At 69.3% G+C, this 53,644-nt stretch carries 63 protein-coding genes and 1 tRNA gene (1 of these 64 cut by a window edge); 26 read left to right on the forward strand and 38 right to left on the reverse strand.

From position 1 onward, the window contains the following. From LT965_RS02040 to LT965_RS02050, 3 genes are all read right to left on the reverse strand, one after another. Window positions 1–86, reverse strand: partial view of an MgtC/SapB family protein gene (locus LT965_RS02040; protein ID WP_232702347.1) — the start only. It extends 1,219 nt beyond the left edge of the window; only the first 86 of its 1,305 coding nucleotides appear in the window; its start codon is at window positions 84–86; its stop codon lies off the left edge, out of view. Window positions 87–211: 125 nt separating this feature from the next. Continuing rightward, window positions 212–460, reverse strand: a complete 249-nt coding sequence (locus tag LT965_RS02045) for a hypothetical protein (protein WP_232702348.1) — start codon at window positions 458–460, stop codon at window positions 212–214. Between the two features lie 2 nt (window positions 461–462). Beyond that, window positions 463–741, reverse strand: a complete 279-nt coding sequence (locus tag LT965_RS02050; protein ID WP_232702349.1) for a PadR family transcriptional regulator — start codon at window positions 739–741, stop codon at window positions 463–465. A gap of 142 nt (window positions 742–883) precedes the next feature. Here LT965_RS02050 and LT965_RS02055 point away from each other — a divergent pair, with 142 nt between their 5' ends. After that, complete coding sequence (locus LT965_RS02055) at window positions 884–1,177, forward strand: amphi-Trp domain-containing protein (protein WP_232702350.1); 294 nt, start codon at window positions 884–886, stop codon at window positions 1,175–1,177. 219 nt (window positions 1,178–1,396) lie between these two features. Here LT965_RS02055 and LT965_RS02060 read toward each other — a convergent pair whose 3' ends face one another. Beyond that, a complete protein-coding gene (locus LT965_RS02060; protein ID WP_232702351.1) occupies window positions 1,397–1,543 on the reverse strand; it encodes a DUF8555 family protein in 147 nt (48 codons plus the stop codon). Between the two features lie 80 nt (window positions 1,544–1,623). Here LT965_RS02060 and LT965_RS02065 point away from each other — a divergent pair, with 80 nt between their 5' ends. Continuing rightward, complete coding sequence (locus LT965_RS02065; protein WP_232702352.1) at window positions 1,624–2,757, forward strand: citrate synthase; 1,134 nt, start codon at window positions 1,624–1,626, stop codon at window positions 2,755–2,757. 52 nt (window positions 2,758–2,809) lie between these two features. Here the strand turns inward: LT965_RS02065 and LT965_RS02070 are convergent, their stop codons facing one another. The 8 genes from LT965_RS02070 to LT965_RS02105 all read right to left on the reverse strand — a co-directional run bounded on the left by LT965_RS02070 (window position 2,810) and on the right by LT965_RS02105 (window position 7,973). Then, on the reverse strand, window positions 2,810–3,037 hold the full coding sequence (locus LT965_RS02070; RefSeq protein ID WP_232702353.1) for a hypothetical protein: 228 nt from the start codon (window positions 3,035–3,037) through the stop codon (window positions 2,810–2,812). A gap of 118 nt (window positions 3,038–3,155) precedes the next feature. Further along, a complete protein-coding gene (locus LT965_RS02075; protein WP_232702354.1) occupies window positions 3,156–3,449 on the reverse strand; it encodes a HalOD1 output domain-containing protein in 294 nt (97 codons plus the stop codon). A gap of 33 nt (window positions 3,450–3,482) precedes the next feature. Continuing rightward, entirely contained in the window at window positions 3,483–3,815 is a 333-nt protein-coding gene (locus LT965_RS02080; protein ID WP_232702355.1) for a HalOD1 output domain-containing protein, read from the reverse strand. 246 nt (window positions 3,816–4,061) lie between these two features. After that, window positions 4,062–4,946, reverse strand: a complete 885-nt coding sequence (locus LT965_RS02085) for a helix-turn-helix transcriptional regulator (protein ID WP_232702356.1) — start codon at window positions 4,944–4,946, stop codon at window positions 4,062–4,064. Next, window positions 4,943–5,962 (reverse strand): hypothetical protein, encoded by a 1,020-nt coding sequence (locus LT965_RS02090; RefSeq protein WP_232702357.1) that lies wholly within the window; start codon window positions 5,960–5,962, stop codon window positions 4,943–4,945. The genes LT965_RS02085 and LT965_RS02090 overlap by 4 nt, the downstream gene beginning before the upstream one ends. Then, window positions 5,959–6,363 (reverse strand): DUF7344 domain-containing protein, encoded by a 405-nt coding sequence (locus LT965_RS02095; protein WP_232702358.1) that lies wholly within the window; start codon window positions 6,361–6,363, stop codon window positions 5,959–5,961. The genes LT965_RS02090 and LT965_RS02095 overlap by 4 nt, the downstream gene beginning before the upstream one ends. 205 nt (window positions 6,364–6,568) lie before the next feature. Then, window positions 6,569–7,480 (reverse strand): DUF1028 domain-containing protein, encoded by a 912-nt coding sequence (locus LT965_RS02100; protein ID WP_232702359.1) that lies wholly within the window; start codon window positions 7,478–7,480, stop codon window positions 6,569–6,571. Window positions 7,481–7,511: 31 nt separating this feature from the next. Then, a complete protein-coding gene (locus tag LT965_RS02105) occupies window positions 7,512–7,973 on the reverse strand; it encodes a DUF7528 family protein (protein WP_232702360.1) in 462 nt (153 codons plus the stop codon). Window positions 7,974–8,153: 180 nt separating this feature from the next. Between LT965_RS02105 and LT965_RS02110 the strand changes: the two genes are divergently transcribed. Further along, the gene (locus LT965_RS02110; RefSeq protein ID WP_232702361.1) at window positions 8,154–8,774 is read left to right on the forward strand and encodes a hypothetical protein; all 621 of its coding nucleotides are present in this window, start codon (window positions 8,154–8,156) and stop codon (window positions 8,772–8,774) included. 139 nt (window positions 8,775–8,913) lie between these two features. After that, window positions 8,914–9,186: a HalOD1 output domain-containing protein gene (locus LT965_RS02115; RefSeq protein ID WP_232702362.1), complete on the forward strand. Its 273-nt coding sequence runs from the start codon at window positions 8,914–8,916 to the stop codon at window positions 9,184–9,186. A 33-nt stretch (window positions 9,187–9,219) separates the two neighbouring features. On the opposite strand, the gene LT965_RS02120 is transcribed toward LT965_RS02115, so the two are convergent. After that, a complete protein-coding gene (locus tag LT965_RS02120; RefSeq protein ID WP_232702363.1) occupies window positions 9,220–9,768 on the reverse strand; it encodes a hypothetical protein in 549 nt (182 codons plus the stop codon). Window positions 9,769–10,067: 299 nt separating this feature from the next. Here LT965_RS02120 and LT965_RS02125 point away from each other — a divergent pair, with 299 nt between their 5' ends. Beyond that, window positions 10,068–12,752: an AAA domain-containing protein gene (locus LT965_RS02125; protein ID WP_232702364.1), complete on the forward strand. Its 2,685-nt coding sequence runs from the start codon at window positions 10,068–10,070 to the stop codon at window positions 12,750–12,752. A gap of 1 nt (window position 12,753) precedes the next feature. On the opposite strand, the gene LT965_RS02130 is transcribed toward LT965_RS02125, so the two are convergent. Further along, on the reverse strand, window positions 12,754–13,767 hold the full coding sequence (locus tag LT965_RS02130) for an alcohol dehydrogenase catalytic domain-containing protein (RefSeq protein ID WP_232702365.1): 1,014 nt from the start codon (window positions 13,765–13,767) through the stop codon (window positions 12,754–12,756). A 128-nt stretch (window positions 13,768–13,895) separates the two neighbouring features. Here LT965_RS02130 and LT965_RS02135 point away from each other — a divergent pair, with 128 nt between their 5' ends. Then, window positions 13,896–14,288, forward strand: coding sequence for an ArsR/SmtB family transcription factor (locus LT965_RS02135; protein WP_232702366.1), 393 nt, complete (start codon window positions 13,896–13,898; stop codon window positions 14,286–14,288). A gap of 15 nt (window positions 14,289–14,303) precedes the next feature. Here the strand turns inward: LT965_RS02135 and LT965_RS02140 are convergent, their stop codons facing one another. Then, window positions 14,304–15,014 (reverse strand): archaeal proteasome endopeptidase complex subunit alpha, encoded by a 711-nt coding sequence (locus LT965_RS02140; protein ID WP_232702367.1) that lies wholly within the window; start codon window positions 15,012–15,014, stop codon window positions 14,304–14,306. Beyond that, window positions 15,014–15,760 carry an Ntn hydrolase family protein gene (locus tag LT965_RS02145; protein WP_432419303.1) on the reverse strand — a complete coding sequence of 249 codons (747 nt, stop codon included), beginning with the start codon at window positions 15,758–15,760 and terminating at the stop codon, window positions 15,014–15,016. Before LT965_RS02145 ends, LT965_RS02140 begins: the two co-directional genes overlap by 1 nt. A gap of 84 nt (window positions 15,761–15,844) precedes the next feature. Between LT965_RS02145 and LT965_RS02150 the strand changes: the two genes are divergently transcribed. Next, entirely contained in the window at window positions 15,845–16,360 is a 516-nt protein-coding gene (locus tag LT965_RS02150; RefSeq protein WP_232702369.1) for a DUF8173 domain-containing protein, read from the forward strand. An 18-nt stretch (window positions 16,361–16,378) separates the two neighbouring features. On the opposite strand, the gene LT965_RS02155 is transcribed toward LT965_RS02150, so the two are convergent. Further along, complete coding sequence (locus LT965_RS02155) at window positions 16,379–19,060, reverse strand: ATP-dependent helicase (protein WP_232702370.1); 2,682 nt, start codon at window positions 19,058–19,060, stop codon at window positions 16,379–16,381. Between the two features lie 165 nt (window positions 19,061–19,225). On the opposite strand from LT965_RS02155, the gene LT965_RS16535 reads away from it, so the two are divergent. The 3 genes from LT965_RS16535 to LT965_RS02165 all read left to right on the forward strand — a co-directional run bounded on the left by LT965_RS16535 (window position 19,226) and on the right by LT965_RS02165 (window position 20,515). After that, on the forward strand, window positions 19,226–19,360 hold the full coding sequence (locus tag LT965_RS16535; RefSeq protein ID WP_269782707.1) for a hypothetical protein: 135 nt from the start codon (window positions 19,226–19,228) through the stop codon (window positions 19,358–19,360). 42 nt (window positions 19,361–19,402) lie between these two features. Continuing rightward, a complete protein-coding gene (locus LT965_RS02160; protein ID WP_232702371.1) occupies window positions 19,403–20,134 on the forward strand; it encodes an MBL fold metallo-hydrolase in 732 nt (243 codons plus the stop codon). A gap of 186 nt (window positions 20,135–20,320) precedes the next feature. After that, window positions 20,321–20,515 (forward strand): hypothetical protein, encoded by a 195-nt coding sequence (locus tag LT965_RS02165; protein ID WP_232702372.1) that lies wholly within the window; start codon window positions 20,321–20,323, stop codon window positions 20,513–20,515. Window positions 20,516–20,608: 93 nt separating this feature from the next. Here the strand turns inward: LT965_RS02165 and LT965_RS02170 are convergent, their stop codons facing one another. The 3 genes from LT965_RS02170 to LT965_RS02180 all read right to left on the reverse strand — a co-directional run bounded on the left by LT965_RS02170 (window position 20,609) and on the right by LT965_RS02180 (window position 25,093). After that, window positions 20,609–21,679 carry an mRNA surveillance protein pelota gene (locus LT965_RS02170; protein ID WP_232702373.1) on the reverse strand — a complete coding sequence of 357 codons (1,071 nt, stop codon included), beginning with the start codon at window positions 21,677–21,679 and terminating at the stop codon, window positions 20,609–20,611. Between the two features lie 411 nt (window positions 21,680–22,090). Further along, window positions 22,091–24,220, reverse strand: a complete 2,130-nt coding sequence (gene rqcH / locus LT965_RS02175) for a ribosome rescue protein RqcH (RefSeq protein ID WP_232702374.1) — start codon at window positions 24,218–24,220, stop codon at window positions 22,091–22,093. Between the two features lie 66 nt (window positions 24,221–24,286). Continuing rightward, window positions 24,287–25,093 (reverse strand): ZIP family metal transporter, encoded by an 807-nt coding sequence (locus tag LT965_RS02180; RefSeq protein ID WP_232702375.1) that lies wholly within the window; start codon window positions 25,091–25,093, stop codon window positions 24,287–24,289. Between the two features lie 115 nt (window positions 25,094–25,208). On the opposite strand from LT965_RS02180, the gene surE reads away from it, so the two are divergent. After that, entirely contained in the window at window positions 25,209–25,982 is a 774-nt protein-coding gene (surE, locus tag LT965_RS02185; protein WP_232702376.1) for a 5'/3'-nucleotidase SurE, read from the forward strand. Window positions 25,983–26,110: 128 nt separating this feature from the next. Continuing rightward, window positions 26,111–26,830, forward strand: a complete 720-nt coding sequence (locus tag LT965_RS02190) for a class I SAM-dependent methyltransferase (protein ID WP_232702377.1) — start codon at window positions 26,111–26,113, stop codon at window positions 26,828–26,830. A 45-nt stretch (window positions 26,831–26,875) separates the two neighbouring features. On the opposite strand, the gene LT965_RS02195 is transcribed toward LT965_RS02190, so the two are convergent. The 3 genes from LT965_RS02195 to LT965_RS02205 all read right to left on the reverse strand — a co-directional run bounded on the left by LT965_RS02195 (window position 26,876) and on the right by LT965_RS02205 (window position 31,612). Beyond that, window positions 26,876–28,573: a YcaO-like family protein gene (locus LT965_RS02195; protein ID WP_232702378.1), complete on the reverse strand. Its 1,698-nt coding sequence runs from the start codon at window positions 28,571–28,573 to the stop codon at window positions 26,876–26,878. A gap of 84 nt (window positions 28,574–28,657) precedes the next feature. Further along, window positions 28,658–29,476 carry a transcriptional regulator TbsP gene (gene tbsP / locus LT965_RS02200; RefSeq protein ID WP_232702379.1) on the reverse strand — a complete coding sequence of 273 codons (819 nt, stop codon included), beginning with the start codon at window positions 29,474–29,476 and terminating at the stop codon, window positions 28,658–28,660. 87 nt (window positions 29,477–29,563) lie between these two features. After that, window positions 29,564–31,612: a hypothetical protein gene (locus LT965_RS02205; protein WP_232702380.1), complete on the reverse strand. Its 2,049-nt coding sequence runs from the start codon at window positions 31,610–31,612 to the stop codon at window positions 29,564–29,566. Between the two features lie 115 nt (window positions 31,613–31,727). Between LT965_RS02205 and glyA the strand changes: the two genes are divergently transcribed. After that, window positions 31,728–32,975 carry a serine hydroxymethyltransferase gene (gene glyA / locus LT965_RS02210; RefSeq protein ID WP_232702381.1) on the forward strand — a complete coding sequence of 416 codons (1,248 nt, stop codon included), beginning with the start codon at window positions 31,728–31,730 and terminating at the stop codon, window positions 32,973–32,975. Window positions 32,976–33,071: 96 nt separating this feature from the next. Here the strand turns inward: glyA and LT965_RS02215 are convergent, their stop codons facing one another. Next, window positions 33,072–33,497 (reverse strand): hypothetical protein, encoded by a 426-nt coding sequence (locus LT965_RS02215; RefSeq protein WP_232702382.1) that lies wholly within the window; start codon window positions 33,495–33,497, stop codon window positions 33,072–33,074. 71 nt (window positions 33,498–33,568) lie between these two features. Continuing rightward, window positions 33,569–34,606, reverse strand: a complete 1,038-nt coding sequence (locus LT965_RS02220; RefSeq protein WP_232702383.1) for a molybdopterin-dependent oxidoreductase — start codon at window positions 34,604–34,606, stop codon at window positions 33,569–33,571. A gap of 134 nt (window positions 34,607–34,740) precedes the next feature. Here LT965_RS02220 and LT965_RS02225 point away from each other — a divergent pair, with 134 nt between their 5' ends. After that, window positions 34,741–35,634, forward strand: a complete 894-nt coding sequence (locus tag LT965_RS02225; RefSeq protein WP_232702384.1) for a tetrahydrofolate dehydrogenase/cyclohydrolase catalytic domain-containing protein — start codon at window positions 34,741–34,743, stop codon at window positions 35,632–35,634. Window positions 35,635–35,695: 61 nt separating this feature from the next. Continuing rightward, window positions 35,696–36,676 (forward strand): alpha/beta hydrolase, encoded by a 981-nt coding sequence (locus LT965_RS02230; RefSeq protein ID WP_232702385.1) that lies wholly within the window; start codon window positions 35,696–35,698, stop codon window positions 36,674–36,676. Between the two features lie 27 nt (window positions 36,677–36,703). Here LT965_RS02230 and LT965_RS02235 read toward each other — a convergent pair whose 3' ends face one another. The 3 genes from LT965_RS02235 to LT965_RS02245 are packed head-to-tail and all read right to left on the reverse strand — an operon-like array spanning window position 36,704 to window position 38,686. Further along, a complete protein-coding gene (locus tag LT965_RS02235; protein WP_232702386.1) occupies window positions 36,704–37,408 on the reverse strand; it encodes a DUF7117 family protein in 705 nt (234 codons plus the stop codon). A gap of 43 nt (window positions 37,409–37,451) precedes the next feature. Next, the gene (locus LT965_RS02240; protein ID WP_232702387.1) at window positions 37,452–38,399 is read right to left on the reverse strand and encodes a zinc-dependent metalloprotease; all 948 of its coding nucleotides are present in this window, start codon (window positions 38,397–38,399) and stop codon (window positions 37,452–37,454) included. 41 nt (window positions 38,400–38,440) lie between these two features. Further along, complete coding sequence (locus LT965_RS02245) at window positions 38,441–38,686, reverse strand: hypothetical protein (protein WP_232702388.1); 246 nt, start codon at window positions 38,684–38,686, stop codon at window positions 38,441–38,443. Between the two features lie 119 nt (window positions 38,687–38,805). Here LT965_RS02245 and LT965_RS02250 point away from each other — a divergent pair, with 119 nt between their 5' ends. The 5 genes from LT965_RS02250 (at window position 38,806) to LT965_RS02270 (ending at window position 42,739) form a co-directional block, all read left to right on the forward strand. After that, window positions 38,806–39,879 (forward strand): M20/M25/M40 family metallo-hydrolase, encoded by a 1,074-nt coding sequence (locus LT965_RS02250; RefSeq protein WP_232702389.1) that lies wholly within the window; start codon window positions 38,806–38,808, stop codon window positions 39,877–39,879. A 45-nt stretch (window positions 39,880–39,924) separates the two neighbouring features. Further along, window positions 39,925–40,107, forward strand: coding sequence for an LSM domain-containing protein (locus LT965_RS02255; RefSeq protein ID WP_232702390.1), 183 nt, complete (start codon window positions 39,925–39,927; stop codon window positions 40,105–40,107). Continuing rightward, window positions 40,104–40,280 carry a 50S ribosomal protein L37e gene (locus tag LT965_RS02260; protein WP_232702391.1) on the forward strand — a complete coding sequence of 59 codons (177 nt, stop codon included), beginning with the start codon at window positions 40,104–40,106 and terminating at the stop codon, window positions 40,278–40,280. The genes LT965_RS02255 and LT965_RS02260 overlap by 4 nt, the downstream gene beginning before the upstream one ends. 157 nt (window positions 40,281–40,437) lie before the next feature. Then, on the forward strand, window positions 40,438–41,910 hold the full coding sequence (gene purF, locus LT965_RS02265) for an amidophosphoribosyltransferase (RefSeq protein ID WP_232702392.1): 1,473 nt from the start codon (window positions 40,438–40,440) through the stop codon (window positions 41,908–41,910). Between the two features lie 49 nt (window positions 41,911–41,959). Continuing rightward, window positions 41,960–42,739 (forward strand): DUF7537 family lipoprotein, encoded by a 780-nt coding sequence (locus tag LT965_RS02270; RefSeq protein ID WP_232702393.1) that lies wholly within the window; start codon window positions 41,960–41,962, stop codon window positions 42,737–42,739. 3 nt (window positions 42,740–42,742) lie between these two features. Here LT965_RS02270 and LT965_RS02275 read toward each other — a convergent pair whose 3' ends face one another. Next, the gene (locus LT965_RS02275; RefSeq protein WP_232702394.1) at window positions 42,743–43,306 is read right to left on the reverse strand and encodes a DUF420 domain-containing protein; all 564 of its coding nucleotides are present in this window, start codon (window positions 43,304–43,306) and stop codon (window positions 42,743–42,745) included. Window positions 43,307–43,427: 121 nt separating this feature from the next. Between LT965_RS02275 and LT965_RS02280 the strand changes: the two genes are divergently transcribed. Continuing rightward, window positions 43,428–43,512 (forward strand) — tRNA-Leu (locus tag LT965_RS02280). A gap of 229 nt (window positions 43,513–43,741) precedes the next feature. Here the strand turns inward: LT965_RS02280 and LT965_RS02285 are convergent. From LT965_RS02285 to LT965_RS02305, 5 genes are all read right to left on the reverse strand, one after another. Beyond that, complete coding sequence (locus LT965_RS02285; RefSeq protein WP_232702395.1) at window positions 43,742–44,146, reverse strand: winged helix-turn-helix domain-containing protein; 405 nt, start codon at window positions 44,144–44,146, stop codon at window positions 43,742–43,744. 92 nt (window positions 44,147–44,238) lie between these two features. Further along, window positions 44,239–44,880, reverse strand: a complete 642-nt coding sequence (locus LT965_RS02290; protein ID WP_232702396.1) for a helix-turn-helix domain-containing protein — start codon at window positions 44,878–44,880, stop codon at window positions 44,239–44,241. A gap of 77 nt (window positions 44,881–44,957) precedes the next feature. After that, complete coding sequence (locus LT965_RS02295) at window positions 44,958–45,410, reverse strand: pyridoxamine 5'-phosphate oxidase family protein (RefSeq protein ID WP_232702397.1); 453 nt, start codon at window positions 45,408–45,410, stop codon at window positions 44,958–44,960. Window positions 45,411–45,535: 125 nt separating this feature from the next. Then, window positions 45,536–45,700, reverse strand: a complete 165-nt coding sequence (locus LT965_RS02300) for a DUF7560 family zinc ribbon protein (RefSeq protein WP_232702398.1) — start codon at window positions 45,698–45,700, stop codon at window positions 45,536–45,538. 100 nt (window positions 45,701–45,800) lie between these two features. Continuing rightward, window positions 45,801–47,051 carry a hypothetical protein gene (locus LT965_RS02305; RefSeq protein WP_232702399.1) on the reverse strand — a complete coding sequence of 417 codons (1,251 nt, stop codon included), beginning with the start codon at window positions 47,049–47,051 and terminating at the stop codon, window positions 45,801–45,803. Between the two features lie 85 nt (window positions 47,052–47,136). Here LT965_RS02305 and LT965_RS02310 point away from each other — a divergent pair, with 85 nt between their 5' ends. The 3 genes from LT965_RS02310 to LT965_RS02320 all read left to right on the forward strand — a co-directional run bounded on the left by LT965_RS02310 (window position 47,137) and on the right by LT965_RS02320 (window position 50,255). Continuing rightward, entirely contained in the window at window positions 47,137–47,637 is a 501-nt protein-coding gene (locus tag LT965_RS02310) for a helix-turn-helix domain-containing protein (protein WP_232702400.1), read from the forward strand. Between the two features lie 40 nt (window positions 47,638–47,677). Further along, window positions 47,678–48,874, forward strand: coding sequence for an alanyl-tRNA editing protein (locus LT965_RS02315; RefSeq protein ID WP_232702401.1), 1,197 nt, complete (start codon window positions 47,678–47,680; stop codon window positions 48,872–48,874). A 256-nt stretch (window positions 48,875–49,130) separates the two neighbouring features. Continuing rightward, complete coding sequence (locus LT965_RS02320; protein WP_232702402.1) at window positions 49,131–50,255, forward strand: acyl-CoA dehydrogenase family protein; 1,125 nt, start codon at window positions 49,131–49,133, stop codon at window positions 50,253–50,255. A 1-nt stretch (window position 50,256) separates the two neighbouring features. Here the strand turns inward: LT965_RS02320 and cysE are convergent, their stop codons facing one another. Next, complete coding sequence (gene cysE, locus LT965_RS02325; protein ID WP_232702403.1) at window positions 50,257–50,802, reverse strand: serine O-acetyltransferase; 546 nt, start codon at window positions 50,800–50,802, stop codon at window positions 50,257–50,259. A 92-nt stretch (window positions 50,803–50,894) separates the two neighbouring features. Between cysE and LT965_RS02330 the strand changes: the two genes are divergently transcribed. Continuing rightward, a complete protein-coding gene (locus tag LT965_RS02330; RefSeq protein ID WP_232702404.1) occupies window positions 50,895–51,416 on the forward strand; it encodes an HAD family hydrolase in 522 nt (173 codons plus the stop codon). Here the strand turns inward: LT965_RS02330 and LT965_RS02335 are convergent. Then, window positions 51,413–51,643, reverse strand: a complete 231-nt coding sequence (locus tag LT965_RS02335) for a DUF5822 domain-containing protein (protein WP_232702405.1) — start codon at window positions 51,641–51,643, stop codon at window positions 51,413–51,415. The two genes, LT965_RS02330 and LT965_RS02335, sit on opposite strands and share 4 nt — an antisense overlap. A gap of 90 nt (window positions 51,644–51,733) precedes the next feature. On the opposite strand from LT965_RS02335, the gene panB reads away from it, so the two are divergent. Then, window positions 51,734–52,546: a 3-methyl-2-oxobutanoate hydroxymethyltransferase gene (gene panB / locus LT965_RS02340; RefSeq protein ID WP_232702406.1), complete on the forward strand. Its 813-nt coding sequence runs from the start codon at window positions 51,734–51,736 to the stop codon at window positions 52,544–52,546. 13 nt (window positions 52,547–52,559) lie between these two features. Here the strand turns inward: panB and LT965_RS02345 are convergent, their stop codons facing one another. Then, window positions 52,560–52,721, reverse strand: coding sequence for a DUF8066 domain-containing protein (locus LT965_RS02345; RefSeq protein ID WP_232702407.1), 162 nt, complete (start codon window positions 52,719–52,721; stop codon window positions 52,560–52,562). Window positions 52,722–52,747: 26 nt separating this feature from the next. Continuing rightward, a complete protein-coding gene (locus LT965_RS02350; protein WP_232702408.1) occupies window positions 52,748–53,542 on the reverse strand; it encodes an alpha/beta fold hydrolase in 795 nt (264 codons plus the stop codon). Between the last annotated feature and the right edge of the window lie 102 nt (window positions 53,543–53,644).

Below are 53,644 nucleotides of genomic sequence, written 5' to 3' on the forward strand. Positions count from 1 at the left end.
AACAGTCCGAGCGCGACGGAGAGCGCGATACGGACGATGCGGCTGTCCAGGGGCGCGTTCGCGACCGCGTCTGCGGCGGGAGACACCCCCGAACGTTCCACGGGCCCGGACAAAAGCCTAGTGGCACTGACGTGGGAGTCGAGAGGGTCGTCGCCGTGTCGCGACGGGAGACGCGTCGGCTCCGCGAGGTGGCGACGAACTCGACCGCGAGCTACCGGCGTTCGAGGCGGGTCCCGTCGCGCGGGCAGTAGTCGAAGTCGGGGTTCCGGCTACTGAACCCGCACTGGGGGCAGGTCCAGGTCGGCGGTTCGGTGCTGTCGCCACGACTCCGGAAGAGGAACGGGACGAACGGGACCGCGAGGAAGAACAGTGCGACGTCGAAGACGTACCAGATGATGGCACTGACGAGGAGACTGAGGACGACGCCCGCGACCGCGGTGGCGAGACGGGCGGAGACCACGGCTACTCGAGGTCGACGTACTGTGTCTCCCACTCGCGGCGTGCGCTGAGTTCGCGGCGGCCGCGTCGGGTGAGCGTGTAGTAGTTCGTCCGCTGGTCGAGTTGGCCCTTGTCCACGAGCCCCTTGTCGACGAGGGTGTCGAGGTTCGGGTAGAGTCGCCCGTGGTGGATCTCCGACTCGTAGTACTCCTCTAGTTCCTCCTTGATCGCGAGTCCGTGGGGCTCTTCGAGCCCCGAGACGACGTACAGCAAGTCCCGTTGAAACCCTGTCAAGTCGTGCATATGTTTCGTACTCGGTAGAAATTCTCTCTGCGAAAACATAAGCGTGGTGGGTCGATACCGACCTCGCCCCGAGGGGGAACAAATTTCGTGTGGTGACATGTCCGTCGTCGCACTTATGCATCCGACGACCGTACCGGGACGCATGCCCGAGGAAGTACTCTTCGTGAGCGAGCACCGCCAGACTCGTGGGGACGTCGCAGCCTACCTCCGCACCGTCGCGGACAAACTCGACGGCGACGCCGCGCTGACGCTCGCCGACGGCGATCAGTCGGTCGAACTCGAACCGCCCGCGGAGGTCGAGTTCGAGGTGAAAGTCGAGCGCGAAACCGGCTCCGGCCCCGACGAGATCGGTCTGGAGCTAGAACTCGAGTGGGACGACGTGGACACGGACGAGGTCAGCGGCGACGAGGGGACGACCGGCCTCGACATCTCCTGAAGCGGGACGGAAGCGACGCTGGTCGCTCCCGGTGACAGTACTGGCGGCAGCCCTGGCTGCCGAACGTGATGCAACGGAAAAGGTTGCGGAGCCGGAACGTCCGGCCCCGCAGCCGCCCTGAATTGGTCCCCGCTGACGCTTCGGCCCTCCAAAGCGAAGCGTCACCTGATGCAAGACGCGGCACGATAATAAATCTATCCCCAGACCCCATTTGTGCCGCTACATGTGTTCCTCCTCCAGTACCCACCCGAGGGCGCGGCGGTAGTACGTGAACATCTCCCGGACGCCCTCGTGGTTCATCTCCTCGGACTCCAGTTCTTCGACCAGGAACTCGTACTGCTTGCGGACTTCCTCCTCGTCTCTCATACGCTGGCCTACCGCCTGCAGGCGTATCAATCTCCGTGCAGACGAGTAGATTCAATAGCGGTCCACGGGAACTCGGGGACATGGCAGACGACCTACATCGTGGTCTGGAAGGCATCACCGTCGCGGAGACCAGACTCTCCAGCATCGACGGCGAGAACGGCGTGCTCGTCGTCGGAGGGTTCCCCCTCGACGAACTCGCACCCAATGCCACCTTCGAGGAGACCCTGTTCGTCCTCTACGAGGACCGCCTCCCGACCGAGAGCGAACTCGCCGACTTCCAGTCGGAACTGGCCGACAGCCGGCGGGTCCACCCGGACGCCATCGACACCGTGGTCGACGCCGCCGAACGCGGTCTGCCCGCGATGGACGCCGTCCGGATGGGCATCGCCGCGGCCTCCCTCACCCGGGACGGCGAGGAGGACCCGCACACCGACGCGAAGCTCGCGGTCGCACAGTTGCCGACCGTCGCCGCCGCGTACTGGCGCGCCCGCGAGGGCGACGACCCCGTCGAACCCCGCGAGGACCTCGGCCACGCCGCCAACTACCTCTACATGCTCGACGGCGAGACCCCGAGCGAGGAGCGCGTGCGCGGCCTCGAGACGTACCTCAACTCCGTCGTCGACCACGGGTTGAACGCCTCGACGTTCACCGCGCGCACCATCGTTTCGACGGAGTCGGACGTGATCTCCGCGGTGACGGGTGCGGTCGGCGCACTGAAGGGGCCGCTCCACGGCGGCGCGCCCGGCCCAGTCCTCGACATGCTGCGGGACGCGCAGGCCGCCGACGACCCCGCCGACCTCGTCCAGGAGATCCTCGACTCGGGCGAGCGCGTGATGGGGTTCGGCCACCGCGTCTACGACGTCCGGGACCCGCGCGCTGCCGTCCTCCAGTCGGCCGCCGAGGAGTTCTACGCCGGTCGCGAGGAGCGCGCGTTCTTCGAGGCCGCCCGCGAGTTCGAGGACGTCGCCGTCGACGTGCTCGCCGAGCACCGCCCGGACCTCCGGTTGGAGACGAACGTCGAGTTCTACACCGCCGTCCTGCTGAACGGCGTCGGCGTGCCGAAGGAACTGTTCACGCCGACGTTCGCGGTCGCCCGCACCGGCGGCTGGACGGCCCACTGTCTCGAACAGCTAGAGAACAATCGCCTGATCCGGCCGCGGGCCGCCTACGTCGGCGAGAACGACCGCGAGTGGACGCCACTCGCGGACCGGTAGGTCACAGTCGTCACTCCGCTCTGCGGACTCGAACCCCGGAACGGAGCGTCGCTCAGCTCGGGGTGACCTGCTCGCAGCCGATTTTCGTGCGGGCGTTCACGACGCCCGGGCCGGCTCTCTCGAGTGACGTCCCGTCAGACGCCTCGAACGACTTCTCGAACCCCTGGCTCGGGCTGTCACAGGCCGGGTTCTCTCCGGTCGCCGCTGCCGGCGCCACACCCACGCTGCCGACTACCAGCGCGAGGACCAGTCCCACCACTACAGCGTTCGTCGAGTTCATCGTTACACGTTGGCTCGCCAGACGGTTAAGGATTCGCTGGAACGCCGGGAGAGTGGCGCGTTCGGCTCCACTGTGCCCGACGAGAGAGACGGACTGGACACCGACGTGGTGCCCGGAGTCACTCGTCCGCCGACCCCGCCCTCCCGGAGTCGAGCGGCCGGAGTTCGATGCTGCCACCGCTGCTGACGGTGGCACGGAACCCCTGGCAGTTCACGGTCACCTCGACGAGGCCCGGTGGTGACTGGAGGACCTCGTCCAGCGCCTCCGTGTCGAAGCAGTCTCCGAGGGGAGCCAGCGCGAGCGAGTCGATCCCCTTCGCCTGCGCGACCGCCTCCACGAGGGCGAGAGACGGCTGGTCGCTATCCATCTCGTCGACAGTCCAGTGCGTCTGGCGGTCCGCGTCGTCCGACACCGAGTCGTTATCGTCGCGATTCGGGACCACGGATTACGCGTTGACGCCCTGCGGGCTGTCGTTGCAGTCCCGGAGCGGGCTGAGCGTGAGCAACCCGTCGTCCCGGACGGTCACGTGGTGCCCGTGGAACTCGAAGGAGAGTGTCCCGTCCGCGTTCTGGCCACCGACGTGGTCGTCGAGGACGGCCGGGTCGACGGTGTAGTACAGCGGACGCATCTCCAGGGGGCCGTCGTCCGTGAGCGAACTGAGCGCGAGGACGAGAGTGGTGCTGACCGCCCAGGGGCTGTCGTGCTCGTGGCGCACCTCGTAGACACCCGTCTCTGGATCGAACTCCGGTCGGACGTCTGTCGTGTGGGTTGACAGCATGGCTGAATTGGAACTGAGTAGCCGCTTCGTGTACTTGTATTCGCCGTTTCAGGAGTGGAATAGAATCCACGCGGTGGACGGCTGCCAGTCCTGGGTCCCGTCGGACCCGTGGTTGCCAACCCACCGCGGGGGACACGCGCAATCCGTGGGACAAACCCGGGCCGTGAGAGCAGCGGCGGGTAGCAAGGCTGGCGGCCCGCTCCGCTCGACGGCGGGTCCAGCGCCGAAACCGGAGCGTCGGCAGGACTACAGTGACACTGGGTCCGCGTCCGAGATGTGCCGAGAGTAGACGTCCTCGGCCCACGCCACGGCGGCGGGGTCGTCGCACTCGACGAGGATCTCCGCGTTGCTGTTGGCGTTGTGTGCGGCCATCCCGACCTTCTCCTCGGAGATGAACAGCTCGAAGGGGAGCCCGTCGTGGGCGTAGACGTCGAAGTTCCCAGTGGTGATGGTCTCGTAGGCTTTCTCCGGGTACTCCGCGAGCATGATCTCGATGACCTCCCTGTCGAATATCGCCTCGATCTCCATCCCGTCCATCATCTCGCGGTAGCCGACGTCGACGTAGACCGGCGAGATGACCGTCGAGAACATCCGGAGCCGTTCCGCGTCCTCGATGAACTCGATGATCCGGTGGATCGTGGCGTGGGGCTGTCTGGCCTTCCGCCGGACGACCGTCGCGTCGGTGAAGTACTCGACGGGGACGGTGCCGGCGTGACCGTCGATGGAGTTCAGGAACTTGTCCAGTGAGAGCGCGGCGGCCGTGTGAGTGCCGAAGGCCTCCGTCTCCTCCGTGACCATGGTGCCGACGCTGGTCAGACGGTACTCGCCGCCGGACTCCTCGACGAGGTCGCGGTCCTCGAGGGAGTTGATCGCCCGGTGGAGCGTCGACCGGGACATGTCCACTGACTCCAGGAGGTCGCTCGTGGTCGCCGACCCCGAGCGGAGCGAGCGCAGGAGTGGTCGTCGTCGGACCACTTCCAGCAGGAACTCGTCGATATCGTCCGGGGAGACGCCGTCCTGCGGGCAGTGGTCCAGTTCCTCTGCCGTACCCCCCTCCTCGCGACTGTCGTCGACGAGGTCGGTCCCACCGTCGGCGACGAGGACGTCGTCTCGTGGTGTCTCGGCGGTCATTTCAGCCCCCTGCTCATGAGGTGGTACTCCATCACCGTCTCGATGCCGTCGAGGTACGAGCCGACGTCGACGGACGCCAGTTCCCCCTCGAACTCGCGTGCGGCGTCACGTTCCTCGGTCCACTGCCTGAGGAACACGTCCTCGACGTCGTGGTCGTGGATCGTCCCGATGATCGCGCCGACCTCGTGTTCCCCGCCGTCCGCCCTGGACGCCCGCAGTTGCTCGGGCGAGACCAGTTCGTGTTCGAGCGCGTGCGCGACGACCCCCGAGGTGAAGTCCCCCTCGGCGACCTCGCGCTCCCAGGTGGTGACCCAGTTGCCGATCCGGACCATCCGCTGGGCGCGGTCGACCACGCGGCGGAGCGTCGCCAGGTCGGCCCGGTCGAACTCCGGGGAGTAGGCGAGGTCGACGTCGACGAACCCGAACAGCATCATGTTGTGTGCGTCGTAGGTCTGGACCTCGGACTCGGTGACGGCGTCGAGGTTCTGGTTCGCCAGGTAGGAGTAGTCCATCGCGTTGACGACCTGCTTCAGGTCGAACTGGACGATGTCCGCGAACTCGGCCGACCGCGGTCCGTCCCGCAGTCGCGCCGAGAACTGGTCCCAGACCTCGCTCGCGAACGCCAGGGCGTCGCGGTCGACGCCCTCGCGGGCGTAGTTCGTGGACTGGTGTTCGAACGGGAGTTTCGCGGCCTCGTCGAACGTCGCCCACTCCATGTGTTTCTCGGCGACGTCGTCGAGGACGCTCACGAACAGCAGGCCGAGCAGTTTGGCGTCCCGCGAGTGCTCGGCGTACTCGGGCGGGACAGTGGAGAGCGTGAACTTCGGGAAGAGGTGGTGCGCCCACTTCCAGAGGAACCGGTCCCGGTCGCCGATGAGCGTCTCGTAGCTGTCGACCAGGGGGCGGACGTGCTCGGGGAGTGGGTGGTTCTGGACGCGCTCGAGGGGAGCGCTCGACTGTTCGCCCGTCGGGGGCGCCAGTGGACTGTCTGTGGACTCCGTTTCTCGAGTGTTCATGGCTGTTCGTGGCGCTTGTCGGCCGCCTCGCTGGCGGCCAGCAGCGACTCCAGTGTCGCCGACTCGTGGTACTCGACGGTGCCAGCGACGGGGTCGTAGGTCACGACCCCCGCGGCGTCCAGTTTCGGCAGGTGGACGTGGTGGAGGTCGGTCGTGACGCGGACCCGGTGTGTTCTCGGTCCCGTCGTCGGGTACTCGCTCTCGACGGCGATGGCGAGCAGTTCGTCGAACGGTACAGCCCCCCGGGGATGTGCCGCGAGATACGAAACGACGGTGCGGCGACGCGCACTCGCGAGGAGGCGGTGCAACTCGTCGATCGGGATATCCCCGTCCTGGGGCTGGCTCTGCCCGCTGACTGGGGACACGGGAGTATCCCTCCCGGTGGGACTGTCGTCACTCATGCGACTCTGGGCAGACTACGGAAGGGGATAACCCTTCTCTGTAGGTCTGGGCTACTTCCGCCGAGAACCGCGGAAAGACGACCTTACTCGGCCGTTCGGGGCAGTCGACAGTGACCCGTAACCCGCCTCTAGACGCCGGCGAGCGGTCCTCCACACCGCGGTCGGTACGGCGACGGTCCGGCGGGCGCGTTCGACGCCGGGCGGGTCAGTTCCGGTCCAGGCGGCTGAGTCCGTGCCAGATGGCGTTGACCATCCGTTCCTCGCCGTCGCCGTCGGCGTCGTCCCAGCCACGGGCGAGGGCGTCCGTCAGGGCGTCGAGGTCGTGGTTCTCGAAGTTGTTCATCCCCCGGAATGCCTCCAGGGAGTCCCGGGCGTCCCCGTCGAAGTCGGCGGACGGCTCGCCGTCGTAGAAGCCGAGGTCGGCCAGCGTGCGCTGGACTGCTTCGGCGGTTGCGCCGTCGAGGTCGACGAACTCCTCGGGGTCCTCGCGTTCGAGCAGCGTGATGTCGTAGATGCGGAACACGCGCTCCAGTTCCGCGATGGGCGTCTCGTGGTCGTCGACGCGCACGTCGATCCAGCGGTCGTTCTTCCCGTCGTAGCCGCCCTCGGGCTTGGCGACGTACAGCGCCGCCGACTGCTCGCCGCGCTGGTCGCCGCCCGCCTCGTTGCCGGCGTAGAGGGCGGCGATCAGCTTCTCGGGGAGGCCGCCGTCTGTCTCCTCGAAGGCGTCGGCCATCGCGTCGACCGTCTCGCGGTTCTCGAGGATGTTCCCCTGGACGGTGTACTGCTCGCCCTGCCGGTCGCTCGCGTGGTCGAAACACTCCTCGCCAGTGAACGCCGCGACGGAGCCGTCCTGCCCGACGACCCCCACCTGGCGCTGCTCGGCGTCGTCGTCCTCGCTCGTGAGGCGATCGACGACCTCCCCGGCGGTGTGGCCCTCGCGCAGGAGGTCGAGGCCGTCCGGGCCGTAGGCGACGTTGGCGAAACTCTGCGTGGCGACCGCGCCGGCGTCCGCGCTGACGAACGGGACGACGGCGCCGACGCCGACGAACTTCGACTGCACGGCGACGCCAACGGCGTCCGTCTCCGGGTCGCGGGCGACGATAGAGAACGTCATGCGCGTCGGGTCGCCCGCCGCCGCCAAAAGCCTACGGCTCGTCCACCCCCATTGCCGCCACCTTGCGTGCCGTCAGCGGCTGTCGGCTCGCGAGTTCGCAGGCGAACCCGGGATGTTCGACGAGGTGCCACAGCACCATGTGGCGGCGGCCCGCAGTGAGCCCGCTCGCCGAGAGGTCCTCGGCGGTGAACTCCTCCGGGAGCCGGTCGAACAGCCGTCGCAGGCACGCGAAGCCGTCGAACACTTTGCGGTTGCCCGCGGAGTCGGCGCCCCGGCGTGCCACGACGTAGCTGCCGTCCGCGCGGTGTTCGCCCGTGGTGTTGAGGAACACCTCGCGGGCAGTCAGTGCGTCCTCGAGGGAGTCCCGTAGCTCGTCGGCGTCCTCCCGCGAGAGAAGCAGTTCCTCGCCGTCGACAGTCAGTACGACCCGGTCGCCCCGTCGCGTCGCCGTGAGTTCAGGCGAGCACTCGGATTTCTCGACCAGCCACGTCACCGTGGCTTACTCTATCCTCGGCGGCCGGAGTCTGTAGCGGTTGACTCGGCATCGTACACTCTGGTTTCCGGGATTCGTACATAAGTCCGGCGGTGGTACAGACGTGACCGAGTACCATTGCCCTCCACTGGCACGTGCACCGGGGAAACACACTTGTCGCGCCACTGGGATGAACGCTCGATGCCCTACTGTACCGCCTGTGGACGGGACGTAGAACCGTCGCTCGACTCGTGTCCCGACTGCGCGACGGAGCTCCGCGTGGGGTCTGCAACGACCGAGGACGAGACACGAGCGGGCCGAGAGAACACCGGGAATCGCCGACCGGCCGAGCAGTCCACGTCGTGGTCGCGCGCGAGGCAGGTGGCTACTGTCGGTGCCGTCGTCGGCATCGCCGCGTCACAGCTCACCTGGTTCCGGGTGAGCGAGCCCGCTGTCCAGCTGTCCGTCGTGGGAACGGACGGCGGCGGGATGTGGACGCTCGCCGCCGCCGCTATCGTCCTCGCGCTCTCGGTCAAGCAGTGGGAGCACAGGGGCCACGTCGCGACAGTCGCCCTCGGTGCTGGCGTCGCCGTCTACGCGCTCGCCCTCGTCAACGACCCCTACTTCGGGAACTCCCTGGGCGCGTTCGCGGAGAGCGGCGCCGGACTCCTGGTCTACCAGGTCGTCAGCAACCCGCCGAGTGGGTACTCTATCGGGTTGCTCCTGGAATCCATAGCGCCTGCCGAGGGCGTCTACTGGACGGCCGCGGCCGGCGCCGCGATGGCCTGGGGTGGCGGCCGCGAACTGCCGGCCGACGGCTGACGAACGCGTTCTGGACGGAGTGGATGTCGTGCGGCCCGGAGTCGTACTGACTTCGGTGTCCCGACGAGTATCGAATCGCTAGACGGCCCGGAATCAACTGTGGCAAACTACTATCCGGTAGTTGCCCGAACGTCTGGGCATGAGTGAGGACTCCGGCAGGGAGGTCGTTCACCGAGAGCTGGACCCGGAGCGGGGCGAGCCGAACGTACAGATCGCCGAGATCGTCGCCGAACTCAAGGACACGGACGCGTCCGAACTGACGAACATGTACAGCTGTATCGACCACACCATCGACCACATCTTCTCGAACCCGCCGTCGCCGGAGGCGGACGTCGAGGTCAGGTTCAGCTACGAGGGCAGTCGCATCACGGTCGAACAGAACGGGACCGCAACCATCGAACAGCGCCAGTAGCCGGCTATCGCCTGGTGGCTGGCGCCGACGCCGTCACTGGAACCCGCGTCCGACGTCGTCCTCGTCGACGAGGTCGTCGAGTTCCTTGTCGAGGAGTTCGTCGGCGTCCGCGAACTCGTCGGCGAGGTCCTCCATCCGGTCGGGCCGGCCGTACGGGTCGTAGTCCATCGGGCCGAACGCCGGACTGTCCAGTGCCCCCATCACGTCCTCGAAGAACGCGTCGGGCGTGGTCGGCGCGTCGGCGTGCGCCTGCACGACCTGTTCGAGTTCGCTCACCTTCTCCTCCGCTTCGTCCTCGTCCTCGATGGCCTGCTGGACCGCGAACCGGCCGGCGTCGTCGTCGGGCAGGAAGTCCGCGAGACCGTCGTCGACCTTCCGGGCGACGCGCGCCCCCACCCCACGCACCTCGAAGGGGTTCTTCGCGTACGTCTTCAGGTGGTAGACCCCCTGCGAGGGGTGGCCTAGGTAGAAGTCCTCGCCGACCCCCGAGGCGCGGTCGCCAGCCACCGCTCGCCAGTCGTCGGGGTCGGCGCCCGAGTCCACCACGTCCGAGACGATGTCCTCCCAGTCCCGTACTCGCATCGTGTCTCCCTATTCACGGCGTGGCCTTAAGCAGTCGCTTCGTCAGTCTTCGTTGCCTGAACTGGATTTTCGACCCTTCTAGTGTCGTTTACTCCCGAAAGCCCTCAGCGCGCACGACTCGGGCGGCTCGCTGCGCGCGTCACTCGCTACCGCTCGTTTCCGTGCTTGTGTCGGCGTGCTTCCCGTAGCCACTCGCCCCCTCCTGGGAGTCAGAGCTGCTACGTCCAACGAGGCCAGCGGGTCCGGCTCCCGTGACTAGGAGCGACACCGTTATTCGACGTCCCTCCCACACCTCCTCCGTGAACGTCCGGGGCGAGGTCACCGACGTCGGCGAGACCAGGTCGGTGAGCACGCAGTACGGCGAGCGCGACATCCTGGAGGTGCGCGTCCGTCCACCCACGGAGGCCGACTCGGTGCAGGTCACCCTCTGGGGGAAGTGGACGGAGACCGCCGACTACCTCGAACCGGGGATGGAACTGCTCCTGACCGAGGCGGAGGAGCGCGAGTGGAACGGCGAGACGCAGTACGCGACGTCGAAGGAGTCCTACGTCGTGGTGGAGCCGGACTTCCTCGTGGACGTGACGAACATCCGGTCGTTCGTGCAGTGTCCGCGGCTCTACTACCTGAACAAGCTCTCGGGACTGCCGCTGAAGTACCCCGTGACGAAGGGGACCATCGTCCACGAGGTGTTCGGCGACCTGCTGCGCGGCCGGGACCTCGACGACGCCATCGACGAGCGCGTCGACGAGGCGGGCCTCGAGTTGGGGCTGCTCGGCCGGGACCGCGAGGAGGTGGAGGCGGACGTGCGCGCGAACGCGTCGGCCATCGAGGGGTGGCTGAAACAGGGCCACTTCGCGGAGGACGGCGGCACGGAAGCGGACGACGACTGGCAGGCGGGCGACGACTGGCGCTCGGAGTACACGCTCATCTCCGAGCGGTTCGGCATCAAGGGGCGCTGTGACGCCATCCGGCGCGGGATGCCAGTCGAACTGAAGACCGGGAAGAACACGAACCGCGACCCGCGGTTCCACGACAAGGTGCAGGCCGCGTGCTACGCGCTGATGCTCGACGAGCGTGGCGTCGACGCCGACACCGGCACGCTGCTGTACACGAAGAACGCGGCCGTCGAGCGCGGCGAGGAGAGCGGCGACCTCTCGCCCGCCAAGGAGTTCTCCATCGGGAAGGGGTTCCTCGACTTCGTCGTGCGCCAGCGTAACCACCTCGCGGCAATCGAACACGAGGGCGAACCGCCGACGGGGTTCGAGGCGGACGCGAAGTGCGAGTACTGCTTCGAGCAGGACACCTGCATGGTCGTCTCCGGCCGCCTCGACCAGGAGTCGAAGGCCGGCCAGCTCGGCGAACCGCTCCCCGGGGAGGAACGCGACTACTTCGACGAGATATACGCGGCAATCGAGCGCGAGCGCCGCGCGGTCCACGACGAGTACCGCAAGCTCTGGGAGCAGACCCCCGAGGAGCGCGCGGACGACGACCGCGCGGTCATCGACCTTGAGCCCACGGGACGGGAGGAACTCGCGGACGGCCGGTGGCGGCTCACCGCCGACCGTCCGAGCAGCGCCGCGTCGAAGATCCGCGAGGACGACCGCGTGCTCGCCTCGGACGGCAACCCCGTCACCGGCACGGCGGAGATGGCGCGCGTCGAGCTGCTCGACGAGAATCAGGTAGTCGTCACCACCGACGAACCGGTCGAACTCCGGCGCCTCGACGTCTACCCCTCGGAGTTGAGCGTCGACCGGATGCTGACGGCCCTCCACGACGCGCTGCTGAAGGGCGACCAGCGCCGGAAGGACGTGCTGTTCGACCGCGCGGGCCCGGAGTTCGCCGACGAGGACCACGCGAAAATCGACAACAACGAGGCGCAGAACGCCGCGGTGAACCGGGCGCTGAACGCCGAGGACTTCGCGCTCGTCCACGGGCCGCCCGGCACCGGGAAGACGTACACCATCGCGACGCTCGTCCGGGCGTTCGTGGAGCGCGGCGAACGCGTGCTGCTGTCGGCGTTCACGAACCGCGCGGTGGACAACGCGCTGGAGGCGCTCCGCGAGCAGGGGTTCGAAGATATCGTCCGCGTCGGGACGTCGACGGGCGTCCGCGAGGACATGGAGGACCTGCGGCTGAACCAGTCCGGTGACCCCGCCGAGCGCGCGCGAGCACTGGAGAGCGCGGACGTGGTGGCCGCGACCACCTCGACGTCCGGCTCCCGCGTGATGCGCGAGCAGTCCTTCGACGTCGTGCTCGTCGACGAGGCGAGCCAGCTCACCGAACCGGACACGCTCGCGGCCATCAACCGCGGCGAGCGGTTCGTGCTCGTCGGCGACCACGAGCAGTTGCCGCCGGTCGTCCGGTCGGGCGGTCGGCTCTCGGAGTCGCTGTTCCAGCGCCTCGTCGAGACCCACCCGGAGGCCGCCGTGATGCTCGACCAGCAGTACCGGATGAGCCAGCGCATCCAGGCGTTCTCCTCCGGGGAGTTCTACGACGGCCAGCTCCGCCCCGCAACGGCCGACGTCGCCGGCCAGACGCTCGCCGACGTCGGCGTGGAGACGGGTGGCGCGGTCCAGAACGGAGTGACCTTCCACGACGTCGAGGGGACCGACGACGCCCACGTCGACCCCGTGGAGGCCGAGCGCGTCGGTGACATCGTCCGGGAGTACGTCGACGCCGGCCTCGACCCGGCGGTCGTCGGCGTCATCGCGCCGTTCCGCGCGCAGGTCGCGGAGATCGGCCGCCGCGTCCCGGAGGGCGTCTCGGTGGACACCGTCGACCGCTTCCAGGGCTCCTCGAAGGAGGTCGTCGTCGTCTCGTTCGTCGCGACCGGCGCCCTCGACGGCCCCATCTTCGAGGACCACCGGCGCGTCAACGTCGCGCTCACCCGCGCGAAGAAGAGCCTCGTGCTCGTCGGCGACGAGACGGCGCTCCGGTCGGAACCGCTGTACGACCGGATGGTCGAGTGGGCGTCGCTGGACTGACTCAGTTCGTGACGACGAGTTTCCCGACGCTCTCCCTGTTCTGCATCGCGGCGAACGCGTCGCCGGTCTCGTCGAGCGGGTAGGTCTCTGCGACCTCGGGTTCGAGGCGTCCGTCCGCGACTAGGTCCACGAGCGTCTCCAGGTCGGCCTGCGTCCCCATCGTGCTGCCGATCACGCGCTTGTGGCCGAGGTAGAGGTCGGGAACGTCGATGGTGGACTCCGTTCCCGCGGTCCGACCGCAGACGACCATCCGACCGCCGCGGCGGAGGACGTCCAGGCCGACCTGCGTGTACTCGCCGCCGAGGTGGTTCAGTACCGCGTCCGGCGTCCCGATCACCGCGACGTCCTCGCGGATGGCGTCGGGGTCGGTCCCCTCGACGGCGTGGTCGAGGCCGAGTTCGGTCGTCCGGTCGAGTTTCTCCCGCGACGAGGACGTCCCGACGCTCTGTGCGCCGAACACGTCGGCGAGCTGGACGGCGGCGACTCCGACACCGCCGGTGACGCCCGGCACGAACACGAGGTCGTTGGGGCCGACCTGCGCGCGGCGGAGCATGTGGTGGGCGGTCATGTACGCCGTCGGCACCGCGGCGGCCGTGGTCGCGTCCACGGAGTCGGGGAGCGCGACGAGACGGTCGGCGTCCACCAGTGCGGCCTCCGCCAGGCCGCCGTGGTAGAGTGAGAAGTTCTCGCAGAGGTTCTCCGGCCCCTCGCGGCAGAACCGGCAGACACCACACGTCTCGTTCGGGCAGAGCACGACGCGGTCGCCGGGTTCGACGGCCGTCACGCCCTCGCCTACCTCGCGGACCGTCCCGGCGACGTCGAGGCCGCTGACGAACGGCAGGTCGTCGGCGTCGACCATCGCCGAGTCGCCCTCCAGAATCCAGAGGTCGTGGTGGTTGATGGCGCACGCTTCGACGTCGACGACCGCCTCACCGGCGTCGGCCGTTGGGGTCGGCTGCTCAACGACGGAGACGCCGTCCGGACCCGTCAGTTCGGTGAATGCTGCGACTCGCATCGACTCGACCTACGGCCGACTGGCGGATAGAGGTAGGGGCTACGGCAGGTCGCGGACTCGCGGGCGACCAGGAAGCGTCCTGCCGGGACCCCAGTCCTTTTTGCGACCCGTCCCGGACTGCTCCAGCAATGGAGGAGGCGAACGACTACGACGGCGTCCGGGAGGAGTCCGGGCTGTCTCCAGTCCCCGCGGAGGTCGACGCCCTCGCGTTCGACGAGCGACCCGACGAGGGGGCGGCGAGCGAGGCGTTCCAGGCGCTCGCCAGCGAGGTCCGCGTCGCGGTGCTCGTCCAGTTGGCCCGTGCGGAACACGACAGTTCGGGCCCCCAGTCGTTCGCAGAGATACAGGAACTCGTCGGCAGCGACAGTTCCGCGCGCTTCGCCTACCACCTGCGGCAGCTGGACGGCCAGTTCGTACAGAAGACCCCGGAGGGCTACGTGCTGACCCCCGCCGGGCGCCGGGCAGCGGCCGCCGTCCTGGCCGGTACGTTCACCGACGACGGCGACCGCCGCGCTAGCTGACGCCGCGTTCAGTTCTCACTCCGTCTCCGCGTCGAACGCCGCTTCGAGCCGGTCGTCGGCCACTACTTCGTACCCGTCCGCAGTGACGGTCGCCACCTCCACGTCGTCGACCGAGAGGTCCTCGACGGCAGTGTCGAGCCCCAGGAGTGCCAGGGAGAGCGCGTCGCGCTCCGTCAGGGGTGGGGCGTACTCGTCCTCGAAGCGCTCGATGGCGTCGCCCGCGCCGTGCCCGACCGCGTCGGCGCGCCACTCGCGGGTCGCCCCCGAGGGGTCGATCTCGAACAGCTGCGGGCCGTCGTCGTAGCCGCCGACGAGCAGCGCCGTCCCGTACGGGCGCGCGCCGCCGGTCTGCGTGTACTCCTGGAGGTGGTCGGCCACGCTCGTCGTCAGCGCGTCGACGCTCGCCGCCTCGCCGTACCGGACGTGTTCGTCCTGCGCGCTCCGGCGGGCGAGGTCTACGAGTCGGCGCGTGTCGGCCGCGTGACCGGCGCTCCCGATGGCGACGTGGTCGTCGACGGCGAACAGCTTCTCGACGCTACCCGGGTTCACGAGCGGCGACCGTCGAGGGACGTGGGAGGCCAGTACGACGCTGTCCTCGCCGCGGACCCCGACGACCGGGGAGCCCTGCTTCACCGCCTCGCGGGCGTACTCGACCTGGTAGAGTCGGCCGTCCGGCGAGAAGATGGTCGTCCCGCGGTCGTAGGCCTGCTGGTCGGCGTTCTGCATCAGGCCACCTCCGAGACGCCGTCGAACTCGTCGAACGCGACGCCCTCGCTCGTTATCGTGGCGACGGTGAGGCCATTCCCGCTGGCCGTGTCGCGCTCGCTGGCGCTGGCTATCGCCTGCGCGGCGACGCTCCGGCCCGCCTCGGCGGTCAGGTCGTCCTCGAAGTGCTGTTCGAGCACGCCGTACGCTAGCTGCATCCCGCTGCCGCCCGCGGCGTAGCTGTCCGAGAGGACGCCACCGCCGCCGTCGAGGCTGAAGACGTGGCCGCCGTCCTCGTCGACGCCGCCGAGCAGCGGCGTGACCTGGAGCGGGGCGCTCCGGAGGACGTTTCCCGCCAGCGTCGCGAGTGCGGTCATCGTCAGGTCCTCGCTCCGGCGGTTCTCGTAGAGGCGCGCCTCCGCCCGCAGCACCCGGACGAACTGCTGGATGTGGCCCACGGCGCCAGACAGTGCGGCGGCTGCGGTGGGGTGGAGCTGTTCGACCTTCTGCGTGCGCTTATTCGTGACGAGTCGGCCGCCGACGCTCGCCCGGCGGTCGGCCGCCATGACGACCCCGTCCGCCGTCGTGAGACCGACGACCGTCGTCCCCGTCTCCGCCACGCTGTCCTCGACGGGCGCCGGTGCGGCCTCGAGTGTCGACGGGTCTGCCTCGTGGATAGGCGGCCATCCCTGCCGTGGGTCCCGGGCCGTCGCCGTGTTCGACTGGTGAGTGTTCACCATGGGAGGAAAGCGGGACGCCACCCCCATAACTGTAATCTAAATTATATTTTAGTGCGGGGCGCTGTCACTCCCCCCACTCGTTTATGTCGTGGCCGCACAACTTCTTCGACGATGCAGGAACTCGTCTCCGAGGCAGTCACGAGGTCGCTGCTGGCACTGGCTGGTTCGGGCGTCGACGTCACCGTCGGCGAGGGACTCGCGGGCGGTGCCGTCGGGGCGTTCCTCACGACGCTCGTCGTCGGCGCCATCGCCGTCGCCGTATTCCCCGAGCGCACCGAGGCCCTGATGGAGGCCGTCCTCGACGACCCCGTCGGCTCGTTCGCCTACGGCCTCCTCGTCTCCATCGCGCTGTTCGTCGTCGCCGTGGTGCTCGTCCTCACGATCGTCGGCATCCTCGTCGCGATTCCGCTGCTGCTGGTCGCGTACGTGCTGTGGGCCGCCGGTGCGGCCGTCGCCTACCTCGCCATCGCCGACCGCCTGGTCGGCCACGAGGATGGCTGGCTCAAAGCGCTCCTCGTCGCGGCAACCATCAACGGCCTGCTCGCGGCGACGGGCGTCGGCGCCATCGTCGCCGTCTGTATCGGCATCGCGGGGTTCGGCGCCGTCCTCCGCCCGTACCTCGGCTGACACCGCTGGCCTCGTCTGCTACTCGTCCCCGACCTGCTCGCGCACGCGCTCGTGGAACTCCCGGAGCACGGCGTCCTCGTCGTCCGCGAGCACGACGTCGCTGGCCGACAGCGTGGCGAGGCCGAACGACAGCGGCGACGGGGACGTGAGCGACGTCTTCCGGATCTCCACCTCGCCGGCCTGCACGCGGGCCAGCACCTCCGTGACGCCCGCGAGGTCGAGTTTGTCCTCGACGAGTTCGCGGTAGGTCTCCTCGATGACAGCGAACTCCTCTAAGTCCTCGGCGAAGCCGAGCAGCATCTCGCTGGCGACCTGCTGCTTGCTCGCGGACTTCTCGTAGCCCTTGTAGCGTTTCAGGATGAGCAGCGCGCGCGTCGCGTTGATGCGGAAGTACCGCTTCAGGAGGTCCGTCTCGCGGAGCGCGCGCCGCAAGTTCTTGCGGGCGTCCGCCGGGTCGGTCTTCCGCAGGAGGCCCGTCACGTCGACCTTCCGGTTGAGCGGCATCGACAGCGTGAACCCGTTGTCCGCCACGGAGACGGCGACGTTCGCGTTCGCCTCGTTCGCACAGCGGTAGGCGAGCAGTCGCGAGAGACCGTCGTTGAACCGCCGGCCGTACGGCGTGCGGACGTGGTAGCGCCGCCGGTACTCGTCGCGGTCCTTCACCTCCTCGACGGCGATGCGCTCGGGCGTGCTCACGCTCTCCGTGCCCGCGTACGCCACCTGGTCGTCGTACATCCGGGCGAGCGCGCGGACGGCGTCCCCGTCGATGGGGAACTCGCGGAGCCACCGCCTGACCGCCGCGGGGCCGCCCGCGTCCATCTTCTTGAGGAGTTCGCCCTGGAAGCGCGCGATCTCGCGGCCCAGGTCGTAGGACAGCGGGAGGCGCTCGGAGAACCACGACGGCACCGTCGCGCGCTCGCTCGTCCGGTCGACGTACACCTTCGACCCGCGGCGGTAGCGGTAGGCGAACCGGTCGCCGCCGAGCACGAACACGTCGCCCGCCTCGAGCGTGTCGAGGTAGCCCTCGTCGAGCTGGCCGACCCAGTCGTCGTCGCCCCGGACGTAGACGTTCACAGTGAAGGAGTCCGGGATAGTCCCGATATTCTGGAGGAGGATGGGGCGCGCGAGTCGGCCGCGCTTCCCGACGAGGCGTTCGCCGACGTCGAAGTCGGGGTAGTGGTGTTCACCCTCCGGGGCGTCGTTCTCGTCGCGCCACACCTTCGCGTAGACGCGGCGGTCCTCGAGGCCGTCGTAGTCGGCGGTGAGGTAGCGCAGCAGCGTCTCGTACTCGTCGTCGCCGTACTCCCGGTAGGGGTACGCCGACCGCAGTGTCTCCAGCACCTCGCTGTCCCGCAGCGGCCCCTCGATGGCCATCCCGTAGACGTGCTGGGCGGCGACGTCTTGAGCGCGCTCGGGGATGTGGACGCGGTCGACGAACCCGCGCTCGGCCTGCCGGAGCATCACCGCACACTCGACGAGTTCGTCGCGGTCGAGCGCGATGACCCGACCCGTTACCGTCCGGCCGGGGCGGTGGCCCGCACGGCCGACGCGCTGGAGCAGGCTGGCGACGGACTTCGGGGAGCCGACCTGCACAACGAGGTCCACGTGGGGCATGTCGATGCCGAGTTCGAGGCTCGTCGACGTCGTGGTGACGTCCAGGCTCCCCTCCTTCAGCCGCCGCTCGACGTCCTTCCGACGGTCCTTCGAGAGACTGCCGTGGTGGCAGGCCGACCGCTCCTCCCCGACGATGCCGCGCTCGCGGAGGTTCTCCAGGACGCGCTCGGCGCCCGACCGCGTGTTCGTGAACACGAGCGTGCTCTCCGCGCCGCCGACGAGGTCACCGAGTTCGTCGTAGAACGCGTCGTTGATGGCCCCCGAGGAGGCGTTCACGAGGTCCGGGCGCGGACAGTGGAGTTCGAGGTCGTAGTCGCGGGCGAACCGGGCGTCGACGAGTTCGCAGTCCCGCGCCGCTCCCTGCTCGTCGAAGCCGACGAGGAACCGTGCGATGTCCGACAGCGGTTCGACCGTCGCCGAGCAGCCGATGCGCGTGAACCCGCCCGCCAGCCGCTGGAGGCGTTCGAGGCTCACCGAGAGGTGGGTGCCGCGCTTGGAGTCCGCGAGGCTGTGTATCTCGTCGACGACGACGTACTCGACGCGCTCCAGGCGCTCCCGGAACTTCGGCGAGTTCAGCAGGATGGCGAGCGTCTCCGGCGTCGTGTTGAGGATGTGGGGTGCCTCCTCGAGCATCTGCTGGCGCTCGTAACTCGTGGTGTCGCCGTGGCGGATGGCCTGTCGAACGTCGGTCTCCACCCCCCGGTCGGAGAGGTTGTCGGCGATGCCCTCCAGGGGTTCGGCGAGATTCCGCTCGATGTCGTTGGCGAGAGACTTCAGCGGCGAGACGTAGAGGCAGTAGACCCCGTTCTCGAGGCCCTCCGTGCGCTCGCGCTCGAACAGTTCGTTCAGGATCGCGGTGAACGACGCGAGCGTCTTGCCGCTCCCCGTCGGCGCCGCGACGAGCGCGTTCGCGCCCTGCTGGACGAGCGGAATCGCCTCGCGCTGTGGCGGCGTGAGACAGCCGCCGTCCTGGGTCGGCGGGCCGAACCGGTCGACCCACCACTCCCGGACCGCGGGGTCGAGGGCGTCGAGAATCTCGCGGTCGGTCGCGCCCGACCCCGCCAGCGCCTCCGACTCGGTCGCCATTCCTGTCGTCGTTGGGTCCCGGCCGACAAGTGTCTGACGCCGGTCGGAGTACGTGACAGTTACCCCGGGGCGGTCCGGGGTTCGACCGGCGCTCTCGCGACGGCGTAAGCCGACCGTACGTCCCCGTCCTCTCGGCCGTCCGAGAGTTCCCGTTCTGTCTCCACGATGCCAGCGTCAGAACCGCTCGCCGAGCACGTCCTCGGCTGGCTGCTCGAACGGCCGGCGCGCGTGCTCGCCCACCCGGTCGAGGCGAGCGACTTCGAGTTGCTCGCACACGCCGTCGACACCGACCGGGAGTAGCGTGCCGAAACCGTTACCCGGCGCGCAGTCCGGGGTTCGAGTATGCGACTGACGTTCCTCGGCACCGGGAGCGCGATGCCGACCGGCGAGCGGATGCAGACCGGGTTGCTGGTGGAGAAACCCGGAACTCGTCTGCTCGTCGACTGCGGCAGCGGCGTCCTCCACACGCTCTCCCGGACCGACGTCGGCTACGAGGGCGTGGACACCGTCCTGCTCACGCACCACCACCTCGACCATGTCAGCGACCTGCTCGTCCTGCTGAAGGCGCGCTGGCTCGCCGGCGAGGAGTCCCTGACCGTCGTGGGACCGCCGGGGACCGAGGACCTCGTGACCGACCTGCTGGACGTCCACGACTACCTCCAGGGACGCGTCGACCTGACGCTGCGCGACGTCGAACCGCCGCGCTTCGAGGTGGCGGGCTTCGACGTCGAGGCCATCGAGACGATCCACTCGATGGCCGGCTACGCGTACAAGTTCGACGGTGAACTCGTGTTCAGCGGCGACACGGAGGCCCTCGACGGGATGGCGGCGTTCGCCGAGGGCGCGTCGGTGCTCGTCCACGACTGCTCGTTCCCCGACGAGGTCGACGTCGCCAACCACCCGACTCCCACGCAGTTGGGTGCGTCGCTGGTCGACGCCGACGTCGACGACCTCTACCTCACGCACCTCTACCCGCACACGGACGGCAAGCACGACGAGATGCGAGAGTCGATAGCGCGCCACTACGACGGCGACGTGACGTTCGCACGGGACGGGCTCGAAATCGAGATCTGAAGTGATCGCTAGCACGGTTCCCATCCGCAGCCAGAGTCTCGACGTAGAACAGAACAGTCGGTACGTCGGACTGTGCGGGTACTGTCTTTAGATATCCGACAATCACGAGCTAGAATTTCGGGAGAAGGCGCGTCGTAGCATGGGTGTGGTACTTACCGGTTCGCCACCTACCCACGTCGAGTACCGATGGCGGCATTCAACACCAGATCCGCGAACAAGATCAGTATCGTCTCGACAGTGATCGACGCGGCGATGGCGTTCGCCCGGGGGCGCAGAAAACAGGGTGTGTTGCTCCTCGGTGCCGCTGCACTCTCCACTCGTATCCCCGGTATCGGCACGGCTGTGTCGATACTCTCCCGGATCGTACAGCGGCTTCGCTGAGTCGGAACTTCGGTTCCCGATGCCGGCTGGGTGCGTGAGGAGTCCCCGCTGACGTGGTGCCAGCGCTACCGGAAGCGCAGCCCTGCTGTCGACTCAGTCCAGCCGGTAGCGCAGCACGGCCGCGATGCCGCCGAGGTTCCGGAGCTGTTCGCCGGGCGCGAACTCGTGGCTGAACACGGTGACGTCCCCGCCCTGCTGTTCGACGTCCGTCACGAGGTCGTTGACGTCGACGTCCCAGTCGCCCTCGCCCGCGCGCTCCATCCGCAGTCGCTCGTCGAGGATGAGGAGGGACTCCACCGCGCCGAACTCCACCGCCTCGGCCACCGCGTCGACGCCGTAGGCGGCCTTCCCCTCGGTGGCAATCTGCGTGGTGAGTTCGTCGATGAGCTCGGACTCCTCGGCGATGCGGGTCTGCTCCTGGACCTCCTCGACGGCGCCGCGCTTGAGCACCTCGTGGACGCCGCGGCCGCCCACCGCGCTCGTGTCCACCATCGTGATCTTGTCCTGCAGGTCGGGGTACTCCTCGGTGACGTAGGCGAGGGCGTCCTGTTTCGTGAACCCGGGGCCAGCGAGGATGATGGCGTCGGCTCGCATGCGCGCGAGCGCGTCGGCGAGCGTCGCGAACAGCTCGTCGCGACCGCGGTCGTTCTGTTCGCCCTTCCCGGTCGTCGCCGTGAACGACCCCTGTTCGTCGACGCCGTACTGCTGGACGACGTGGATGTGGGCCTCGCCCTCCTCGACCGTCGCGATGGCGACGTCCGGCTGGTCGGTGGCCTCGACGGCCTCGTTCAGCCGTTCGAGCTGGTCGGGTTTCCAGTGCTTCTCGACCTCGATCTCCTCGCGGTCCTCGACGTTCAGCGTGTGGTGCATCCCGAGCTGGTCCTCCCGCGAGCAGTCCGCGATGGTGCCAGCGACCCGGAGACGGTTCGAGAACTTGTGGAACTCCACGTCCTCGACGTCGAGGGTGACGAACATGTGCTCGCGCTCCCCGCCCGTGTCCCGCATCTGGTCGTCGTTGCGCTGGATGCGGCGGTGGGTGTCACCCGCCACGAGGTCCCCGGGTTCGAGGACGTACGCGAGGTGCCAGAGGTCGTCGAGGCTCTCGGGGACGAGCGTGATGCGCTCGGCGCCGCCCTCGACCCGCCGGCGCTCCTTCAGTTGCATACGTAGGGGGAGTGGGGCGACGGTCAAGTGTCCTGCTACTCTCAGTTCGGCGAATATCTAGTTGAGAATTGCTCGCTCGCGAGACTGTATAGACTACCCAGAAAGCCCCGGGTGGCTGCGCTCCCGCGGCTCGCTGCGCGCTTCACTCCCTCGCGTTGCTCGGCCGTTCCAGTGCTTGCGTCGCCGGGGTTCGCGCAGCCACCCGCCCCTTTCAGTCCGCCTGTTGCTGGCTGGTCAATCAGTCTGGGTGGGGCTGAAAGGGGCGACCGTCTCGACTCCCGGGCCTCGTTGCGCTCCTCGGCCTTCGGCCTGCGGTGCTTACTTCGTCCGGGTTCGTCGAGACGGCTGGGGCTTTCTTGGTGTTATCACTATCTCACGCAGAACCAAAGCGAAAGCTACCGTGAACCAGCTCTAGTCCCGAATCCGACTCCCACCGGGGGGCATGTACTTCTGGATCTCGTCGGGGCTGGCGACCTTCCGGACGAACGACTGGTCGGCGAACCGCTCGCGGAACGTCCGGTAGATTCGCTTGGCGGCGTCGCCCTGCGCGTACCGGCCGGGTTCGAGTTCGACGAGCGTCTCCACCTGGTCGCGGACCGCCTCGATGGGGCCGCCGAGGACGCGGGTGTTCGGTTCGCAGGCGATGCCGACGGCCCACTCCGCGGGGAGGTCACGGAAGTACGTGCGGTCGCCGCGGATGGCGAACCCGCCCTTCTCCAGGTACTCGCCGCTCTCGGGTGTCTTCGACACCTGATCTGGGGAGACCATGTAGGCGTCGCCGGCGCCGCGGCCGTCCTTCCACACGGAGGAGCAACAGACCGCGAACTGGGCGGCCTGGCGCTTGCTCGCCTCGGGCACCTCGATGTCCTTGGAAGGTTCGCTCGGCGCGGACGTCTTCAGCACCGTGATGGGGCCACCGTGGGCCTGCGAGTGGAAGAAGCGGTCGTAGCGGTCCATGTACTTCTTCACGAGTTCCTCGTTCTGGTCGGCGTTCCGGCCGCCGAGCACGAGGAACCCCTCCGAGGTCCGGAACCAGCGGAACCGCTCGTACCACTGCTCCTGGTTCCGGACGGGAACGGACGACCGGGAGAGCCAGTCGACGTCCGCCATCTCGTCGTCCTCCGCCTCGTCCGGTTCGTCGGGTTCGGCCTCCCACTCCTCGCGGCGCCGCTTCGCGGCTTCGAGGTCCCCGCGGGTGTTCTCGATGGCTTGCCGGGCGCCCTCGCGTTTCTCCTCGATGCGCTTGGCCTCCGTGTAGATGCGGTCGGCGTTCTTCTCGACGCCCGACTCGGGGTCGAGTTCGACGGTGTGGTCCTCGATGCGCACGCGGACGGTCCCTTTGGACTCGTTGACCCCGAGGAAGACGTCCGCGCCGGGCACGTCGCCCGCGGCCTCCTCGAAGCGCTCGGCGATGTCCTGCCAGCCGTGGCCGGCGTCGCGGGCGTCCGCGACGACCCCGAGCAGTTCGTCGACGAGGTCGTAGTTGCCGTACAGCAGTTCGGCCTTCTCGCGTTCGGCCTCGGCCTGCTCCTCGAAGTCGTCGATGGCCTGCTGTTGCTGTTCGATGATGCGTTTCTGTTTCTCTATCTCCGCCTCGAAGTCCGGCCGCGAGACGGCCTCGCCGCTCTCCTCCTCCTCGGTGGTGTCGAGGTTCGTGAAGTAGTCGTCGAGGGCGTCGTTGAACCGGTCGAAGACGTCCGCCGGGAGCTCCTCGCGCTCGCGGAGCGGGATCGGCGTCACGTCGACGCGCTGGCCGCGGTTCGGCGCCCCGTCCTCGTCCTCACCGTCCTCTCGCTCGAAGTACACACGCGGGTCGAGTTCGCCCGCGCGGATGCCCTCGAAGAGGCGCGTGCTCTCGTCGTAGAGCACGCGGAACTCGTCTTCGTCGGCCTTCCCGATGTCCTTCGTCTTCTCGACACCGGCGCGCGTGCAGAGTTCCTCGGCGTAGAGGCCGCCGAAGTTGAGTTGCGTCGCGAGCGTGCGCACGAGGTCCGTGTCCGACTGGCACATCTTCGCCGCGAACGCCTCGAAGTCGAGGTCGATGGGGTTGACCCGGGCGCTCGGGAAGCCGTACTGAGCGCCCGCCGCGACCGTCCGGGACTGGAGACGCACGGTCTCCAGGCAGTCGACGACCTCGCCGTTCTGGTCGAGCACCGCGACGTTGCCGTCGCCAAACAGTTCCACGACGATGGTGGTGTCCTGGTCCTCGCGGCGGAACTCGAACTCGAGGATGCGGTCGAAGCCGTGCTGGCGCACCTCGTGGAAGTCCGCCCCGGAGAGGCGGTTGCGCAGCATCTTCGCGAAGTTCGGCGGCCGACCGGGGGCGTCCGGGACGTGCTCGGGGGCGGCGACGTGCGCGCGCTTCGTCTCGCCGACTTCGAGGAGGAGTTCGACCCGCCCGCGGTCGAAGTCCCGCATCTTCAGGCGGACGAGGTCGTCCCCGTAGAGGTAGGCCTTGTCGACTTTCGCCCCCTTGTAGTCGTTGAGTTCGGCCGTGAGGGCGACGAGGTCGACGCTCGTCAGCTCCCGCTTCTGGTCCATACCCTCGATTGACACGGGGCGGCCCTCTGCCTTACGGTCCGCTCTCGCCGCCGTCCACCTCCACGGTCAGGCGAGACTCACGTCCAGGTACAGCATCACGACCACGCCGAGCATCAGCCCCAGCGTCGCCACGCGCTCGTGGCCGTTGGAGTGTGTCTCGGGGACGATCTCGTCACTGATGACGAACAGCATGCCGCCCGCCGCGAACCCCATCGCGTACGGGAGGATGGCGCCGGAGATGGAGACCGCGTACGCGCCGAGGAGCACCATCGGGATCTCCACGAGCCCCGCCCGGATGCCCGTGAGGGCGGCGTACGTCGTCCGGTCGAAGCCCGCGTTCACGGCCGCGACGGAGACGGCCAGCCCCTCGGGGATGTTCTGCATGCCGATAGCGAGCATCAGCGCCAGTCCCTCGCCGACGTTCCCGCTGCCGAACCCGACGCCGACCGCCAGCCCCTCCGGCATGTTGTGGATGGTGATGGCGACGATGAACAGGAGCAGCGGCGCCAGGTCGGCCTGCGAGACGGTCTGGTCGGCGCGCTCGCGGCCGGTGATGAGGACGTGCACGTGTGGCACCCAGTGGTCCGCCCGGTCCAGCAGCACGACGCCGAGCGCGATGCCCGCGATGACCTCGTAGAGCCCGTTCTCGCCGCCGAACTCGATGCCGGGGATGATGAGGCTCGTGAAACTCGCTGCGAGCATCACTCCGGCCGCGAACCCGAGCGCGCCGTCTAACGAGCGCTGGGAGGGGTCACGCCACACCACCACGCTGAGCGCGCCGACGAGGTTCAGCCCGGCAATCACGACGCCACCGACGAGCGCTTGCATCACTGGGTCGGTTCCCGCGACGTCCAGGAACCACGCTTCGAGCATGGCGGACGGTGACGCCAGGCCACAATAAAGCCGCCTGTCGGACCGCGGCGTCACCGGCGACCGCGGCCGAGTCCGCTTCCGCAACGCATACTTTCGCCGACACGCTACGGCGACTATGACCGACTCGCTGTCCGTCCTCCTGACCAACGACGACGGCATCGACGCCCCCGGGATACGCGCGCTCTACGACCGCCTGAGCGCGGACCACGACGTCACCGTCGTCGCGCCGGCCGACGAACAGTCCGGCACCGGTCAGACGCGGACCTTCCAGGTGTTCGACTACGACGAACGCGACGTCGGCTACGCCGTCGACGGCACGCCCGCCGACTGCGTCGCGTTCGCCGTCGCCGGCCTCGACGTGACTCCCGACGTCGTCGTCTCGGGTTGCAACGACGGGCCGAACCTCGGCGCACACATCCTCGCGCGCTCGGGCACCATCGGCGCCGCGATGGAGGCCTCCTTCCTCGGCTACCCCGCTATCGCCGCCTCGATGTACGACTGGGCGTTCGACCCCGAGGGCGACTGGGAACCAAAGTACGACCAGTTCGAACTCCCCGCCGAGGCCGTCGCCGACGTCCTCCCGTCGTTCGTCGCCGGCGACCTTCTCCCCACCGCCGACTACCTCTCCGTGAACGCGCCCGCCACCGAACACGCCGACGACCCGGTCAGGCGCGTCACTCGACCCACCGAGCAGTACGAACTCCGGGCCGAGTTCACCGAGAACGGTGTCAACGTCGAGGACCGCTTCTGGCACCAGTTCCTCGAACGCGACGTCCCCGACCCCGCCGGCACCGACCGCCACGCCTGCGTCGACAACGAGATCAGCGTCACGCCGCTCACTGTCCCCCACACCGTCGCCGGCGGCGCGACGGTCGGCGGGTTGCTGTAGCCCGTCATCCGCTGTCGAAGGAGTCAGCGGGACAGACTCGGTCAGTGTTCTACACTCTGTCACGGATAGGTAACGCTCGGTAACCTGACCGCAACGACTATTCCGAAGAGAGCCGCACGACACTGTTCATGCCGCCTGACGAGAACCCCACCGTTGCGGACGCGTACGATACGTTGGCGGAGACGTACGAGACACAGGAGGAGGACCCGTACTGCGCGGACCTGGAGTTCCCTGCGACGACGGACCTCCTGCCGGACGTAGCGGATATGACCGTCCTCGATGCGGGCTGTGGACACGGTCGGTACGCCGAGTGGCTGGTCGAGCAGGGGGCGGACGTCGTCGCCGTCGACGAGAGCGCCGAGATGCTCGAACGGGCGGAGCGACGAGTCGGCGACCGGGCAGACGTACGTCGAGCGGACATCACGGAGCCACTCGCGTTCGCCGACGACGACGAGTTCGACGGTGTCGTCTGTGGGCTCTCGCTCCACTACGTCGAAGACTGGCGAGAGCCGTTCGCGGAGTTCGCTCGTGTACTCCGCCCGGGTGGATTCCTCGTGTTCTCCGCCCACCACCCGGTCGACGAGTACGTCGCGTTCGAGGCCGAGAACTACTTCGAAGTCGAACAGGAGCGGATGACGTGGTCGGCATCCGGCGAGGAAGTCGCGGTCCCGTTCTACCGCCGGCCGCTCTCCGAGGTCGTCAATCCGCTACTCGAGACCGGGTTCGAACTCGACGAACTGGTCGAACCGAAGCCCAGGGAGACGTTCGAGGAGAAGCAGCCGGAGTCCTACGAGAAACGGTTGGAACACCCGACGTTCCTGTGTGTCAGAGCGTCGTACTCGGGGTGACGACTCGGTGCGGACGACCGCACGATCCGACGTCGGTGGCGTCGCTCACGGGAAGGGGTGGAACGGTCTGTCCAGGCGAGCCTGGAAACCCATCTCGCGGGGGACCTCTCGTGCGCGGTCACCGAAGAACGGCTCGGTGACGAACAGCGGCTGTGCTCCGGGGACGAGGACGCGGACGGCCTCGAAGCCGGCGCGTTCGACGTCGCGGGTGGTGAGGCGGGCGGCGTAGGCGTCGAGGTCGGCGTCCGCGAGCGCGTCCAGGGCGGCCCGGAGTTCGGCGTCGCCGGTCGGCGAGTCGGCGGGGCCGACCTCCTCGGCGGGGATTGTGGTGTCAGGGTCGACGAACCCGCGGACGTCGCGGGGGAAGTCGGCGTACTTCCCGATGGCACCGTCCTCGTCGGGAGCGTCCTCGCGGCCGATGGCGCGCAGTTCCATCCAGTTCTGGAGCGCCTCGGCGAGCGCGGAGCGCGCGGCGGCCTCCGGGTCGAGGTCGGCCGCCGAACCGGCGGCGAAGCGCGGCCACTCGTCGCGGTGGACGGCGACGGCGACGACGGGGACGTCGACGTCCTGCGTGCAGAGCAGCGGCGTGACGGAGAGGTTCTCGGCGCGGGCGTGCTTCGCGAGTTCGGCGAAGCCGTCGTCCTCGACGGCGAGGCCGAGCGGGTCGAACGTGGAGTACCACGCGAGCATCGTGGCGTCGCGCTCGACCGTCTCGTAGAGCCCCGAGAGGAGCGCCTCCCGCCCGGAGTTCCCGAGACCGAGACCGGTAGTGATCGACGGCCCGGTCGAGCCCTCCGGCGGCGGGAAAACGACGCGGTCCGCGGGGAGCAGCGCCTCGTCGCCCGACTGCAGGTGTTCGCCGCGCACCCAGTCGAGTTCCGCGGGGGTCGTGGCGTCCTCTGGGCGGACGAACGCGGCGGGCGCCACGGCGTCCGGGTGGTCCGGCGGGTGCGTCTGGAACGCCGACTCGCGGTAGACGCCCGCGCTGTAGCGTTCGAGGCCCTCGCCGACTGCCTTCATGTAGGCCGCGTCCCAGTCGACGTCGACGCCGGCGGACTGGGCTGCGGCCGCTGCTTCGCTGAAGCCAGTCGTGTCGCTGACGGCAGCGAGGTAGTACGGCGCGGGGAACGACTCGCGTTCGCCGACGGCGGTGAGCAGGCCGACCCGGTCGTCGACGAGCGGTTCGGCCGCCGCGAGCGCCTCGTCCAGCGAGCGGTCCTCGCCGCCGCGTCGGAGCGCGTCGTCGGTGGTGTCGCCGCAGTCGCAGTGCGGGACGGGCGCGACGTACCGCTCGGCGTGCGGGAGTTCGAGGACGGTGCCCGGGTGGGCGTCCCCGCGGAGCGCGTCTGCGGCGAGGCGGCCGGCGTGGGCGCCGGCGAGGCGGACCGCCGACCGGTCGGCGCTCGGGGCGTCGGCTGGCTGCTGGTCGGTCGCCGCGACACGCGAAGCCAGGCAGTCGAAACACGGGCCGTCGGGCGCGAGGACGGCGACCCCCGCGTCGACGCCGGCGAGCGGGTGACCACCGAGACCGCCGACTTCGACGGTGATCAGGGGTGTGCCGCCAGCCAGTGCGTGGTCGTTCGCGGCGCGGAAGCCGCCGGCGCCGGCGACACCGACGACGACGCCGAGCGTCGCGTCCGCGACACCCGCGACGTCGGTCGATTCGACGGTCGCGTCCACGTCGCCCAAGGCGGCGCGGACGGCGTCCACTGCGGGGCCGTCGCCGACGACGGCGACGGTCACGGGGAGTCCTCCGGGAGCATGGCTACTGGGAGGCGCGAGGACGGGAAAACAGTACGGGATTCGGTAGTCGGAGTCGGCGAACGACTACGTCAGCATCGACTGCGCGACGTTCGCGAGCTCCGCGGGCGGCGCGTCGGCGAGGCGGTCGTCCGCGAGCTTCAGGCGGAGGCGCGGGCGGCCGACGTCGATGGGGACCTTCTCGGTGTCGATGAGGCCGAGGTCCTCGAGTTTGGTCTTCGTGCGGGAGAACGTCGCCTTCGAGGCGATGCCGACGTCCTCGCCCCACTTGCTGATGTCGTAGAGGAGTTCGCGGTTCTTCGCCGCGACGAGCAGGCTGACGGTGACCTCGTCGAGGCCGTCGCCGTCGCCGCGGGCGGTCTCCATGGACTGGAGGACGCCACTGAAGTCGTCCTCGACCTCGGGGCTGATCTCGTCGTTCAGCGTCTGGCGGACGCGGTCGATGGCGGGCGTGCGCAGGTTGAACTGCTCTGCGCCCTCCCAGTCCTCGGTGATGGAGTCGTAGGCCGTTCCGGTGAACTCGGCGTCGTCGGTGGCGAGACCGCCGACCAGTCCGCCCGCCTCGAGGAGCGCGACCGTCTGGTCCTCCGTGACCAGCATGGAGCTCCGGGCGTCGTCACCGAGCACGCGGAGTTCGAGGTCGCTGGATTCGACGAGGTTGGCGGTGTTGCTCGCCACGATGAAGTCGTCCATGACGTCCTTGAGCGTCCGTTCGTCGCCGAGCACGCGGATCGACGGCAGGTCGCCGTCGAAGGCGTTCGCGGCGTCGACGAGCTGCTCGACCGTGCTCCCCGCGGGGTTGACGACGAACAGCGCGTCCGGTTCGGCCGCGAAGACGGCGCCGAAGACGTCTTCGACGTTCGTGCCGAGAAGATTCGATGGCATCTATGCCTGCGTATAGGCAATCAGGGTATTTAATTTTACCGGAAGAGGCGAGCGTAAAACCACAGTAGGGGCGCCTTACTCCCCGAACTATCGGCTTTCACCGGTGCGGTTTTTATCTCCGAGGAGGGCGGCCGCCTCGTCGGCCCAATAGAACGTCCCGTCGACGATGACCGGGTGGTCGGCGCCGTCGAAGCACGCCGCGAGGTCGGCCGCGGACCCGGCGAACTCCGTGCGATTGCCACAGAGTCTCGGTGAATCGACCCCGTCGGCGGCGACGTCGTAACTTCCGCCGTGGCCGTCTCCCGAGAGCTGTTCCCAGGAGACGTGGTAGTCCTCGGGTCGACTGGTGACGTGGGCGACGAGGGCGTTCTCGGCGTCCGTCCGGGAGAGCGTCTGCATCCCGTCGCCGACGACCGCGTAGTCCTTGCCCATGCGGATGCGACGGCGGGCCAGGCGGAGCGCCGTCTCGATGGGGAAGCCGTGGACGAGCAGGCGGGCGAACGCCGTGCCCACCTTCGCAGCCTGCTCGTCGAGGACCTTCCGGAACGTCACCGCGCCCGCGACGCTCCCCTTCTCGACGAGCTCCAGGCCCTCATAGTAGGAGCCACACGCGTTCAGGAAGAACGTCTCGACGTTCGTCTCCGGGAGCTCGGAGATAGACAGCGTGCCGTCCGCACAGCGCAGGCCGCTCACCTCGCAGTGGCCGACGTAGTGGACGAACTCGTGGTGGTCGACGAAGACGTCGGCGAGCTCCGACCGTGTCAGCCCGTCGTACAGCGTCACGTCCATCGGCAGCGACTCCGCACGGTCGCGGTAGATATCCGCGACCGCGTCGTGTTCGCCCGCCATGCTCCGGTCGTTCAACACGACCGCGACCGACATCTCCTCGTCCGGCCGGCCGAGGTACCGGAGGTGGTTCCGGTACGCCTCTGGGAGCGTCTTGAACACGTCGATGGGCGTGCCGTCGGCGAGCCACCCCTGCGCGCGTCCGGGCCGGTCCTTCGGTTTCAACATCTCGACGGTCGCGACGGGACCGGGGGCGCCCCGGTAGAAGTCGTCCAGCGACCGCTCCATCAGCTCCCGTTTCTCCAGTTCCGCGGTCTCCGGCGGGTAGACAACGGCGAGGCGGTCGAGCAGGAACGGGAGCGCCCGGACGTGGTCGAGGTTCGGCGCGACGTGCATGGAGAGGTGCCACTCGGGGAACCGGTCGGCCACGCGGTCGAACGGGAGGTCGAGGTACGTCCGCAGACGCTCGGCCGGCGACGCCGCGTAGGCTGTCGCCGCGTCGAACTCCAGGTCCTCGAGGACGGACCGTTCGGCTAGCGCTCGCTCCCCTCGCGGCCCCGCGGTCCGCGCGAGACAGTCCAGCCAGAAGACGCGTGCCAGCGTCTCCGGAACGTCCGTCTCGAGCGACTCGAAGGGGTGGTTGACGCCCGCCGCCGGGGCGCGCAGTCGCGGCGTCGCACCCGACTCGACGCTCACCTCGGCGCCGAGGTAGTAGGCCAGGGGCGCCGCCACGAACAGCGAGCGCAGCGACCGCGGGACGACGAACTCGATGCCCGTCTCGGGGGTCCCGGCAGCGACGCGCTCGGGAACGTCGACGGCGTCACCGAACTCGAACTCCGGCGGGTGGCGCCGCATCGACCGGGCCGTCCGGTCGGGCGTCGTGACGCGGTGGGCCGACGCTGCGTACGTGATGGCCGTGGCGACGCCCTCCAGCGTCTTCGGGATGGTGACGGTGTCGGTGGGTGCACGCGGGCCGTCCCGGAAGCCCACGGCGACGCGCGTCCGGTCCTCGAAGTCGACGTGCAGGGAGTCGCCGCGTTCGAGCACTGCCGGACGCTCGAAGCCCACGACCAGCTCGACGGCCGACGCGCCGAAGACGTACTCGCCGGCGTCGAGTCGCACCCGTCCGGCGCCGTCGAGCCGGGTCGTCTCGCCAGTCCTGGCGTCGAGAACCGTCGCGACGCTCGCCGGGAGCGACAGCCCCGTCGTGCGGCCGACGGCGTGGCCGTCGACTGGCTCCTGGCCCGGCCAGTTTTCGTCTGTCGGCTGCCAGTCGGGCGCCCGGACTTCGACGTCGCTGTCGCTGTCGCCGATACGCAGCCCTGTGCCCGTTCGCGTCCACCCGTTCACTCACCCAACAGGTTCTCCGACGGGGCATATATTTCTGTCGAGGGATGTTCGTTAAATTAGTGCGCGGCGGTGGGCGCTCGGTAGACTTATGCCTCGCGCGAAGGCCAATTGAGACATGAGCTACGAGGATGTCCGGGAGGTAGACCCGGCCGTCGCGGACGCGCTCGTGGGCGAACGGGAGCGCCAGAACGGCACGCTCGCGATGATCGCCAGCGAGAACCACGTCAGCGAGGCCGTCCTGGAGGCCCAGGGCAGCGAACTCACGAACAAGTACGCCGAGGGCTACCCCGGCAAGCGCTACTACGGCGGCTGCGAGTTCGCCGACGACGTCGAGACCCTCGCCATCGACCGCGCGAAGGAACTGTTCGGCGCCGACCACGTCAACGTCCAGCCCCACAGCGGGTCGTCGGCGAACATGGGCGTCTACTTCGCGACGCTCGACCCCGGCGACAAGATCCTCTCGCTGGACCTCACGCACGGCGGCCACCTGAGTCACGGCCACCCGGCGAACTTCGCGGGCCAGCTGTACGAGGTCGAACAGTACGAGGTCGACCCCGAGACGGGCCGCCTCGACTACGACTCCCTCCACGAGATCGCCAAGGAGTTCGAACCGGACATGATCGTCTCCGGGTTCTCGGCGTACCCCCGGGAGGTCGACTGGGAGCGCATCCAGGAGGCGGCCGACGCCGTGGGCGCACTCCACACCGCAGACATCGCGCACATCACCGGGCTCGTCGCGACGGGCGAGCACGCCTCCCCGGTCGGCGTCGCGGACTTCGTCACCGGGTCGACGCACAAGACCATCCGCGCGGGCCGCGGCGGCATCATCATGTGCGACGAGGAGTACGCCGACGACGTCGACTCGGCGATCTTCCCGGGCGCACAGGGCGGCCCCCTCATGCACAACATCGCGGGGAAGGCCGTCGGCTTCAAGGAAGCCCTCCAGCCGGAGTTCGAGGAGTACGCCGAGCAGGTCGTCGAGAATGCCAGGGTGCTCGGGGAGACGCTCCAGGACCACGGCTTCTCGCTGGTCTCTGGCGGCACCGACACCCACCTCGTGCTCGTCGACCTCCGGGAGTCCCACCCGGACATCTCGGGCGGCGACGCCGAGGACGAACTCGAGGAGGTCGGTATCGTGCTGAACGCGAACACCGTCCCGAACGAGTCCCGGTCGGCGTTCGACCCCTCGGGCATCCGCGCCGGCACGCCCGCGCTGACGACCCGCGGCTTCGACGAAGAGGCGATGGAGACGGTCGGCGACTGCATCGCGAAGGTTATCGACAACGTCGGCGACGGCGAGGTGTACGCGGAGGTCGCGGCGACCGTCGAGGACCTCACCCGCGAGTACCCGCTGTACGACTAACCGTCGCTACCGTTTCTCGGCTGCTTCGAGCGCCCACCACTGGAGCAGGGACGGGTGCGTCGCCCTGTAGACCACTTACGCGAGCGGTCGGCCCGCCTACACCGGCGTCATGATCTCGAGGTCGTCGTCCCTGGCGATGTTGATTCTGAGTCCGAGTTCGGTCAACTCGTCGGCGCCGAGTTCGACTACCCAGAACTCGCCCGTGTGCGTGTGCAGGACTTCGAGAGTCCACACGGCCGGAGAGGTGTCGAACTCGTCGACGGGGATCTGGTAGCTACCGAGGCCGTCCCCCTCAGCGTCGTACGCGTCCGCGGTCACGTTCTCCCAGTAGACGAGTTCCCCGTCACGTTCGAGGGACACCGACAGCGTGCGTTCCTCGGGGTACTCGTTCGACACGTACGCCGAGGCCAGCGGGGCCGCCTCGCTGTCGGAATCGTCGCGGGACTGGGTACAGCCGGCGAGTCCGACCAGGCCGAGCACCAACGCAGTGAGGAACGACCGTCGCGAGCGACCACGTTGCACGTCGACGACTTCACGTCACCCTCGTAAGTGTCTTCTACTCGCGAACAGCCGCGAGTGGCCACCACCGACCCCTAGTCGAACCCGCTCGTGAAGATAGCGACCCACTGACCGTAGTCAGGGGTCGTCCGCACCTCGATCCGCCGGACCCACTTCACCCACTGGAAGCCCCGGCGCCCGGGCGCGACGAGTCGCAGCGGGAAGCCGTGGCCGTGCGTGAGTCGTTCGCCGCCGACGTGCGTGGCGAGCAGCGCCCCTCGGGCCTCCGCGAGCGGGAGCGTCCACCGGTACCCCGTCACGGACTCGTAGGTCACCCAGCCGGCGTCGTCGGCGACGCCCGCGTCGTCGAGCAGACGGCCCGTGCGGACGCCCCGCCACTCCCTCGTCGCGTACCAGCCGCTCGTGCAGTCCAGCAGTGCCTCGTCCGTGTCGTCGGGCGCGACGTCGCCGTAGCCGTAGGTGAGGTGGCGCTCTACGGCGCCCTCGACAGTGAGCGTCCACGCGGACTCGTCGATGGGGTCGGGGTCGTCGGCGACCCACGACGTCTCGGGGAACTCGTTGCCCTCGCCCCCGACGTGCTTGCTCCCCGTGAACCGGCCGAGTGTGCCGAACGCCGCAGAGAGCCGTTTCCGGGCGTCGAACCCGGCGAGTCCGACGGCCGCGACGACGGAGTAGCCGACGGCCGCGCGGCGGGCCGCGTCGACGTCCGTCCGGGGCGTCCGGAAGCGGACGGCGAGGTGGACGAGCAGTGGCACGACGACGAGCAGGCCGAGCACGGCGTGGACCGTGAGTCCGGTCGTCGGGCCGACGGAGAAGCCGCTGCCGAGCGCCCAGTAGAGCCCCGTGGCGAGCGCGGCGAGCGTGAGGACGAGCGCGGAGACGCTCGCGACGGTCCCGGCGCTCCAGTTCCCCCGTCGGAGTCGGCCCCGGACGCGGCGGAGCTTCCAGAACAGCAGGACCGGGAGCCCGATTCCCGCCACGGCGTGCACGCCGTAGATCCACGCCAGCCGCGGCGTGGCGGCGAACAGGCTGGCGACGCCGGTGGCGAGCAGGACGGCGACGGCGACGAGGACGCCCCAGTCCACGAGCGACGCGGGCGGTTCGAGACGCATTCCGGTGACAGTTGGCACGCGACGTGCATCAACCCGCCGCCGACCCGCACGAACGTGGTTATATCTTCCCTAATCGGCGCGAATTTGAGCACGAACCCGAATGTTGAAGGGTGCGCGCCGCCCACTGTCTCCCAATGACGAACGTCATCGACGGGAACGCTGTGGCCGCCGACGTCCGCGCGGGCCTCGAGGACGGCGTGGCGGCGCTGAAAGACGCCGGCGTCACGCCGCGTCTCGCCACGGTGCTGATGAACGACAAGCAGGCCAGCGCGACGTACGTCTCGATGAAACAGCGGGACTGCGAGGAACTCGGAATGGGCGCCGAGGACGTCCGCATCGACCCGGACGCCCCGGCCGAGGAGCTGTTCGACACCGTCGCCGACCTCAACGAGCGCGAGGACGTCCACGGCATCCTCGTGCAGGACCCGACGCCAGACCACGTCGACGACGAGCGCGTGACCGCAGCCGTCGCACCCCGGAAGGACGTCGACGCCTTCCACCCCGAGAACGTCGGCAAACTCGTCGGCGGCAACCCCCGGTTCAAGCCCTGTACGCCCCACGGCATCCAGAAGCTCCTGGAGCACGAGGGCATCGACCCCGAGGGGAAGGACGTCGTGATCGTGGGGCGCTCGAAGATCGTCGGCAAGCCCCTCGCGAACCTCCTCTTCCAGAAGGCGCCGGGCGCCAACGCCACCGTGACGCTGTGCCACAGCAGGACCCGGGACCTCGCCGCCCACACGCGCCGCGCCGACATCGTCGTCTCTGCGGTCGGCATCGAGGACCTCATCGACGCCTCGATGCTCTCGGAGGGCTGCGTGGTGATCGACGTCGGCATCAACCGCGTCGACGCGGACAACGAGAAGGGGTACCGGCTCACCGGCGACGTCGACTTCGAGAGCGCGAAGGAGACGGCCAGCGCGATCACGCCCGTCCCCGGCGGCGTCGGCCCGATGACCCGCGCGATGCTCCTCTACAACACCGTGAAGGCCGCCGGCGAGCAACACGACGTGGACGTCCCCCTCCCCTGACTCTGGCCGGCCGCGACCGTTCTACCCCCAGATTCTTGCCGTCTCCCGTGCCTCGTCCTGTATGAACGACGACAGCGCAGACGCCGGGTTCGGCGCCGCCGACGAACCGGGCGAGGACGTGCAGACAGTGCTCGCCGCGATGGCGGACCTCGACGCGCCGGCGGCCCACGAACTGGCTCCCGGGGACGCCCGCGAGATGCGACGGGGGTTCTTCGACGCCGACGAGGCGCACGGGGACGTCGCGAGCGTCGAGGACCGCACGGTTCCCGGCCCCGGCTTCGAGATTCCGATGCGCGTCTACACGCCCACCGGCGACGGCCCACACCCCGTCGCCGTCTACTTCCACGGCGGCGGGTTCGTGCTGGGGACACTGGACAGCCGGGACCCCATCTGTCGGACCATCGCCGACCGCGCGGACTGCGTCGTCGTGAGCGTCGCGTACCGCCTCGCACCCGAACACCCGTTCCCGGCGGCCGTCGAGGACGCCTACGCCGCGACCGAGTGGGTCGCCGAGCACGCCGCGGCCGTCGGCGGCGACCCCGAGCGCGTGGCGGTCGTCGGGGACTCCGCGGGTGGCAACCTCGCGGCCGCCGTCTCGCTGGCCGCCAGAGACCGCGACGGCCCGGACCTCGCCCACCAGGCGCTCGCCTACCCCGTGCTGGACTACCGGGACCGCGAGTACCCCTCTCGCGAGGAGAACGCGGAGGGCTACTTCCTCACCAGCGAGGGCATCGACTACTTCGACCGCCACTACGTCAACTCGTGGGTCCACCGCGAGAACCCGTACCTGAGTCCGGTCGCGGCGGCGAGCCACGCGGACCTGCCGGCCGCGACGGTCGTCACCTGCGGGTTCGACCCGCTCCGCGACGAGGGCGTGGCGTACGTCGATGCCCTGGAGGACGCCGAGACGCCCGTCCAGCACCGCCACTACCCGGGGTTGATCCACGGCATCGTGAGCATGGTCGCCGACCCCGTCGACGTCCCGAGCGGTCACGAGGTGCTGGCGGCGTTCGCCGACGACCTGGGCGACGCGCTCCACTGACCCGGCGGCCTACCCGAGTCTGGCGGCCTACCCGAGTCGGTCGAGGTACGTGCGCGCCCGCTCGACGCCGCCGTCGTCACCACGGACCGAGTCCCCGATGGCGCGCGCCGCGAGCACGAGGCGCTCGCTGTCCTCCGGGTCGACGTCGCCGTCCAGCGCCTTCACCCGTTTGACGTGGTCGCGGAGTCGCTCGAGCAGGCGGCGCTCGGGTTCGGGCACCTCGTCGTCGAAGTACGCCCGGACGTCCGCCCGGTATGCGCTCACCGCCGCCGCGTAGGCGAGACCGCGCACCCACTGCATCGACGCCGGCACGTCCGCGGGGTCGGGGCGTTCCCCCCGGTCTGCGCCGTTGAGCAGCGCGAGCAGGTAGCGCGTCTCCTCCTCCCCGACCCGCATCGCGTTCCCGAAGGTGGCCGCCGCGCGACGGAGTTCCTGCGCGGCGAGGTAGGTGTCGTCCAGGTCGAGGAGTTCCCCGCCCGCGACGAAGCCGCGGGAGCGGACGTACTCCCGGCAGGCCTCGACCGCGGGTTCGAGCGCGCCCCGGAGGTCGTCGACCGCCGCGTTCCTGGCCGCCGAGAGGTCGAGTTCCTCCCTGCCGTCGGTCTGTTTGGCGCGCTCGCCGCGGCCGACGCTGCGCACACTGCCACACTCGGGGCACTCGACGCTGCCCGTCTCGAAGTACGACCAGCGCGTCCCACACGCCTTGCACTCGCGCTCGCCGCGTACGTCCATGCGATCAGATTGGGACGGGCCGGGGAAAACTCCCGCGGGTCGGTTACGCCGGGACGCGCGCCAGCCAGCGACCCGGCTCCTCGAGTTCGTCGTCGGTCGGGAGGTACTCCGGGCCCTCCCAGACGACCGACGCGCCCTCAAGGCCGCGGTCGGCGGCGACGGCCTGGAAGAACGCCCGGCCGCGCTCGTACTGCTCGCGTTTCAGTCTGAACCCGAGCACGCGCTTCAGGAGGCGGACCAGCGGGCCGCCGCCCTTCCGACGGGCGTCTATCTTCCGCCGCAGGTCGTCGTACTCGTCGTCGAAGGCCTCGTCCATCAGCAGTTCGGCGTACCCCTCGACGGCGGTCATCGCGACGTTCAGTTCGCGGAACGCCTCGCGGTTCAGGTCGCCGTCGGCGAGCGCGGCCACGCCGTCCTCGAGGCGCGCCTCGAGGTAGTCCGGGAGCCACGGCGCGGCGCCGAACTCGGCGGCGTGCGTGACCTCGTGGAACGCGATCCAGCGGCGAAATCGCGGGAGCGCGACGTCCAGCTGGTCAGCGACGCGGACGATGTTCGGGTGGACGAAGTAGAGGCCGTGGTCCCCGTCGGCGAGCAGGAGCGGGTCGTACTGGCCGAGGACGTTCCGGGAGATGAACGCGAGCGCGCCCGCCGTCGTCGCGGTGTTGATCGCCCGCGAGACGCCGGGGAGGAACGCCGCACGCTCGTTCAACGGTTCGAACGCCCGCCGGAACGTCGCGACGTTCGCGTCGATCCAGTGGTGGCGGTTCTGGAGTTCGAGCGTCTCCGGGACGTCGAAGTCGACGCCGGACACCTCGCGGATGCGACTGCGGGCGTCGCGGACGTCGGCGGCGTACGCCTGCGGTTCGGCGTCGGTCTGGGGCAGGAAACCGGGGTCCGTGCTGGCTTTCGCGGCGTCCGCGACCGCGTCCCAGTCGATGGCGCCGTCGCCACTGGCGTCTGCGACGGCGCGGACGCTCTCGAGAATATTCATACTCAAACTCCGCCCTGGACGGGCAAATTCCTTCCGGGGGGTTACTTCCGGATCTGGATCGCCTTCTCGCCCTCGCCACCCTCTGCGCTGCTCCGCCGACGCCGCATGCCGACCAGCGCGGCGAGACCGACGAAGACGACGAGCGCGAGCATCCCACCCATCCCGAGTCCACCGCCGCCCTCGGATTCCTCGTCCACATCGGCCGACTCGTCCTCGCTACCGCCCCGGCTCATCGACGGCGAGAAGTCGAAGTCCGGGTCGTGCAGGTGAAACTCGATGATTCCCATGTTCGTGTATTCGTCGAGACGATATTTAGCCGTTGGGGCGGTCCCGCGTCGACCCAAGGGCTCCACGCGCGCGTTTCCGACTCCCGGGGGTTCATGTCGTCGGCGGGGGGAGAGCCCACATGGACGAGCAACGACGCGAGTTCCTGGATCGGCTCCTCGACGCCCAGAGCCCCGCCGGCTTCGAGACGGCGGCCCAGCGCGTCTGGGTGGAGTACGTCGGCGAGTTCGCCGACGACGTGCAGACGGACGCCTACGGCAACGCGGTCGCGACGTACGAGGGCAGCGACGACGCCGACGCCACCGAGTTCGCCTTCGCCGGCCACGCCGACGAGGTCGGCTTCATCGTGGCGAGCATCGCCGACGACGGCTTCCTCCGGGTCGAACCCATCGGGGGCGTCGACGGCACGGTCAGCGAGGGCACCCAGATCGAGGTCCACACCGGGGACGGCGTGGTGAACGGCGTCATCGGCCAGACCGCCGTCCACCTGCGTGGGTTCGGCGGCGACGACGAGGCCGCCGACGTCACCGAACAGCACGTCGACATCGGCGCCGAGGACGGCGACCACGCCTGCGAACTGGTGTCGGTCGGCGACCCGGCGACGGCGGCGGCGGGCGTCCACGAACTCGCCGGCAGCCGACTCGCGGGGCGCGCACTCGACAACCGCGCGGGGTCGTGGGTCGCAGCGGAGAGCCTCCGGCGGGCCGCCGAGCGGGACGTCGACTGCACGGTCCACGCGGTCAGTACGGTCCAGGAGGAACTCGGGACGAAGGGCGCCCAGATGGTCGCCTTCGACCTCGAACCGGACGTCTTCGTCGCCGTCGACGTGACCCACGCCGCCGACAACCCGACCTACCCCGCGGACCGCGCGAGCGAGGTCGAACTCGGCGAGGGGCCGACCGTGAGTCGTGGGGCGTCGAACCACCCGAACGTCGTTCGCGCCGTACTGGACGCCGGGGAGACGGCCGAGATAGACGTGCAGGTGGAGACCGACGGCATCAGGACGGGGACGGACGCGGACGCGTTCTTCACGGCCCGCGGCGGCATCCCGACGCTCACGCTGGGCATCCCGAACCGCTACATGCACACGCCCGCGGAGGTCGTCGACACCGACGACATGGAGGGTGCGGCCGAACTGCTGGCGGCGTTCGCGGAGCGCGAGGCCGCACGCGGGTCGTTCGCCGTCGACCTCTGATGACGGTCCGGTACGCTTATACACGCGACCCGACGCGCTAGGAGTATGAGCGGCCGACCACTCGACGTGCTGGAGGAATCCCTCGAGGAGTCCGTGACGGTCCACCTCAAGGACGGGGAGGAGTTCACGGGTGTGCTGACGGGGTACGACCAGCACATGAACATCGTGCTGGAGGGCGAAGACACAATCATTATCCGTGGCGACAACGTCGTCACCATCAAACCATGACGGGAGCCGGAACCCCGAGCCAGGGGAAGAAGAACGTCACGACGCACACGAAGTGCCGCCGCTGCGGCGAGAAGTCCTACCACACGAAGAAGAAGGTCTGCTCGTCCTGTGGCTTCGGCAACTCCGCGAAGCGCCGTGGCTACGAGTGGCAGAGCAAGAACGGCGACAACTGAACGAACGTTCTCTCCGCGGTTCTCACACTCCGTAGCCACGGCGCCGCGACCGTAGCTGGCCGATTTTGTGCACGAACGTGAACAGAACGCGCCGTGGAACCAGCGAGGTCGACACGGTTGCGGAAGGTTTACCGGGTGGCGCGCGGTAGAGGGAGCTATGTCACGCGGGCACGAGGACGGCCCCGAGTTCGACCACCCGACCGAGAAGTGCGGCGTCGTCGGCGTGTCGCTGTCGGACCGGGCGGCCGCCCTCCCCACGTACTACGCGCTGTACGCCCTCCAGCACCGCGGCCAGGAGTCCGCGGGGATCGTCACCCACGACGGCTTCCAGCAACACCAGCACGTCGGCATGGGACTCGTCGGCGACGCCTTCGACGAGGACGACGTGGACTCGCTCCACGGGAGCGCGGGCATCGGTCACGTCCGGTACCCGACCGCCGGGAGCGTCGACAAGTCCTGTGCACAGCCGTTCTCGGTGTCGTTCAAGGGTGGGGCGCTCGGCCTCAGCCACAACGGCAACCTCGTGAACGCCGACGAGATCCGCGCGGACCTCGCGGCCAGCGGCCACGCGTTCACCAGCGACGGCGACACCGAGGTCATCGCGCACGACCTTGCGCGCAACCTCCTCGACTCCGACCTCGTGCGCGCGGTCCAGACCACGATGAACCGCATCCACGGGTCGTACTCGCTGACCATCATGCACGACGACACGGTGCTCGGCGTCCGCGACCCCCTGGGGAACCGACCGCTCGTGCTCGGCGAACTCGACGACGGCTACATCCTCGCCAGCGAGTCCGCCGCCATCGACACGGTCGGCGGCGAACTCGTCCGCGACGTGAAGCCCGGCGAACTGGTCGTCCTCCACGAGGAAGGCACCGGCTTCGACTCCTACCAGCTCGTCGAGGAACCGAACAGCGCCCACTGCTTCTTCGAGTACGTCTACTTCGCGCGCCCCGACTCCGTCATCGACGAGGAACTCGTCTACGAGGTGCGCCGCGAACTCGGCAGAGAGCTCTGGCGGGAGGCCGGCGTCGAGAGCGACGTCGTGATGCCGGTCCCGGACTCCGGGCGCGCGTTCGCCTCCGGGTACGCCGAAGAGGCCCAGGACGACGGGTCGGACATCGAGTTCGCGGAGGGCCTGATGAAGAACCGGTACGTCGGGCGGACGTTCATCATGCCCACCCAGGAGGCCCGCGAGCGCGCGGTCCGCCTGAAACTCAACCCGATCAAGTCGACCGTCGAGGACCGCGCGGTCACCATCATCGACGACTCCATCGTCCGCGGGACGACCAGCGGACAACTCGTCGACCTCGTCCGGGAGGCCGGCGCCAGCGAGGTCCACGTCCGCATCGGCGCGCCACCCATCAACGCGCCCTGCTACATGGGCATCGACATGGCGACCCGCGACGAACTCATCGCCGCGGACAAGACCACCGAGGAGATCGCCGACGTCATCGGCGCTGACAGCCTCTCGTACCTCCCGCTCGACTCGGTCACGTCGGCCATCGGGAAAAGTGAGGCCGACCTCTGTACTGGCTGCGTGACCGGCGAGTACCCCTTCGACGTCGAGGGTGAGGCCTCTGACCGGGACGCGAAGCGCCCCGAGGTCGACGTGCCAGCCGACGACTGAGACGCCCCACCACACGAGGTTTTTGTCGCGCGGCGGTGAACGCGGAGCTATGCGTCCTGCCCTCCACGCGGTCGCAGTCGTCGCAGTCGTCGCCCTGACAGTGCTCGCGGGGTGTGTCTCGGGGCCGCTCTCCGGCCCAGGCGCCACCCAAACGACCGAGACACCCGCGCGTCCGCCGGGCGTCACCGGGGACGACCTCGGCGACCCGCGAGCGCTCGTCGACGCGCACGTCGCTTCCGTCCGCGAGCACGGCGCTGTCGTGAACAGCACCGCGACCGTCCCCGTGCCGCTGGACGACGAGACGCGGACAGCAGAGCTGTCCGGTACGGCTTGCGTGGCTCCGAACGGCGGCCCACTCTACCGATCGTCCGAGCGCGTACGGGTGTCCGGGGACGACACCGTGACCCGCGAGCGCGTCGAGACGTACGCGAACGACACGACCGTCCTGCACCGGGTCGTCGCCGACGGGAACGCGTCCGTCGAGCGCGAGAGGCGTGACCGGCTGGCGGAGCTACGCGATCGCCACGCGGCCCGTGAGCGCCTGCTCCTGCGGGCGCTGACGGCCGGGAACTTCAGCGTGGCTGGCGTCGAGCGGCGTGACGACGGGCGGGCGGTGACGACGCTCGTCGCGAACGACCAGTCGTTCGGGGGTGAGGGAACCGACACTCCGTCGGTCTTCTCCGCCCGATTGACGGTGACCGAGAGCGGGCGCGTGCTGTCGCTGTCGCTGACCCGGGACTCCGACACGGGCGACCCGCGGACCGGGCGAAGGGTGGAGGTGACGTGGAGGAACGGAACGGCCGTCGAGGCGCCGGAGTGGGCAGAGTAACCGTCAGAACAGCACGTACAGCATGAGGTAGACGACGATGCCGAGCGCGAACGACACGAGCCACAGCGACGCGGCCACCCGGCCGACCGTCGCGTGGTTGGTGTCGTATATCTCCCGGACCCGGCGGGTAGTCGCGAGCAACAGCGCGTAGTAGACCAGCGGGATGGCGACCATCGCCAGCCCCATGTGGACGACGAGCACCGGGAGGTAGACGAACGTGTAGACGGTGCCGCCGCCGGGGAACTCGGTGGTGCCGTGGACGACGAGGCGGTAGAGGTAGAGCGCGAGGAAGGCGGCGAACAGCACCGTGGTCGTGACCATCGCCGCGCGGTGCCTGTCGACCTCGCCGCGGCGAATCGCCCGCCACCCGACGAGGATGGTGCCGATGGCGACGGCGCTGATGGCGGCGTTCAGCGTCGGAATCGCGTCGACGAACCAGGCCGGCGCCCCCGGGAGCACCGTCGCCGGGACGGCCCCTCTGACGGCGGCGACGACGAGCGCGATGGAGACCAGCGAGAGCACTGCCGTCAGGGAGCGAACGTGCCGCCGGGCGAATCCGTCAGTCATCGTCGACAGTTCGAAGGCGACCCCGATATGGTTTCCGTGTCCCGCACCCACGTGGGACGCCAGAATCGTAGGGGTTTTAATCGGGCGGTGGGTACCGAGTAGTGCGGAAACGCACCAGCGAGCGTGGGTAGCCGAGCTAGGTCAAAGGCGCAGCGTTGAGGGCGCTGTCCTGTAGAGGTTCACCGGTTCAAATCCGGTCCCACGCATCGCTATGGTGGGCGAAGCCCACCGAAACCCGCGGCGGCGACGCCGCCGCGGCCAACCGCGATGCACGGTGATCTCCCTCGCAAGGGACATCACCCACGCACAATCCTGCGGTACTCAACTCCCACAGCGGTGCTGCCGTCCGTGGACGACTCGACTGCCGTCCGCCGACTGCGCGACTGCCGAGCAACCGGCTCGTCGGTCGGCGTGTGGGGACCAGTCTCCGGAGAATCAGTCGGCGAAGGCGGCCGAGAGGCCCGCGTCGTTCTCGCGTTCGCAGTGGGTGACGCTGAGCTGGACGCCGTCCCCGTCGAAGGAGACGCTGACGTCCTCGACACCGCAGGTGTACTCGCTGACGTGTTTGCCCGAGCGGCGGATGCGCAGTTCCTCGTCGAGCAGGCCGGCCTCGTCCAGCACGTCGATCTTGCGGTAGGCGGTCGAGGACGGGAGGTCGCAGGCCTCCCCGATCTCGGCGGCGGTGAGCGACTCGTCGCTGGCCGCCTCGAGGATCGCGCGGCAGTCGGGGTCGTCGAGCGCCGCGAGGACGGCCTGAACGGCGTCCTCGTCGGTGAGTTCCGTGGGTTCTCCAGGGTTCGTGCGACGGTGGGCTGGGACGGCGAACTGAGACTGGCTCATACTACTGGGGAGGGACGCCCGGGGGAGGAGTGTAGGACCACGGTATCGGGGTGGGTTTAAGTAGGGGTGGGGCGGGCGCTGCCGAGACGGCGTCAGGACCCGTCCTCGAGGACGTCCCCGAGGAGCTTGCGCTGGGCGGCGAGGAGGTGTTCGGTGAACGTCGAGGGCGTGATGTCGAGTGCGTCGGCGACTTCGCTGGCGTTGGCACCCCGCGGGCGCTCGAAGTACCCCATCTCGTGGGCGGTCTGGAGCACCTCGAGCTGGCGCTCGGTGAGCTTCGAGCGGTCGACGAAGACGGTGTCGCGGGAGGCGCCCTCCGTCGGCGCACGGACGAGGCGCTGGATGTCGACCTCCGGGAACCGCTCCCGGAGTTCGCCGACGATAACCTGGAGCTCCTCGAACTCGCGAGCGTGGAACACCAGCCGCAACGTCCCGCTCTGGGCGAAGTAGCGGTCGACGGGCGTGTCGAACTCGCCGAGACACGCACACGGGCAGTCGGCGTCGTCGTGGCGGACGCGGTAGAGGTGGCGGTCGGCGTACGTGAACACGAGGTCGCCGTCGTAGTCCTCGGGGACCGCCCCGGCGTCAACGAGGAACTCCGTGACGCTGCCCTCGCCGGACGCGACGCTCGTCGAGACGTCGCTGACGACGGTGTCCGCGCGCGCCGACAGGTCGGCGATGGGACAGACCGGCGGCGCGGGGAACTCGACGGTGACGCGGATCCCGGCGGGCATTCTTCGGGCGGTTCGCTCGCTCGCCACTTGACTCTGCGGATTGAGCGGAGGCGGGGAGAACTAGACCGCGGGGGCGCTCAGGCGTCGGGCTCCAGTTCGATGTGCCGGCCGCTGACGCTGTCCGCGTCGAGCTGGTAGAGCTGGATGCGGAGGTCGCGCTTAGACTCGCCCCACACCTCGAACAGCGGGCGTTTCGCGTCGCCGAACTGCTCGACGTGCTCGACGGTCATCTCGTCGGTCGAGATCTCCTCGAGCGTGCCCTTCGCCACGGCGCTGCGGTACGTACGGTCGTCCGACTCCTGGACGACGATGCGGGCCGTCGGCGACGAGGAGAGGAACGCGCGTTTCTCGCTCTCGGGCGTGGAGACGAGGCGGAGGTAGAACGTCCGGTCGCTGGCGTCGTAGCCGTAGGAGATGGGGATCGAGTACGGCTCGTCGTCCCGGGCGAGCGACAGCACCCCGGTCTCGTGGCGGCCGAGGAGAGCATCCGTCTCCGCCGCAGTCATCTCGGTCTGTTTCTCCAGGGCCATCGTGGTACGCCGCCACCTTCTCGGCGAGAATCTTTATAGTTGCTCATCTCGGGGACGATTGCGAGATACAGAACTGCGCGAGTCAGTGAGGAGTCCCCGGCCGCGTCGACGGGTGCAGGCGCTCGTCACTCCGGGGCGGCGTCTTCGCTGACCGAGAACGCGTCCTCGGGTACGGGCGACCCGCAGACGACGCAGCCGTTCTCGACGAGCGCGTCCCGCATGGCGGGGTTCACCACCATGGATTCCCCGCAGTCGGGACAGACGAACACCATGTCCTCACTGGGGCTCATCGCTACGTCACTTTACGGTGGCTCGGGATAAATCAACCCCTCTCGTTCCAGCCGACTGGGAACGCCCGCCGAGTCGACTAACGTGTTCGGCCGGAGAACGTCACCGGAACCGGCCCGCCAACGAGGAGACGCGACGCCGGACCGCGGCCACGCGACCACCCAGTGAGAGCCGCGGTAGCGACCCGCTCCGGCCGACCGGGGGGACGTCCGGGACCAGGCGACGGACGTGACGCCGGACAGCCAGCAGCGCCGTCGCGACGACGAGCAGCGGGAAGCCGGCGAGCGCGGCGACCGACAGCGGTTCGACCGCCGGCGACACCTGCACGCCGAGCCCGTACGCGACGTAGACGCAGCCGACGAGGACCGCGACCGTCGCGCCGGCGGCGGCGAGACCCAGCCGCCGGGTCTGCCGGCGGAGGTGCCCGCAGTACGCTTCGACGGTGTCGGCGACGCGGACGGTGGCGTCGCCGCTGGACTCGCGCCGGCCCGCCCGACGGACCGCCCCCGCGTGTTCGCGCGTGAACCTCGCGAGGCCCGGACGGGGGCTGAGCGCGCCGTGGACGACGACGCCGGCGGCGAGCGCGGCACCGACACAGACGGCCGCGACGCCCGCGGAGACCGGCGGCGTCAGGGTGAACGGGTTGCCGTCGGCGGGCCGGTAGCGCTGGACGACGGCGAGCGTCGCCGCGAGCAGGAACGCACCGAGTGCGAGGACGCGCCACGCGAGCGTCCGGACGCCGTCGAGCGCGTCGAGGTGCGCGTCCACCGAGCGGTCGTCGAACGCCACCGCTCCCCCGTCGTCGTCCGGTGGGTCGGGGCGGCGGTCCGGCGGGGTGCCACCCGGCGGGACGTCGAACGCGAGCGGGTTCTCCACCGTCTCCTCGACGAACCGCGCGGCGGTCGTGAACCGGCCCCGGAGCGACGCGGCGACCGCGTCGTCGAAGCGGTACAGCGACGAGTCACCGAGCGCGTCGCCGGCGTCCAGCGAGAGCAACGAGACGTGGTCGAGTGCCGGCTGGACGTTCGTGAGCGTGACGACGCCCCACTCGCCGGCCGGTTCCGCCACGTCGGTCAGTCTCGCGACGTCGTCGCTGTCGGCGGTCGTCGACCACACCTGACCGACGGAGCGGACGCCCCAGTTACGGTGGAACAGGACGTAGTCCCCGCGGTCGAGGTCGGCGAGCACGCTCGTCTCCCGGGTCGCCCAGACGTGCGTGTCGGCGAGCGAGCGGAACAACTCCGAGACGGCGGGCGGTTCGGTGGCCGTCTCGTACCCGTCACCGAACGCGTCCGCCAGGTCCTCGCTGCCGAGCGCGGCGAGGTAGACGCGGTCGGCGATGTCGGCGGGCATACACGAGCGCTCACACCCCTCCTACTTAGACCCACCCGACGCGCAAGCGGGGTATTGAAATGGTGGCGCTCCTATACGGGAGCGTATGCCGAAGTATTCGACGGGCGGCGCTGGTAGCGGCGGCGGCGGGCAGACCTGCGAACTCTGCGGGTCCGCCTCCGACTCGCTGCGCACCGCGAGCGTCGCCGGGGCGGAACTCACGGTCTGCCCGGACTGCGCGAGCCACGACGAGAGTCCCGACGCCGAGGAGACCACCGACTCCGAGGTCGACCGCAACAAGCGGGCCGCACGGAACACGGCCAAGCAGTTCGACGCCGCCACGCGCGGGGACTCCTCGCACTGGGAGGAGGACGGCACGAACTACGAGAGCGACCGGCTCCCGTACCTCGTCTCGGACTACGGCGAGCGCGTGGTCCGCGCCCGCCAGGACGCGGGGCTCCAGCGCGAGGAACTCGCCGAGGAACTCGAACTCGACGAGTCGGACCTGCTGGCGGTCGAGCAGGCCCGCGCGACCCAGGCGAACGTCGGCGGCTCCGTGGTCGCCGCCCTCGAGGAGTACCTCGACGTGGAACTGAGCGACGAGTAACGCCGGTTCGTTTTTCTACCGCGGGCGACTCGCCTCAGTCATGGCGGACTCGCTCGCGCCCGCGGCGCCGTACACCACCAGCTTCGCGGCGACGGTGACGGACGTCTCGGGCACCGACGTACTGCTCGACGAAACCTACTTCTACCCGGCGGGCGGCGGTCAGCCGGCCGACCGGGGCACGCTCGGGGGCGTCCCGGTTGTCGACGTCCAGTCGACCGACGAGGGCGTCGTCCACCGACTCGCCGAGGAACCGACGTTCGGCGGAGGCGAGGCGGTGCAGGCGGAGGTCGACCCAGAGTTCCGGCGGTACTGCCGGCGCGCACACACCGCGAGCCACGTGCTGTACGGCGCGGGGCGACGCCTCCTCGACGACCTCGGCTACGGCGGCTTCGACATCTCCGCGGAAAAGGTGCGCGTCGACTTCGAGACGAGCACCGAGATCGACGACGCGGTGCTCGCGGACCTCGAACGGCTGACGAACCGCGCGGTGTGGGACTCCCACGACGTGACCTGGGAAGAGGTCCCGGCCGAGGAGGCGCGCTCCCGGGAGGACGTTGCGTTCAACACGAAGACCGAGGAGGGCGTGATGGACGACGCCGACGCGGTCCGGATCGTCACCGTCGCGGACTGGGACGTCGCGGCCTGCGGCGGCACCCACGTCGAGAACACGCGCGAAATCGGTCCCGTCTCGGTGCTCTCGCGCTCGAACCCCGGCGAGGGGTTGACGCGCGTCGAGTTCGCCGTCGGGCCGTCCGCGGTCGAACGCCAGGCCGACGTGCGCCGGGCGACCCTCGACGCCGCGACGACGCTCGGCGTCCCGGAGGACGAACTCGACGAGGCAGTCTCACGGCTCCACGCCGAGACGGAGTCCCTGGAGAGCGACCTCTCGGACCTGAAACGCGAGGTCCTGGGCTCTCGCGTCGCCGGCCTCGACGCCGTCGAGCGCGACGGCGAGACGTGGCGCGTCGGCACCCTCGACGGGTTCGACGCGAACGAGGTCGGCGAAGCGGCGAAGGACGCCGCGGGCGACGCCGCGGACGTCGTCGCCGTCGCGGGCGGCGAGGGCGGTACGTTCGTAGTCGTCGCTGCGGACGGCGCCGACACCGACGCGGGCGACGTCGTCGAGGACGTCACCGCGGAGTTCGGCGGCGGCGGGGGCGGCGGGCCGCCGTTCGCACAGGGCGGCGGCATCGACGCCGACGCCGAGACGGTCGCGGACCACCTCCGGGACACGTAACGACCTGTCCAGCCGAGGTTCTGTAGCCGATTACTCAGCCGACTGCGGGCGGACTGAAAGGGGCGGCGGGGTCGACGAAGGCGGACGACGCAAGCACCGAAGCGACCGGAGGGAGCGAGGCGCACAGCGAGTCCCCCGAGTCGAGCGCGCCGGGGCTTTCTCCACCTCGAAGTCCCTGACTCCGGCGAAACGACGAGACGACTCGAACGAACTCAGAACCGGACACCTTTTTTCAACCCCTCCGAATAGGTCACCCATGGACCTGACCGCCGAACAGCGGCACATCCGGGACGCCGTCAGGGAGTTCGCGGACGAGGAGATTCGCCCGACGGCGGCCGAGACCGACCGCGAGCAGACGTTCCCCGAGGCGGCGTGGGACGGCCTCGCGGAGATGGAGGTGACGGCGATGACCGTCCCCGAGGAGTACGGCGGCCTCGACGTGGACAGCGTGACCTACAGCGTCGTCAACGAGGAGGTGGCGTACGGCGCGCTCTCCGTGGCCACCGCGCTCTCCGTGCACTGCCTCGCGACGTCGTGTATCGCGGAGTTCGGCAGCGAGGCAGTGAAGGAGGAGTGGCTGCCGGAGATGGCCGACGGCCGACCCGTGGGCGCGTTCGCGCTCTCGGAGCCCGACGCCGGTTCGAACCCCGCCCAGATGTCGACGACGGCCGTCGAGGACGGCGACGAGTACGTCCTGAACGGCAAGAAGCAGTGGATCACGAACGGGAAGCGCTCGGGCGTCGCCATCGTGTTCGCGAAGGTGGACGGCGACGACGACAAGATCACCCAGTTCCTCGTGCCGAAGGACGCCGACGGCGTCGAGGTGGGGAAGAAGGAAGACAAACTCGGCCTGCGCGCGAGCGACACCACCGCACTGCTGTTCGACGACTGCCGGATTCCCGCGGAGTACAGGCTGACTGAGGAGGGCCGTGGGCTGTCCGCGGCGCTGCACATCCTCACTGGCGGCCGTATCGGCATCGCGTCGCAGGCGGTCGGTCTCGCGCAGGCGGGCCTCGACGCCGCCGTGGAGTACGCCCACGAGCGCGAGCAGTTCGACAAGGCGCTCTCCGAGATCCAGACGATCCGCCACAAACTCGCGGACATGCAGACCCAGACGCGGGCCGCGCGCCTGCTCGCACGCGACGCCGCGCGACTCGCCGACGCTGGAGAGGACCACCGCGGGGCGGCCGCGCAGGCGAAGTACTTCGCCAGCGAGGCGGCCGTCGACGTGACCAACGAGGCGGTCCAGATCCACGGCGGCTACGGCTACACCACGGACTTCGACGTCGAGCGGTTCTACCGCGACTCGAAGATCACGACCATCTACGAGGGCACCAGCGAGATCCAGAAGGAGGTCATCGCCCGGGACCTGCTGGACTGACTCAGTCGTCGGACTCGCGTTCCGGCTCCGCTTCGCCACTGCCGACCGGTTTCGCAGGGATACCGGCGACCGTCGTCTCCGGCGGGACGTCCCGCGTGACGACCGATCCCGCGCCGATGGTCGCGTCCGCTCCCACCTCGATGGGACCGATGAGCGACGCGTTCGCGCCGATGGTCGCGCCCGGTCCGACCGTGGGGTGGCGCTTCACCGGCCGCGGGTCGTCGCCGCCGAGGGTGACGCCGTGGTACATGTGGACGTCGTCGCCGACGACGGCCGTCTCGCCGACGACCACGCCGGCGCCGTGGTCGATGGTGACGCGGCGACCGATGTCGGCCCCCGGGTGGATCTCGACGCCCGTGCCGAAGCGCACGAAGTGGGCGACGAGTCGGCCAAGCAGCGGCCAGCGCTCGTACAACGGTGCGGCGAGGAAGACGTGGAACCACACCGCGTGGAGGCCGGGGTAGACGAGGAAGACCGTGAGGTCGTCGCGTGCGGCGGGGTCCCGGCGCCGCATCGTGCGGACGTCCTCACGAATCCGCGATAGCATCACACCCACACTCCGACGGCACGGGCCAAAAGTCCTGCCGGTCGGTGTCGCCGCACGGAACTTTCTAACGCCCCAGGTGAGAAGGTGGTGTCGTGACCGACGACTACGACGCGGTGGTCTACGACCTCGACGGAACGCTCGCGCGACTCGACGTCGACTGGGAGCAGGTCGAACGCGACGTCGCCGTGCGACTCCGCGAGGCCGACGTGGACCCCGACAACTTCGACACGTGGGGGCTGCTGGACGCCGCCGAGGACGCCGGTATCGGCGAGGACGTCAACGACATCATCGCCGAGCACGAGCGCGACGGCGCGACGCGCTCCGAACGCCTGCCGTGCGCCGACGAACTCGCGGATCTCGACGTCCCGCTGGGCGTCTGCTCGCTGAACTGCGAGGCGGCCTGCCGGATCGCCCTGGAGCGCCACGACATCCTCGACAACTTCGAGGTGGTCGCGGGCCGAGACACCGTCCCGGCGCGCAAGCCCGACCCGCGGGCGCTGACGTGGGTGCTCGACGAACTCGACGTCGACCCGGAGCGCGCGCTGTTCGTCGGCGACTCCTCCTCGGACGAGACGACCGCGGACCGCGCCGGGACCGCGTTCCGCCGCGTCTAAACCCGCTTCCTGGCGAGCCAGTAGGCCACGAGCGCGGTGACGATCCAGACGATGGCGCCGACGCGGACCGCGAACGACACTCGCGCCTCCCAGGTCGGGAGCGTGTAGAACAGCGAGAGACCGGCGACAGTCGGCGCTCCGAGGACGATGGTGAGGACGAACGTCGTCTGCATCACCCACCCGTAGTCGACGCCGTCCGGGTCGGTCTCCTCCTGTAGCTCCGGCACGCGCGAACGCAGACGGGCAGGTGGCTTAACTTCCCCGTTCGGAGCGTCGCTTCGAGTACGTTTAACAGGGAGTCTCACCGACTGGAGGACGTGCCGACCGTTCAGCACGTCCGCCAGCACGACGACGACGAACCGCTCACGATGCTCACCGCGTACGACGCACCGACCGCCAGCATCGTGGACGACGCTGGCGTGGACGTAATCCTCGTCGGGGACAGCGTGGGGAACGCGAACCTGGGGTACGACACCACACTCCCGGTCACCGTCGACGAGATCGCGAGTGCCACCGGTGCCGTCGCGCGCGCCACCGACGAGGCCCTCGTCGTCGCCGACATGCCGTTCCTCAGCTTCGGCGCCGACCAGTCCGAGAGCGTCCGGAACTGCGGGCGCATGCTCAAGGAGGAGGACGCCGACGCCGTGAAACTGGAGTGTGGCCCCCACACCGTCGAACTCACCGAGCGCCTCACTGACCTCGGGATTCCGGTGATGGCCCACCTCGGACTCACCCCCCAGCACGTCAACCAGCTCGGCGGGTTCTTCCGGCAGGGAACCGACCAGGACGCCGCCGAGCGCATCCTCGAACTCGCCCGCCGACACGAGGACGCGGGCGCGTTCTCGCTGGTCCTCGAACACGTCCCCGCGAACGTCGCCGCCGACGTCACCGACGCCCTCGACGTCCCCACCATAGGTATCGGCGCGGGCCCCGACACCGACGGCCAGGTGCTCGTGATCACGGACGTCCTCGGGCTCTCCGAGCGCAGTCCGCCGTTCTCGCGGCAGTTCGGCGACGTGAAATCGGAGATGGAGAACGCCGTCGGCGACTACGTCGAGGCCGTCGAGAGCGGCGAGTTCCCCGCCGACGAACACAGCCACGTCGAGGAGGACGTGGACTCGTTGTACTGAAGTCTCGGCGGAGTCACGCGCTGGCCCGGAGGAGGCGCCAGACGACGTAGACGACTGCGAGCAGGCCCGCGACGAGAGTGTACAGGATCGGTTGCTGGACCACGAACAGACCGTAGACCATCGACGCGACGGCCAGCACGGCGAGGAGGGCCGGGACGAGGCTGTCGGTGTCCATGGCTGCCGACTCGGAGGCCGCCGGAATCAACCTTGTGCCAGGGCGTCGCCCAGGAAACCGGAGACGGCGTCGTTGAACGCCTCGGGCGCCTCCAGCATCGAGAGGTGGGCGGCGTCCGGGAGCGTCGTCCACTCCCCCTGGTGGACGTGTGCTGCGAGGTACTCGTGGAACGCCGGTGGTGTGAGGCCGTCGTGTTCACCGGTGAGCGCCAGGAGGGGGACGTCGAGTTCGTCGAGGCGGTCGCGGACGTCGAACGCGTGCGAGGAGAGGAAGTCGCGTTCGACCACTTCGCGGCCGGCCTCGCGCATCGCTCGCTTCGAGAACGCGAGTTCGCTGTCGGTCGGGTCGTGGAACAGTCGGTCGTCGCCGTGGAGGAACTCGATCGCCTCGTCGAAGCCGCCGTCTTCGCCCGCGAGCCAGCGCCGGAGGTCCTCGTGGACCGAGAGCTTCGCGCCGGAGCCCGCGAGGATAGCGGCGTCGACGGCGGCGTCGTGGTCCAGCAGTGCGGTGAGGACGAGAGCGCCGCCGAGGCTGTTCCCCAGGAACGCGCGAGCCCCGACCTCGTCCGCGACGGCGACCACGTCGCGCGCGTAGGCGTCCAGTGCGTCCGACCCCTGGTCGAGGGATACGTCGTCGCTGTCGCCGTGGCCGCTCAGGTCGAGGGCGGCGACGGGCCGGTCTCGCGAGAGGCGACCGAGCTGGGACTTCCAGACGGCGTGTGTGCCGCCGCTGCCGTGGACGCAGAGCAGTGGGTCGCCGTCGCCGCCGCGGTCCACGATGCGGTAGGCGGTCTCGCGGCCGTCGTGAGTGACCGTCTCCATGATTCCGGCGAGGGCGACCAGTGCCAAAACACCTACGAAGGTGTGAACCGCAATTCTACTCGTAGGGAGAAACGGCGCACCGTACCCCCACAGGCAGCGGCA

Origin of the sequence: Halobacterium wangiae, assembly GCF_021249345.1 — an archaeon.
Lineage (GTDB): Archaea > Halobacteriota > Halobacteria > Halobacteriales > Halobacteriaceae > Halobacterium > Halobacterium wangiae.

Bases quoted from the DNA above. Each gene is read 5' to 3' on its own strand.
- LT965_RS02050 (WP_232702349.1), bottom strand. From the start codon at position 741: ATGCACGACTTGACAGGGTTTCAACGGGACTTGCTGTACGTCGTCTCG.
- LT965_RS02055 (WP_232702350.1), top strand. From the start codon at position 884: ATGCCCGAGGAAGTACTCTTCGTGAGCGAGCACCGCCAGACTCGTGGG.
- LT965_RS02060 (WP_232702351.1), bottom strand. From the start codon at position 1,543: ATGAGAGACGAGGAGGAAGTCCGCAAGCAGTACGAGTTCCTGGTCGAA.
- LT965_RS02065 (WP_232702352.1), top strand. From the start codon at position 1,624: ATGGCAGACGACCTACATCGTGGTCTGGAAGGCATCACCGTCGCGGAG.
- LT965_RS02070 (WP_232702353.1), bottom strand. From the start codon at position 3,037: ATGAACTCGACGAACGCTGTAGTGGTGGGACTGGTCCTCGCGCTGGTA.
- LT965_RS02080 (WP_232702355.1), bottom strand. From the start codon at position 3,815: ATGCTGTCAACCCACACGACAGACGTCCGACCGGAGTTCGATCCAGAG.
- LT965_RS02085 (WP_232702356.1), bottom strand. From the start codon at position 4,946: ATGACCGCCGAGACACCACGAGACGACGTCCTCGTCGCCGACGGTGGG.
- LT965_RS02090 (WP_232702357.1), bottom strand. From the start codon at position 5,962: ATGAACACTCGAGAAACGGAGTCCACAGACAGTCCACTGGCGCCCCCG.
- LT965_RS02095 (WP_232702358.1), bottom strand. From the start codon at position 6,363: ATGAGTGACGACAGTCCCACCGGGAGGGATACTCCCGTGTCCCCAGTC.
- LT965_RS02100 (WP_232702359.1), bottom strand. From the start codon at position 7,480: ATGACGTTCTCTATCGTCGCCCGCGACCCGGAGACGGACGCCGTTGGC.
- LT965_RS02110 (WP_232702361.1), top strand. From the start codon at position 8,154: ATGCCCTACTGTACCGCCTGTGGACGGGACGTAGAACCGTCGCTCGAC.
- LT965_RS02115 (WP_232702362.1), top strand. From the start codon at position 8,914: ATGAGTGAGGACTCCGGCAGGGAGGTCGTTCACCGAGAGCTGGACCCG.
- LT965_RS02120 (WP_232702363.1), bottom strand. From the start codon at position 9,768: ATGCGAGTACGGGACTGGGAGGACATCGTCTCGGACGTGGTGGACTCG.
- LT965_RS02130 (WP_232702365.1), bottom strand. From the start codon at position 13,767: ATGCGAGTCGCAGCATTCACCGAACTGACGGGTCCGGACGGCGTCTCC.
- LT965_RS02135 (WP_232702366.1), top strand. From the start codon at position 13,896: ATGGAGGAGGCGAACGACTACGACGGCGTCCGGGAGGAGTCCGGGCTG.
- LT965_RS02140 (WP_232702367.1), bottom strand. From the start codon at position 15,014: ATGCAGAACGCCGACCAGCAGGCCTACGACCGCGGGACGACCATCTTC.
- LT965_RS02145 (WP_432419303.1), bottom strand. From the start codon at position 15,760: ATGGGGGTGGCGTCCCGCTTTCCTCCCATGGTGAACACTCACCAGTCG.
- LT965_RS02150 (WP_232702369.1), top strand. From the start codon at position 15,845: ATGCAGGAACTCGTCTCCGAGGCAGTCACGAGGTCGCTGCTGGCACTG.
- LT965_RS02155 (WP_232702370.1), bottom strand. From the start codon at position 19,060: ATGGCGACCGAGTCGGAGGCGCTGGCGGGGTCGGGCGCGACCGACCGC.
- LT965_RS16535 (WP_269782707.1), top strand. From the start codon at position 19,226: ATGCCAGCGTCAGAACCGCTCGCCGAGCACGTCCTCGGCTGGCTGCTC.
- LT965_RS02160 (WP_232702371.1), top strand. From the start codon at position 19,403: ATGCGACTGACGTTCCTCGGCACCGGGAGCGCGATGCCGACCGGCGAG.
- LT965_RS02165 (WP_232702372.1), top strand. From the start codon at position 20,321: ATGGCGGCATTCAACACCAGATCCGCGAACAAGATCAGTATCGTCTCG.
- LT965_RS02170 (WP_232702373.1), bottom strand. From the start codon at position 21,679: ATGCAACTGAAGGAGCGCCGGCGGGTCGAGGGCGGCGCCGAGCGCATC.
- rqcH (WP_232702374.1), bottom strand. From the start codon at position 24,220: ATGGACCAGAAGCGGGAGCTGACGAGCGTCGACCTCGTCGCCCTCACG.
- LT965_RS02180 (WP_232702375.1), bottom strand. From the start codon at position 25,093: ATGCTCGAAGCGTGGTTCCTGGACGTCGCGGGAACCGACCCAGTGATG.
- surE (WP_232702376.1), top strand. From the start codon at position 25,209: ATGACCGACTCGCTGTCCGTCCTCCTGACCAACGACGACGGCATCGAC.
- LT965_RS02190 (WP_232702377.1), top strand. From the start codon at position 26,111: ATGCCGCCTGACGAGAACCCCACCGTTGCGGACGCGTACGATACGTTG.
- tbsP (WP_232702379.1), bottom strand. From the start codon at position 29,476: ATGCCATCGAATCTTCTCGGCACGAACGTCGAAGACGTCTTCGGCGCC.
- glyA (WP_232702381.1), top strand. From the start codon at position 31,728: ATGAGCTACGAGGATGTCCGGGAGGTAGACCCGGCCGTCGCGGACGCG.
- LT965_RS02220 (WP_232702383.1), bottom strand. From the start codon at position 34,606: ATGCGTCTCGAACCGCCCGCGTCGCTCGTGGACTGGGGCGTCCTCGTC.
- LT965_RS02225 (WP_232702384.1), top strand. From the start codon at position 34,741: ATGACGAACGTCATCGACGGGAACGCTGTGGCCGCCGACGTCCGCGCG.
- LT965_RS02230 (WP_232702385.1), top strand. From the start codon at position 35,696: ATGAACGACGACAGCGCAGACGCCGGGTTCGGCGCCGCCGACGAACCG.
- LT965_RS02235 (WP_232702386.1), bottom strand. From the start codon at position 37,408: ATGGACGTACGCGGCGAGCGCGAGTGCAAGGCGTGTGGGACGCGCTGG.
- LT965_RS02240 (WP_232702387.1), bottom strand. From the start codon at position 38,399: ATGAATATTCTCGAGAGCGTCCGCGCCGTCGCAGACGCCAGTGGCGAC.
- LT965_RS02245 (WP_232702388.1), bottom strand. From the start codon at position 38,686: ATGGGAATCATCGAGTTTCACCTGCACGACCCGGACTTCGACTTCTCG.
- LT965_RS02250 (WP_232702389.1), top strand. From the start codon at position 38,806: ATGGACGAGCAACGACGCGAGTTCCTGGATCGGCTCCTCGACGCCCAG.
- LT965_RS02255 (WP_232702390.1), top strand. From the start codon at position 39,925: ATGAGCGGCCGACCACTCGACGTGCTGGAGGAATCCCTCGAGGAGTCC.
- LT965_RS02260 (WP_232702391.1), top strand. From the start codon at position 40,104: ATGACGGGAGCCGGAACCCCGAGCCAGGGGAAGAAGAACGTCACGACG.
- purF (WP_232702392.1), top strand. From the start codon at position 40,438: ATGTCACGCGGGCACGAGGACGGCCCCGAGTTCGACCACCCGACCGAG.
- LT965_RS02270 (WP_232702393.1), top strand. From the start codon at position 41,960: ATGCGTCCTGCCCTCCACGCGGTCGCAGTCGTCGCAGTCGTCGCCCTG.
- LT965_RS02275 (WP_232702394.1), bottom strand. From the start codon at position 43,306: ATGACTGACGGATTCGCCCGGCGGCACGTTCGCTCCCTGACGGCAGTG.
- LT965_RS02285 (WP_232702395.1), bottom strand. From the start codon at position 44,146: ATGAGCCAGTCTCAGTTCGCCGTCCCAGCCCACCGTCGCACGAACCCT.
- LT965_RS02290 (WP_232702396.1), bottom strand. From the start codon at position 44,880: ATGCCCGCCGGGATCCGCGTCACCGTCGAGTTCCCCGCGCCGCCGGTC.
- LT965_RS02295 (WP_232702397.1), bottom strand. From the start codon at position 45,410: ATGGCCCTGGAGAAACAGACCGAGATGACTGCGGCGGAGACGGATGCT.
- LT965_RS02300 (WP_232702398.1), bottom strand. From the start codon at position 45,700: ATGAGCCCCAGTGAGGACATGGTGTTCGTCTGTCCCGACTGCGGGGAA.
- LT965_RS02305 (WP_232702399.1), bottom strand. From the start codon at position 47,051: ATGCCCGCCGACATCGCCGACCGCGTCTACCTCGCCGCGCTCGGCAGC.
- LT965_RS02310 (WP_232702400.1), top strand. From the start codon at position 47,137: ATGCCGAAGTATTCGACGGGCGGCGCTGGTAGCGGCGGCGGCGGGCAG.
- LT965_RS02315 (WP_232702401.1), top strand. From the start codon at position 47,678: ATGGCGGACTCGCTCGCGCCCGCGGCGCCGTACACCACCAGCTTCGCG.
- LT965_RS02320 (WP_232702402.1), top strand. From the start codon at position 49,131: ATGGACCTGACCGCCGAACAGCGGCACATCCGGGACGCCGTCAGGGAG.
- cysE (WP_232702403.1), bottom strand. From the start codon at position 50,802: ATGCTATCGCGGATTCGTGAGGACGTCCGCACGATGCGGCGCCGGGAC.
- LT965_RS02345 (WP_232702407.1), bottom strand. From the start codon at position 52,721: ATGGACACCGACAGCCTCGTCCCGGCCCTCCTCGCCGTGCTGGCCGTC.
- LT965_RS02350 (WP_232702408.1), bottom strand. From the start codon at position 53,542: ATGGAGACGGTCACTCACGACGGCCGCGAGACCGCCTACCGCATCGTG.